Source organism: Bartonella sp. AP72JLCBS (assembly GCF_042195705.1).
Classification (GTDB): Bacteria; Pseudomonadota; Alphaproteobacteria; order Rhizobiales; family Rhizobiaceae; genus Bartonella.
Genome location: NZ_JBHIOU010000001.1, coordinates 228,628 through 286,298 on the forward strand (window position 1 = coordinate 228,628; position 57,671 = coordinate 286,298).

47 protein-coding genes and 1 tRNA gene (1 of these 48 running past the window's edge) are annotated in these 57,671 nt (G+C 38.0%); 31 read left to right on the plus strand and 17 right to left on the minus strand.

What is annotated here, in order from left to right:
• The 5 genes from gloB to dapF all read right to left on the minus strand — a co-directional run.
• Window positions 1–608, minus strand: partial view of a hydroxyacylglutathione hydrolase gene (gene gloB, locus ACFILO_RS00830; protein ID WP_375632111.1) — the 5' portion only. It extends 154 nt beyond the left edge of the window; the window shows 608 of its 762 coding nt (coding positions 1–608); its start codon is at window positions 606–608; the stop codon falls past the left edge of the window.
• 62 nt (window positions 609–670) lie between these two features.
• Window positions 671–1,357: a septation protein A gene (locus tag ACFILO_RS00835; RefSeq protein ID WP_375632110.1), complete on the minus strand. Its 687-nt coding sequence runs from the start codon at window positions 1,355–1,357 to the stop codon at window positions 671–673.
• Window positions 1,354–2,607, minus strand: coding sequence for a signal recognition particle-docking protein FtsY (ftsY, locus tag ACFILO_RS00840; protein ID WP_375611333.1), 1,254 nt, complete (start codon window positions 2,605–2,607; stop codon window positions 1,354–1,356). The genes ACFILO_RS00835 and ftsY overlap by 4 nt, the downstream gene beginning before the upstream one ends.
• Window positions 2,608–2,621: 14 nt before the next feature.
• Complete coding sequence (gene mtaB, locus ACFILO_RS00845) at window positions 2,622–3,905, minus strand: tRNA (N(6)-L-threonylcarbamoyladenosine(37)-C(2))-methylthiotransferase MtaB (RefSeq protein WP_375677707.1); 1,284 nt, start codon at window positions 3,903–3,905, stop codon at window positions 2,622–2,624.
• A complete protein-coding gene (dapF, locus tag ACFILO_RS00850) occupies window positions 3,905–4,756 on the minus strand; it encodes a diaminopimelate epimerase (protein ID WP_375632108.1) in 852 nt (283 codons plus the stop codon). Before dapF ends, mtaB begins: the two co-directional genes overlap by 1 nt.
• Before the next feature lie 225 nt (window positions 4,757–4,981).
• Between dapF and ACFILO_RS00855 the strand changes: the two genes are divergently transcribed.
• From ACFILO_RS00855 to lpdA, 8 genes are all read left to right on the plus strand, one after another.
• A complete protein-coding gene (locus tag ACFILO_RS00855) occupies window positions 4,982–5,527 on the plus strand; it encodes an AprI/Inh family metalloprotease inhibitor (RefSeq protein ID WP_375620904.1) in 546 nt (181 codons plus the stop codon).
• Window positions 5,528–5,625: 98 nt separating this feature from the next.
• Window positions 5,626–6,825 carry a cell division protein ZapE gene (gene zapE / locus ACFILO_RS00860; RefSeq protein WP_375677708.1) on the plus strand — a complete coding sequence of 400 codons (1,200 nt, stop codon included), beginning with the start codon at window positions 5,626–5,628 and terminating at the stop codon, window positions 6,823–6,825.
• Between the two features lie 289 nt (window positions 6,826–7,114).
• Window positions 7,115–8,077 carry a malate dehydrogenase gene (mdh, locus tag ACFILO_RS00865; RefSeq protein ID WP_375628541.1) on the plus strand — a complete coding sequence of 321 codons (963 nt, stop codon included), beginning with the start codon at window positions 7,115–7,117 and terminating at the stop codon, window positions 8,075–8,077.
• An 88-nt stretch (window positions 8,078–8,165) separates the two neighbouring features.
• Window positions 8,166–9,362 carry an ADP-forming succinate--CoA ligase subunit beta gene (sucC, locus tag ACFILO_RS00870; protein WP_375612755.1) on the plus strand — a complete coding sequence of 399 codons (1,197 nt, stop codon included), beginning with the start codon at window positions 8,166–8,168 and terminating at the stop codon, window positions 9,360–9,362.
• A 3-nt stretch (window positions 9,363–9,365) separates the two neighbouring features.
• Window positions 9,366–10,268 carry a succinate--CoA ligase subunit alpha gene (gene sucD, locus ACFILO_RS00875; protein WP_375612754.1) on the plus strand — a complete coding sequence of 301 codons (903 nt, stop codon included), beginning with the start codon at window positions 9,366–9,368 and terminating at the stop codon, window positions 10,266–10,268.
• Between the two features lie 163 nt (window positions 10,269–10,431).
• Window positions 10,432–13,431 carry a 2-oxoglutarate dehydrogenase E1 component gene (locus tag ACFILO_RS00880; RefSeq protein WP_375677709.1) on the plus strand — a complete coding sequence of 1,000 codons (3,000 nt, stop codon included), beginning with the start codon at window positions 10,432–10,434 and terminating at the stop codon, window positions 13,429–13,431.
• 32 nt (window positions 13,432–13,463) lie between these two features.
• A complete protein-coding gene (odhB, locus tag ACFILO_RS00885) occupies window positions 13,464–14,675 on the plus strand; it encodes a 2-oxoglutarate dehydrogenase complex dihydrolipoyllysine-residue succinyltransferase (protein WP_375632104.1) in 1,212 nt (403 codons plus the stop codon).
• 31 nt (window positions 14,676–14,706) lie between these two features.
• Window positions 14,707–16,113: a dihydrolipoyl dehydrogenase gene (gene lpdA, locus ACFILO_RS00890; protein ID WP_375611323.1), complete on the plus strand. Its 1,407-nt coding sequence runs from the start codon at window positions 14,707–14,709 to the stop codon at window positions 16,111–16,113.
• A gap of 1,125 nt (window positions 16,114–17,238) precedes the next feature.
• On the opposite strand, the gene ACFILO_RS00895 is transcribed toward lpdA, so the two are convergent.
• Together ACFILO_RS00895 and ACFILO_RS00900 are read right to left on the minus strand one after the other, a co-directional pair.
• Entirely contained in the window at window positions 17,239–18,477 is a 1,239-nt protein-coding gene (locus ACFILO_RS00895; protein WP_375632102.1) for a saccharopine dehydrogenase NADP-binding domain-containing protein, read from the minus strand.
• Window positions 18,478–18,531: 54 nt separating this feature from the next.
• Window positions 18,532–19,629 (minus strand): carboxynorspermidine decarboxylase, encoded by a 1,098-nt coding sequence (locus ACFILO_RS00900; RefSeq protein ID WP_375632168.1) that lies wholly within the window; start codon window positions 19,627–19,629, stop codon window positions 18,532–18,534.
• A 167-nt stretch (window positions 19,630–19,796) separates the two neighbouring features.
• Between ACFILO_RS00900 and ACFILO_RS00905 the strand changes: the two genes are divergently transcribed.
• The 7 genes from ACFILO_RS00905 to mnhG all read left to right on the plus strand — a co-directional run bounded on the left by ACFILO_RS00905 (window position 19,797) and on the right by mnhG (window position 26,577).
• Window positions 19,797–20,294: a BA14K family protein gene (locus ACFILO_RS00905; RefSeq protein ID WP_375677710.1), complete on the plus strand. Its 498-nt coding sequence runs from the start codon at window positions 19,797–19,799 to the stop codon at window positions 20,292–20,294.
• Window positions 20,295–20,525: 231 nt separating this feature from the next.
• Window positions 20,526–23,447, plus strand: a complete 2,922-nt coding sequence (locus ACFILO_RS00910) for a monovalent cation/H+ antiporter subunit A (protein WP_375652367.1) — start codon at window positions 20,526–20,528, stop codon at window positions 23,445–23,447.
• The gene (locus tag ACFILO_RS00915; RefSeq protein WP_273790150.1) at window positions 23,447–23,788 is read left to right on the plus strand and encodes a Na+/H+ antiporter subunit C; all 342 of its coding nucleotides are present in this window, start codon (window positions 23,447–23,449) and stop codon (window positions 23,786–23,788) included. The genes ACFILO_RS00910 and ACFILO_RS00915 overlap by 1 nt, the downstream gene beginning before the upstream one ends.
• Window positions 23,788–25,410: a monovalent cation/H+ antiporter subunit D gene (locus ACFILO_RS00920; RefSeq protein ID WP_375632099.1), complete on the plus strand. Its 1,623-nt coding sequence runs from the start codon at window positions 23,788–23,790 to the stop codon at window positions 25,408–25,410. Before ACFILO_RS00915 ends, ACFILO_RS00920 begins: the two co-directional genes overlap by 1 nt.
• Entirely contained in the window at window positions 25,407–25,892 is a 486-nt protein-coding gene (locus tag ACFILO_RS00925) for a Na+/H+ antiporter subunit E (RefSeq protein ID WP_375611318.1), read from the plus strand. Before ACFILO_RS00920 ends, ACFILO_RS00925 begins: the two co-directional genes overlap by 4 nt.
• Window positions 25,889–26,170, plus strand: coding sequence for a K+/H+ antiporter subunit F (locus ACFILO_RS00930; protein WP_375632098.1), 282 nt, complete (start codon window positions 25,889–25,891; stop codon window positions 26,168–26,170). The genes ACFILO_RS00925 and ACFILO_RS00930 overlap by 4 nt, the downstream gene beginning before the upstream one ends.
• Window positions 26,167–26,577, plus strand: coding sequence for a monovalent cation/H(+) antiporter subunit G (gene mnhG, locus ACFILO_RS00935; RefSeq protein WP_375611317.1), 411 nt, complete (start codon window positions 26,167–26,169; stop codon window positions 26,575–26,577). The genes ACFILO_RS00930 and mnhG overlap by 4 nt, the downstream gene beginning before the upstream one ends.
• Window positions 26,578–26,593: 16 nt before the next feature.
• Here mnhG and ACFILO_RS00940 read toward each other — a convergent pair whose 3' ends face one another.
• The 4 genes from ACFILO_RS00940 to ACFILO_RS00955 all read right to left on the minus strand — a co-directional run bounded on the left by ACFILO_RS00940 (window position 26,594) and on the right by ACFILO_RS00955 (window position 29,555).
• Entirely contained in the window at window positions 26,594–26,986 is a 393-nt protein-coding gene (locus ACFILO_RS00940) for an MliC family protein (RefSeq protein WP_375611316.1), read from the minus strand.
• Between the two features lie 17 nt (window positions 26,987–27,003).
• Window positions 27,004–27,399: an MliC family protein gene (locus ACFILO_RS00945; protein ID WP_375611315.1), complete on the minus strand. Its 396-nt coding sequence runs from the start codon at window positions 27,397–27,399 to the stop codon at window positions 27,004–27,006.
• 415 nt (window positions 27,400–27,814) lie between these two features.
• Entirely contained in the window at window positions 27,815–28,948 is a 1,134-nt protein-coding gene (gene aroB / locus ACFILO_RS00950) for a 3-dehydroquinate synthase (RefSeq protein WP_375612745.1), read from the minus strand.
• The gene (locus tag ACFILO_RS00955) at window positions 28,923–29,555 is read right to left on the minus strand and encodes a shikimate kinase (RefSeq protein WP_375606223.1); all 633 of its coding nucleotides are present in this window, start codon (window positions 29,553–29,555) and stop codon (window positions 28,923–28,925) included. Before ACFILO_RS00955 ends, aroB begins: the two co-directional genes overlap by 26 nt.
• Window positions 29,556–29,815: 260 nt before the next feature.
• On the opposite strand from ACFILO_RS00955, the gene ACFILO_RS00960 reads away from it, so the two are divergent.
• The 3 genes from ACFILO_RS00960 (at window position 29,816) to ACFILO_RS00970 (ending at window position 32,579) form a co-directional block, all read left to right on the plus strand.
• A complete protein-coding gene (locus tag ACFILO_RS00960) occupies window positions 29,816–30,754 on the plus strand; it encodes a site-specific tyrosine recombinase XerD (protein ID WP_375628561.1) in 939 nt (312 codons plus the stop codon).
• Between the two features lie 78 nt (window positions 30,755–30,832).
• Window positions 30,833–31,789, plus strand: a complete 957-nt coding sequence (locus ACFILO_RS00965) for an acetyl-CoA carboxylase carboxyltransferase subunit alpha (protein ID WP_375611312.1) — start codon at window positions 30,833–30,835, stop codon at window positions 31,787–31,789.
• Window positions 31,790–31,829: 40 nt separating this feature from the next.
• A complete protein-coding gene (locus tag ACFILO_RS00970; RefSeq protein WP_375612743.1) occupies window positions 31,830–32,579 on the plus strand; it encodes a L,D-transpeptidase family protein in 750 nt (249 codons plus the stop codon).
• 891 nt (window positions 32,580–33,470) lie between these two features.
• Here ACFILO_RS00970 and ACFILO_RS00975 read toward each other — a convergent pair.
• From ACFILO_RS00975 to ACFILO_RS00985, 3 genes are all read right to left on the minus strand, one after another.
• Entirely contained in the window at window positions 33,471–34,532 is a 1,062-nt protein-coding gene (locus ACFILO_RS00975; protein WP_375632097.1) for a CobW family GTP-binding protein, read from the minus strand.
• A 405-nt stretch (window positions 34,533–34,937) separates the two neighbouring features.
• Window positions 34,938–36,035, minus strand: coding sequence for a D-alanyl-D-alanine carboxypeptidase family protein (locus ACFILO_RS00980; protein ID WP_375611309.1), 1,098 nt, complete (start codon window positions 36,033–36,035; stop codon window positions 34,938–34,940).
• Window positions 36,036–36,727: 692 nt separating this feature from the next.
• The gene (locus tag ACFILO_RS00985) at window positions 36,728–37,534 is read right to left on the minus strand and encodes a 1-acyl-sn-glycerol-3-phosphate acyltransferase (protein WP_273790137.1); all 807 of its coding nucleotides are present in this window, start codon (window positions 37,532–37,534) and stop codon (window positions 36,728–36,730) included.
• Between the two features lie 129 nt (window positions 37,535–37,663).
• Here ACFILO_RS00985 and thiD point away from each other — a divergent pair, with 129 nt between their 5' ends.
• A complete protein-coding gene (gene thiD / locus ACFILO_RS00990; protein WP_375612742.1) occupies window positions 37,664–38,518 on the plus strand; it encodes a bifunctional hydroxymethylpyrimidine kinase/phosphomethylpyrimidine kinase in 855 nt (284 codons plus the stop codon).
• Window positions 38,519–40,179: 1,661 nt separating this feature from the next.
• Here the strand turns inward: thiD and ACFILO_RS00995 are convergent.
• Window positions 40,180–40,254: transfer RNA gene (locus tag ACFILO_RS00995), tRNA-Gly, on the minus strand.
• Window positions 40,255–40,440: 186 nt separating this feature from the next.
• Here ACFILO_RS00995 and ACFILO_RS01000 point away from each other — a divergent pair.
• The 7 genes from ACFILO_RS01000 (at window position 40,441) to ACFILO_RS01030 (ending at window position 48,867) form a co-directional block, all read left to right on the plus strand.
• Window positions 40,441–41,418, plus strand: a complete 978-nt coding sequence (locus tag ACFILO_RS01000; RefSeq protein ID WP_375612741.1) for an ABC transporter substrate-binding protein — start codon at window positions 40,441–40,443, stop codon at window positions 41,416–41,418.
• Between the two features lie 63 nt (window positions 41,419–41,481).
• On the plus strand, window positions 41,482–42,378 hold the full coding sequence (locus ACFILO_RS01005; protein WP_375612740.1) for an ABC transporter permease: 897 nt from the start codon (window positions 41,482–41,484) through the stop codon (window positions 42,376–42,378).
• Window positions 42,371–43,165 carry an ABC transporter ATP-binding protein gene (locus tag ACFILO_RS01010; protein ID WP_375612739.1) on the plus strand — a complete coding sequence of 265 codons (795 nt, stop codon included), beginning with the start codon at window positions 42,371–42,373 and terminating at the stop codon, window positions 43,163–43,165. The genes ACFILO_RS01005 and ACFILO_RS01010 overlap by 8 nt, the downstream gene beginning before the upstream one ends.
• A 4-nt stretch (window positions 43,166–43,169) precedes the next feature.
• Complete coding sequence (gene holA, locus ACFILO_RS01015; protein WP_375632418.1) at window positions 43,170–44,210, plus strand: DNA polymerase III subunit delta; 1,041 nt, start codon at window positions 43,170–43,172, stop codon at window positions 44,208–44,210.
• A 1,955-nt stretch (window positions 44,211–46,165) separates the two neighbouring features.
• Window positions 46,166–47,095 (plus strand): prephenate/arogenate dehydrogenase family protein, encoded by a 930-nt coding sequence (locus tag ACFILO_RS01020; RefSeq protein ID WP_375612737.1) that lies wholly within the window; start codon window positions 46,166–46,168, stop codon window positions 47,093–47,095.
• Between the two features lie 410 nt (window positions 47,096–47,505).
• Complete coding sequence (locus tag ACFILO_RS01025; RefSeq protein WP_375612736.1) at window positions 47,506–48,360, plus strand: YihY/virulence factor BrkB family protein; 855 nt, start codon at window positions 47,506–47,508, stop codon at window positions 48,358–48,360.
• Between the two features lie 30 nt (window positions 48,361–48,390).
• Window positions 48,391–48,867, plus strand: coding sequence for a YaiI/YqxD family protein (locus tag ACFILO_RS01030; protein ID WP_375612882.1), 477 nt, complete (start codon window positions 48,391–48,393; stop codon window positions 48,865–48,867).
• 2 nt (window positions 48,868–48,869) lie between these two features.
• Here the strand turns inward: ACFILO_RS01030 and ACFILO_RS01035 are convergent, their stop codons facing one another.
• The gene (locus ACFILO_RS01035) at window positions 48,870–49,565 is read right to left on the minus strand and encodes a TlpA disulfide reductase family protein (RefSeq protein ID WP_375677711.1); all 696 of its coding nucleotides are present in this window, start codon (window positions 49,563–49,565) and stop codon (window positions 48,870–48,872) included.
• Window positions 49,566–49,597: 32 nt separating this feature from the next.
• Here ACFILO_RS01035 and argH point away from each other — a divergent pair, with 32 nt between their 5' ends.
• The 5 genes from argH (at window position 49,598) to ACFILO_RS01060 (ending at window position 56,067) form a co-directional block, all read left to right on the plus strand.
• Window positions 49,598–50,998, plus strand: a complete 1,401-nt coding sequence (argH, locus tag ACFILO_RS01040; protein WP_375653321.1) for an argininosuccinate lyase — start codon at window positions 49,598–49,600, stop codon at window positions 50,996–50,998.
• Between the two features lie 51 nt (window positions 50,999–51,049).
• Window positions 51,050–51,229, plus strand: coding sequence for an LPS translocon maturation chaperone LptM (locus ACFILO_RS01045; RefSeq protein ID WP_375622099.1), 180 nt, complete (start codon window positions 51,050–51,052; stop codon window positions 51,227–51,229).
• An 8-nt stretch (window positions 51,230–51,237) separates the two neighbouring features.
• Window positions 51,238–52,518, plus strand: a complete 1,281-nt coding sequence (lysA, locus tag ACFILO_RS01050) for a diaminopimelate decarboxylase (protein WP_375653328.1) — start codon at window positions 51,238–51,240, stop codon at window positions 52,516–52,518.
• 126 nt (window positions 52,519–52,644) lie between these two features.
• Window positions 52,645–55,074: a TIGR02302 family protein gene (locus ACFILO_RS01055; protein ID WP_375653334.1), complete on the plus strand. Its 2,430-nt coding sequence runs from the start codon at window positions 52,645–52,647 to the stop codon at window positions 55,072–55,074.
• 222 nt (window positions 55,075–55,296) lie between these two features.
• Entirely contained in the window at window positions 55,297–56,067 is a 771-nt protein-coding gene (locus ACFILO_RS01060) for a class I SAM-dependent methyltransferase (protein WP_375632423.1), read from the plus strand.
• Window positions 56,068–56,968: 901 nt separating this feature from the next.
• Here the strand turns inward: ACFILO_RS01060 and ACFILO_RS01065 are convergent.
• Complete coding sequence (locus ACFILO_RS01065) at window positions 56,969–57,649, minus strand: response regulator transcription factor (RefSeq protein ID WP_375612729.1); 681 nt, start codon at window positions 57,647–57,649, stop codon at window positions 56,969–56,971.
• Between the last annotated feature and the right edge of the window lie 22 nt (window positions 57,650–57,671).

Genomic DNA, 57,671 nt, shown 5'->3' on the forward strand with positions numbered 1-57,671 from the left:
TTTTTTGCACGTAGCAAAAAAACTTCCTCTATTCTTTGGTGGAGTTTTTTATTATGTGGGTCAATTGTTAGTGCGAAAAGAGCGTTATTTTTTGTATATTCGTGTCCACAATAGAGAAGTGTTTCATCAGGAAGTTTACGAAGTTTTTTTAAAGAATTCAGCATTTGTGCTGGTTTTCCTTCGAAAAGACGTCCACAGCCCAATGAAAAAAGTGTATCTCCAGCAAAGAGTAAATTCTTTTCAGGAAAATAGTAAGATAATGCGCCTAGAGTATGACCAGGTGTTGAAAGAGCTAAAAGAAGGTGTGAGCCAAAAGAAAAACTTTCATCAGGTTGAAGTGTTTTATCAAGATGATTGATCTTTTCTTTTTCTGCTTCTGGTCCGATAACCGTAGCGTTGTAAACTTGTTTTAATTCTGATAGGGCTTCTACATGGTCGTGATGATGATGAGTTACAAAAATAGTGTTAAGTGTCCAATTGTGGCGCTTTAAGGCATTGTGAATCGCTTTGCCTTCAGGAGCATCTATTGCAGCTGTCATACCACTTTTTTCATCATGAAGGAGTACACCGAAATTGTCTTCTCGACAAATAAACTGTTCAATCAACATATTTTTTCTCCCGAACAGTGTTTGGCGATGAATCTATAAAATAATCGGTAGTGATGATTTTTTTAAGAATCAGATTTGTCCTCTTCTGTAAAAAGTCCTTTTGAATGTTTTATAATTATAGGCATTTGGGTAAGCATGAAAAGGACTGTTATAGGCATGACGCCAAATACTTTGAAACTTGTCCAGAAATTATCGCTAAAATTACGCCAAATTATTTCATTCAAAATGGCAAGAAAAATGAAAAAAAACGCCCAACGATAGGTAAGTTTTTGCCAACCTAAATCATCAAGTTTTAAGGTAGAATCAAGAGCATAACGTAAAAGTGGTTTTTTAAAAAACATCCCTCCAAAAAGTATAAAAGCAAATAAGCTATTAATGATTGTTGGTTTCATTTTTATGAAAGTTTCATTATGAAGCCAGAGAGTTAGAAAGCCAAAAACTAAAACAAATATTCCTGAAATAAGAGGCATAATAGGAATTTGTTTTGCAAGGATCCATGATAAGCTTAGGGAAATAATAATAGCCACCATAAAAATAGCTGTTGCAGGGAAAATAGGCTTACTAAAATTTTGAAAAAATCCAATGTTTTTTATCAGCCATTCTCCCTTATAATTGGCAAAAAAGAAGGCAACCAATGGACCCATTTCCAAAAGAAACTTAAGTGTTGGTGAGAGAGAAATTTTTTTATTGTTATTCATCTTTTTTTCAGAATTATTGTGTAAATTAAGATTAGATAAAGGCTGTTTCATGCGTGTTTTCCTGCAATAGTTTCGGCAAAGTCAGAAGCAGAAAAGGGTTGAAGGTCTTCAATATCTTCTCCTATACCGATAAAATAAACGGGTAATTTATATTTTGCTGCGATAGCGACAAGAATTCCTCCTCGTGCAGTCCCATCTAGCTTTGTCATAACTAAACCATTAACACCAGCAATATCACGGAAAATGTCCACTTGGTTGAGTGCATTTTGTCCGGTTGTTGCATCAAGAGTTTGAAGGATTGTGTGGGGTGCTTGGGGGGTGTGTTTTTTTAAAACACGAATAATTTTTGCCAACTCATCCATTAATTCAGATTTATTTTGTAAACGCCCTGCTGTATCAATAATTAATACATCACTGTTTGTTTTTTTTGCTTTTTCATAAGCATCAAATGCTAAGCTGGCGGCATCTGCACCCAATTTTGTCGAAATAACAGGAGAATTGGTACGTTCACCCCAAATGTGTAGTTGCTCAATAGCAGCGGCTCGGAAAGTATCACCTGCTGCCAGCATAACTTTTAATCCCCCTTCTGTTAATTTGGCTGAAAGTTTTCCAATAGTTGTCGTTTTTCCAGTGCCATTTACACCTACCAGCAAAATAACATGAGGTTTATGGCTGAGATCAAGTTCTAATGGTATTGCAACAGGTTCCAGAACTTTTTTGACCTCATCAGCTACAATAGTATGAATATCATCTGGGGAGAGGTTTTTTCCGTAACGACTGGAAGCTAAAGTATTTGTGATGCGTGTTGCCGTCTCTACACCTATGTCAGCTTGGATAAGAATATCTTCGAGCTCTTGCAATGTATCTTCATCAAGTTTTCTTTTAACAAAGAGATCGCCAATTGATCCGCTTAGGCGTTGTGAAGAAAGGGATAGGCCTTTTTTAAGGCGCCCAAACCACGCTGTCTTTTTTTGTTCAACAGAAGGTTCAGATAAAATTTCTTCATTCTTTTTTTCACGGATGTTGTCTGTGACAATAATTTTACCAGAAAAGGGAATTTTATCAGAATGGGATTCTAGAAATGGAGATTTTTCATCATATTTTGTAAGTATTGACTCTGGATTTTTTGTTTGTTCTTCTTTTTCTGTGTTTATAGAGATTTGATTATTTTTTGTCTTTTCATTTTTGTCTTTATTTTCTTCTATTATATCGCTTTTATCAGGAATAGAAATCTGTTGTTCAATTTCTTGCTCTTGAGATTTGTTAAAAGAGAATATTTTTTTTATAAAAGATTTAGTCATAAGAATTCTCCTGCTCAAGCAGCGTTTAATTTTGGAGGGACAGCAATCAATTTATCGCCATCATGATCAACGATAAGGGCTTGAACAATTGTTCCTGCTTTTGCACCTTTAACTTGTACAAGAGTATAATCTTCTGTTCGTCCGATTTCATCTTTTTCAACGAGAATTGTTTGTAGACTGTTTTGTAAATGAGCAAGATGCTTTTGGTAAGCCATATCACCTGCTTTACGCAATTTTTCAGCACGCAGCTTAACTATTTTACGGTTGATTTGTGGCATACGTGCGGCAGGTGTTCCTTCTCTTGGACTAAAGGGGAAGACATGGAGATGGGTTAAATTACAATCTTTGATTAAGGCAAGACTATTTTGAAACATCTCTTCTGTTTCTGTAGGAAAACCAGCAATTAAGTCGGCACCATAAACCATTGTAGAACGTTTGGCACGCAATTCTTGGCAAAATTGAATGGCATGTTCGCGCAGATGACGCCGTTTCATCCGTTTTAAAATCATATTATCACCTGCTTGCAAAGATAAATGCAAATGGGGCATGATTCTTGTTTCATAAGCTAAAAGATTTATGAGTTCTTCGTCTGCTTCAATAGAGTCAATAGATGAGAGGCGTAATCGGGCTAAGTCAGGGACATGATGCAAAATAGCTGAAGTTAATTTTCCTAGAGTAGCTTTTCCAGGAAGATCGTGGCCATAACTTGTAAGGTCAACACCTGTAAGGACCACTTCTTGGATACCCCCACCTATCAGCTTTTTAATTTGTTCTATGACAGCACCCATGGGAACTGAACGAGATGGTCCTCGTCCATAAGGAATAATGCAAAATGTACAGCGGTGATCGCATCCGTTTTGTACCTGTACAAAAGCGCGGGTGCGCTCTTGTATTGCACCGACCATATGTGGAGCAATTTTTTGTACTTCCATAATGTCATTGATATGCACCTTTTCAGAATGATTAATACCAAAATCAGGAAGTTGACGATAAGAATGAGCGTGAAGTTTATCTTCGTTTCCTAAAACAAGATCCACTTCTGTCATTGAGGCAAAATTTTGTGCTTCTGTTTGGGCTGCACACCCTGTTACAATGATACGCGCATGAGGATTTTCACGTCTTGCTTTGCGGATAGCTTGTTTTGCTTGTCGTACGGCTTCGGCAGTGACAGCACAGGTATTAAAGATAATAGCACCATCTTTAAGTTGATCTAGCCCTGAAGAAGTACTTTCTTTGCGAATGATTTCCGATTCGTAGCTATTAAGTCGACAACCAAAAGTTACAATTTCTATTGCCATCAGGAGTGATCCTTTTTGTAGCACCCTGTTAAAGGGCTTAAAAAACCACTAAAGTGATATTTAATTGGTCCTGTCATGATAATATGATCGTCTTTTCGGTAAAAAATATTAAGTGTTCCCTTTGGTAAATTTACATCAACATGGCGCTCTGTAAGTCCACGACGATAAGCAGCCACTGCACTTGCACAAGCAGCACTCCCACATGCTTGTGTTAATCCTGCCCCTCGCTCCCATGTACGTAAATTTAGACTTTTCTTTGACGTTATGCAAGCAATGGAAATATTGCACCGTTCGGGAAACAGGGGATCATGTTCAAGTTTTGGCCCATATTTTTCTAATGGAATATGTTGAATATCATTTTCAACAAAAAAGATAGCATGGAGATTGCCAATGGATATGAGACAAGCGTCTTTTAGGGGACCAGCCATAATTTCTACGTGATTGGTATCAACTATTTCACGTGAAACAGGCATCTCTTTTGCATTGAAATTTGGGCATCCCATATCAACAGAAATGAGATTATCGGTTTGGTATTTTCCTTCAATAATTCCAGCGGGAGTTTCTAAATGAAATTTTTCACCAAAATTGTGATCTTTAAGCCATGCGATGACACAGCGGGTACCATTGCCACAAGCTTTAGCCATTGATCCGTCGGCATTCCATATTTCTATGCGGAAGTCGGTTTTTTTCTGGGTTGGTGTGTGGATAGCCATGATTTGATCAAAATGCATTTCAGGATCTGCCGACAAAGCAAGGATTGCTTGTGGTGTAAGAGCGTATGTGCTTTCACGCATATCAACAACAATAATTTGATTTCCAAGACCGTCCATTTTGCTAAATGGCGTTTTCATGAAACTTCTCTATTTCTAATGATTACTTATAAAAAGATATATGACTGAAAATATTATAAATTTCTAGTGTTTAATAAATATAAAATTGGGCACATAAATTATTTCTTTTAAAATAAGTGATTTTAACCTGTTTTTTTTAATTTGTTAATTTATCTTTGTAACTATAACAAATATTCGCTTAATTTTTTTGTGAACTTATTTATTGTCGTGGGAGAGAGTACAGACATGGCGTTTTCAAAAGTTTCGTTTTTCGTTGCACTATCAACTGTAATGTTTTTAGGGGGATGTTCAACAACACGGTTTGATGGTAATGACGATGGTAACGCATTAGAAGTTTTTTATCCATCTCAACAAATGACAATATTAGAAGCGTCTGATCTGTCGTCTACTTCTTCGTCGATATCTGAAGATGCAAACGCTCCGATGTATGAAAAAGGAGATTCTCAGAGCGATGGACGAATGGCTAGTCTCGAATTGCCAAGTAATGCCACTGATTTATTTCCTGCAAGTGTTGCTGGGGTGTGGAATCTTTCTATGGGAGGAAAAGTTTGCCGGATTGCAACTCCACAAACAAAGTTTGGACAAGGGTACCGTGCTGGTCCTTTACACTGTCCAGGAATTGCTTCCCAAGTGAGATCGTGGGCTGTTAAAGGAAAAAGATTATATTTTTATAATAACTCTGGACGTGTTATCCTCGTTCTTTATTCTTCAAATGTTGATCGTTTTGAGGGACGTACACTTGATGATCATCCCGTTATTTTAAGTCGTTAAATCATTTTTGATCGTTTATGACAAACTAAACTAGACGGACAGATTCTTGAAAAGTATTTGTATTTTTCATTGAGATCGGTTTGAAAAAGGTTTTTTGGATGATTCTCGTTTCAACACGTTATAAGGAGCTTGTCGCTAAAGGAGAGGTTTGTTTTGATCCCGCTCAATTAGCTATAACAGAATATTTTGATCATTTATTAAAAAAAATTGCGGAACAAAATATCTCTCATCCTTTGCCTTGGATATTTTGCTCTTTCTTTAACAGAATATTTAAAAGGAAAAAACAAAATATTTCTTGTGTTGTAAAACAAGGAGATGAAACAGGTTTTTTTCAGGGACTGTATATTTATGGTGAAGTAGGACGGGGCAAAACCATGCTGATGGATTTGTTCTTTTCTTGTTTGCCTAAAGGTCATAAAAAGCGTGCCCATTTTAATGATTTTATGGCTGATGTGCATGAGCGTATTAATTTTTATCGTCAAGCATCTGGGTGTGCAAAATTTAAACAAGATAATCCTATTTTAGCTGTTGCTGAGGATCTTGTACGAGAAGCAAAAGTACTTTGTTTTGATGAGTTTAGTGTAACGGATATTGCTGATGCTATGGTATTGGGGCGGCTTATTTCTGCTCTGTTTGATAAAGGAATTTTCTTTATTGCAACCTCAAATGTGGCGCCGGATAACCTTTATTGTAACGGTTTGAATCGTGAGCTCTTTTTGCCTTTTATTCAAGTTTTGAAAGCATATGTTCGTGTTGTTAATCTTGATGCAAAAACAGATTATCGCCTTGAAAAATCAAATCTACAACAGGTGTATGTGTCGCCGTTGGGGGTCCCGGCAAATGAATATATGGATCAAGCATGGACACTTGTATTGCAAGGACATAAGGAGACATCTGATGAGCTTTCTATAAAAGGGCGCATTATTCCTATTCCGCGCTTTGGTGCAGGATGTGCTCGTTTTGATTATGGGGATTTATGTGAAAAGCCTTTGGCCGCGGCTGAATATTTGTTATTAGGGAAGCGTTATCATACGATTTTTATTGATAATGTACCGGTCATGGATGATACATGTCGCAATGAAACAAAACGGTTTATTTTGCTTATTGATATTCTTTATGAGCGCCACATACGGTTGTTTATGTCGGCAGCCGCAGGGATAGGGGCTTTGTATAAAGGGCATGCGCAGATTACGGAAACATTTGAATTTCAAAGAACACAATCACGTCTTTTCGAAATGCAAAGCTACGATTATTTAAAACTTTGGGAAGAACATTTTCTTTTGAAGAAGAAGCATTGATTATACTTTTACCTTTACGTAAACTGTCAAAACAATAACTTTTTGAAATTAAAGAAATATAATAATTCTGTTGTATTTTTTTAAAATTCACTTTATCGATACATCGTGATAATTTTCTAATAGTTGTTTCAGCGGAGGGTTGTTGTTTCTGTAAGGAGATAAATTTGTAAATTTCATTTCTTTACTCCTTTTTATGATATTGTTTGAATATGGTTGAAGTCAAAAATATTCAGTATACGGACGTTGATTGGGTGTGCGCTGAATTATCTAAAAGTTAGGAAAAAATAAAATGGCACGGAAAAAAATAGCTCTCATTGGTTCAGGTATGATTGGTGGTACTTTAGCACATATTATTGGGCTTAAAGAGCTTGCTGATGTGGTCTTATTTGATATTACAGAAGGTGTGCCACAAGGTAAGGCTCTAGATATAGCCGAATCTTCTCCTGTTGATGGTTTTGATATCAGTCTAAAAGGTGCTAATGCTTATGAAGCAATTGAAGGTGCTGATGTTGTTATTGTAACAGCAGGCGTTGCGCGAAAACCTGGTATGAGTCGTGATGAACTTTTGGGCATTAATTTAAAGGTTATGGAACAAGTTGGAGCTGGAATTAAAAAATACGCTTCTTCAGCGTTTGTTATTTGTATTACCAATCCCCTTGATGCGATGGTGTGGGCATTGCAGAAATTTTCAGGTCTCCCTACACATAAAGTGGTTGGTATGGCTGGTGTTCTTGATTCAGCGCGTTTTCGTCATTTCTTATCTGAGGAATTTAAGGTCTCTATTAAAGATGTGACAGCGTTTGTTTTAGGGGGCCACGGTGATACAATGGTTCCTCTCGTGCGTTATTCAACGGTTGGTGGTATTTCTTTGCCTGATCTTATAAAGATGGGCTGGACAACACAGGGAAGAATTGATCAAATTATCCAGCGTACCCGTGATGGCGGTGCAGAAATTGTTGGTTTGTTAAAAACAGGTTCTGCTTATTATGCACCAGCAGCTTCTGCTGTTTCTATGGCTGAGGCCTACCTAAAGGATACTAAGCGTGTTGTGCCTGTTGCAGCTTATCTTTCAGGAGAATATGGGGTTAATGATACCTATGTTGGGGTACCTGTTGTACTTGGTGCAGGTGGTGTTGAACGAGTCATTGAAATTGATCTTGATAAAGAAGAAAGAGGTGCTTTTGATCATTCAGTAAATGCGGTTAAAAAGCTTTGTGAAGCTTGTATTGCTCTTGTACCTAGTCTCAAGTAAATTGAACAAGATTTAATTCATTAAAATAAGTATTTAGAATATTAAAACTTTAGGATTAATAAGATCCATAAAAGAAAAGGACAAATGCATGAATATCCATGAGTATCAGGCCAAACGTCTGCTTCATGAATATGGAGCACCAATTGCAAATGGTGTCGCTGTTTATTCTGTAGAGCAAGCTGAAAAATGGGCGGAAAAATTGCCCGGACCTCTCTATGTGGTTAAAAGTCAGATACACGCTGGTGGTCGTGGTAAGGGTAAGTTTAAAGAACTTGGTCCTGATGCAAAGGGTGGTGTTCGGCTTGCACAATCTGTTGAAGAAGTTGTTGCAAATGTTCAAGAAATGCTTGGAAAAACTTTGGTAACCAAACAAACTGGTCCAGAGGGTAAGCAGGTCAACCGCCTTTATATTGAAGATGGTGCCGATATTGAACGGGAGCTTTATCTTTCACTTTTGGTTGATCGTAGCGTTGGTCGAATTGCTTTTGTTGTTTCAACAGAAGGTGGAATGGATATTGAAACGGTTGCTGAAGAGACACCAGAAAAAATATTCACGCTTCCCATTGATGCTGTAGAGGGTGTTACTTCTGCTGATTGTGCAAGACTTTGTGATGCGTTGAAACTACAAAGCAGTGCGCGAGAAGATGGTGAAAAGCTTTTTCCGATTCTCTATAAGGCATTTTGTGAAAAAGATATGAGCCTTTTAGAAATCAATCCGCTTATTGTGATGAAAGATGGTCACTTGCGTGTTCTTGATGCGAAAGTTTCTTTTGATAATAATGCTCTGTTTCGTCATCCAGATATTTTAGAATTGCGCGATCTTTCAGAAGAAGATCCAAAGGAAATAGAAGCATCAAAGCATGATCTTGCTTATGTTGCTCTTGAGGGTACGATTGGTTGCATGGTTAATGGTGCTGGGCTTGCTATGGCAACAATGGATATCATTAAGCTTTATGGAGCAGAGCCAGCGAATTTTTTGGATGTTGGTGGTGGAGCATCAAAAGAAAAGGTGACAGCTGCTTTTAAAATTATTACGGCCGATCCAAATGTTAAGGGCATTTTGGTTAACATTTTTGGTGGTATTATGCGTTGTGATGTCATTGCTGAAGGTGTGGTTGCTGCTGTTCGTGAGGTTGGTTTAAAGGTTCCCTTGGTTGTTCGTCTTGAAGGTACTAATGTTGAGCAAGGTAAAGCAATTATCAATGAGAGTGGTTTGAATGTTATTCCTGCTGATGATTTAGATGATGCTGCCCAAAAAATTGTTGCAGCCGTGAAGGGAGCTTAAGCTATGTCAATTCTTGTGAATAAAGAGACAAAAGTTCTCGTTCAAGGGCTTACAGGAAAAACAGGAACATTTCATACAGAACAGGCGCTTGCTTATCATGGTACGCAAATGGTTGGTGGCGTTAATCCTAAAAAGGGTGGAGAAACATGGGAAGGTTCAAAAGGCGAAACTCTTCCTATTTTCGCTAATGTTGCAGAAGCAAAAGAAAAAACAGGTGCAGATGCTTCCGTTATTTATGTTCCTCCTGCAGGGGCTGCGGCAGCTATTATAGAGGCTATAGAAGCTGAAGTTCGTTTAATTATCTGTATTACGGAAGGTATTCCCGTTATGGATATGGTTAAAGTGAAGGCGCGATTAGAAAACTCAAAGTCTCGTCTTATTGGTCCTAATTGTCCCGGTATTCTTACTCCAAATGAATGTAAAATTGGTATTATGCCTGGTTCTATTTTTAGAAAAGGTTCTGTTGGGGTTGTCTCGAGGTCGGGAACTTTAACTTATGAAGCCGTTTTTCAAACGAGTCAGGAAGGTCTCGGACAAACAACTGCTATAGGGATTGGTGGCGATCCTGTTAAGGGCACTGAATTTATTGATGTGTTGGAAATGTTTTTAGCGGATGATGAAACCGAGTCTATTGTTATGATTGGTGAGATTGGTGGTTCTGCTGAAGAAGAAGCAGCACAGTTTTTGCAAGATGAAGCAAGAAAAGGTCGTAAAAAGCCAGTTGTTGGCTTTATTGCTGGCCGTACGGCTCCTCCAGGACGTACAATGGGACATGCTGGTGCTGTTATTTCTGGTGGTAAAGGTGGAGCAGAAGATAAAATTGCGGCAATGGAATCAGCAGGGATTCGTGTATCTTCTTCGCCATCACAGATAGGTAAGACTTTGATGTCAGTTTTGAAAGGCTAAAAGAAAGTTTCACCTGAATAAGAAAAGGTTCTTAGATTCAGGTGAAAAAGCTTGAGTATAAAAAGGTAAAACTTTTTTGAATGTTCGAATCACTGCTTGTTTGTAAGCATTTAAAGGTCAAAAAGAGATATAAGGAGACGGAATAAATGTTCCGGAGAAGTATATGGCAAGGCAGGACGAAATAAATAGCCTTTTTGCACAGACATCATTTCTTTATGGTGGGAATGCGGATTATATAGATCAACTTTATGCTCAATATGAAAAAGATCCTACCAGTGTTGATTCACAGTGGCGTGCTTTTTTTGAAGGACTTCATGATAATAAAGAAGATGTTCTTAAAAATGCTGAAGGAGCAACATGGCAGCGTGATCATTGGCCATTAAAAGCAGAGGGTGAATTGATTTCTGCTCTTGATGGTGATTGGTCTTCTCTTGAAAAATATTTTGGCGATAAATTAAAGGAAAAAGCAATAACAGGTGCTGCACAAAAGGGAAAAACTTCCAGTGAACAAGATATTATTCGTGCAACACGTGATTCCGTTCATGCAATTATGATGATTCGTGCGTTTCGAGAACGGGGACATCTTCATGCGCAACTTGACCCTCTTCAATTGGCTGAAAAACAAGAAGATTACAAGGAACTTTCTCCAGAAGCTTATGGTTTTACTCCAGCTGATTACGAGCGTCTCATTTTTATTGATAATGTTTTAGGGTTGGAATATGCAACTATTCCGCAAATGCTTGAGATTCTCAATCGTACCTATTGTTCAACAATCGGTGTGGAATATATGCATGTTTCTGATCCGGTTCAGAAAGTATGGCTTCAAGAACGCATTGAAGGGCGAGATAAAAAAAATTCTTTCACACAACAAGACAAGAAAGCTATTCTGAATAAGCTTATTCAGGCAGAGGGATTCGAACAGTTTTTAGACACTAAATATAAAGGTACAAAGCGTTTTGGACTCGATGGTGGTGAGGCGCTGATTCCCGCTCTTGAACAGATTATCAAATGTGGTAGTGCTTTGGGGGTTAGGGAAGTTATTTTAGGAATGGCACATCGTGGTCGTTTAAATGTTCTTTCACAAGTTCTTGCCAAACCGCATAGGGCTATTTTTCATGAATTCAAAGGGGGATCTTACAAGCCTGATGATGTGGAGGGATCCGGTGATGTCAAATATCATTTGGGAACTACCGCTGATCTGGACTTTGATGGTAAAAAAGTTCATTTATCACTGTTGGCGAATCCATCTCATCTTGAGATTGTTGATCCGGTTGTTATGGGAAAAGCACGTGCTAAACAAGATCAACTTATGGGACCTGCGCATACTGATTTACTCCCATTAAGTGAGCGTTCAAAAGTGATGCCATTGCTTATTCATGGTGATGCCGCTTTTGCAGGACAAGGCGTTATCCAAGAAACTTTTGGTCTTTCAGGTCTTAAAGGTTATCGTGTTGCAGGCTCACTTCATGTTATTATCAATAACCAGATTGGTTTTACAACATCTCCACGTTTTTCACGTTCTTCGCCTTATCCATCAGATGTCGCAAAAATGATTGACGCACCAATTTTCCATGTGAATGGTGATGATCCTGAGGCAGTTGTTTTTGTTGCCAAAATAGCAACAGAGTTTCGCCAAATTTTCCATAAACCAGTGGTTATTGATATGTTTTGTTATCGCCGTTATGGGCATAATGAAGGTGATGAACCTTCCTTTACGCAGCCGCTTATGTATAAAGCAATACGTAATCATAAAACAACACTTCAACTTTATAGTGACCGATTGGTAGCAGAAGGAATGGTTACTTCAGAAGAAATTGAGCAACAAAAAAAATTATGGCGCGATAAGCTTGAAGGTGAACTTGAAGCAAGTGCTTCTTATAAACCTAATAAGGCTGATTGGCTTGATGGAAGCTGGACGGGACTCAAAGCTTTTAGTAGTTCTGATGAGCAGCATTCTAGAGCAACCGGTGTTGAATTAAAAACTTTAAAGGAAATTGGTCAGAAAATTGTTGAAATTCCGGCGAATTTTCACGTTCACAAAACCATTCAACGTTTTTTAAATAATCGTGCTAAAATTTTTGAAACCGGTGAGGGTGTTGACTGGGCAACCGCTGAAGCTTTAGCTTTTGGTTCACTTTGTTTGGAAGGTGCACCGGTTCGTCTTTCCGGTGAAGATGTTGAGCGGGGAACTTTTTCACAACGTCATTCCGTTCTTTATGACCAAGAAAATGAGGCGCGTTATATTCCTTTGAATCATTTACAAAAGGGGCAAGCGCTTTATGACGTTGTTAATTCTATGCTTTCTGAAGAAGCTGTTCTTGGTTTTGAATATGGATATTCTCTTGCTGAACCACGAGGATTAACACTTTGGGAAGCACAATTTGGTGATTTCTCTAATGGTGCACAGGTCATTTTTGATCAATTTATTTCATCCGCAGAGCGTAAGTGGCTTCGTATGTCTGGTCTTGTGTGTTTATTGCCTCATGGTTTTGAAGGGCAAGGGCCGGAGCATTCTTCTGCACGTTTAGAACGGTTTCTTCAACTTTGTGCGGAAGATAATATGCAGGTTGCTAATTGTACAACCCCTGCAAATTATTTTCATATTTTGCGTCGACAAATTAAGCGTGATTTCCGGAAGCCATTGATTTTGATGACACCGAAATCACTTTTACGTCATAAGCGAGCTGTTTCTTTTCTCAATGAAATGGGGCCAGAAACAAGTTTTTGTCGTGTGTTGCTTGATGATGCAGAATGTCTCAAAGATTCTGTCATTAAGTTGCAAAAAGATAATAAGATTCGCCGTGTCGTTCTTTGTACTGGTAAGGTTTATTACGACCTTTATGAAGAACGTGAAAAAAGGGGTATTGATGATGTTTACCTCCTTCGTGTTGAACAGCTTTATCCTTTCCCTGCAAAAGTTTTGGTGAATGTATTATCGCGCTTTTTGCAGGCGGAAGTTTTTTGGTGCCAAGAGGAACCAAAAAACATGGGGGCTTGGTCATTTATTGAGCCTTATTTGGAATGGGTTTTGACGCATATTAATGCGCAATATTCACGTGCTCGTTATGCAGGACGTCCTGCGAGTGCGTCACCGGCCTCTGGGTTAATGGTGAAACACCTTGAACAACTGGCTGCGTTTCTTAAAGACGCGTTAGGTTCTTAATTTATTACTACTCTGATGTATGGAAAAATATTATGACTACTGAAATTCGTGTTCCTACTTTGGGCGAATCGGTTACCGAAGCAACGGTTGGCAAATGGTTTAAAAAACTTGGCGAAGCTGTCGCTATGGATGAGCCTTTGGTTGAATTAGAAACTGATAAGGTAACCGTTGAAGTTCCTTCTCCTGTTGCTGGGAAATTATCTGAAATCATTGCAAAAGAAGGCGATACGGTTGAAGTAAATGCTCTTTTAGGAGTGGTGAAAGCTGGAGAAGCTGGTATTTCCCAATCACTTTCACCTTCTGCTACACTTGTTCCAGCGGCTTCATCTGAATCGGAGAAGCCTGCTTTGAGCAGTGCAATGCCTCCTTCTCCTTCAGCAGCAAAATTGATGGCTGAAAATAATGTTGCAAAAAGCGATATTTCAGGTTCTGGAAAACGTGGACAAATTCTTAAAGAAGATGTTCTTGATGGATTAAAACAAAGTACAAATGCTCCTACACCCTCTTCTTCTGCGACGAGTTCTTCGGCACCTCCTGTCCAAGAAACACGTGAAGAGCGGGTTCGTATGACGAAATTGCGTCAAACAATTGCTCGCCGTCTTAAAGATGCACAAAATGTAGCAGCAATGTTAACCACATTTAATGAGGTTGATATGTCAGCGGTGATGGATTTGCGCAAGCGTTATAAGGATCTTTTTGAAAAGAAACATGGTGTTAAGCTTGGTTTTATGGGTTTTTTTACCAAGGCTGTTTGTCATGCATTAAAAGAACTTCCTGCTGTTAATGCAGAGATTGATGGGACAGATATTGTTTACAAAAACTATGTCAATGTTGGAATTGCTGTTGGAACGGATAAAGGGCTTGTTGTTCCAGTGGTGCGAGATGCAGATCAAATGTCATTGGCAGAGATTGAAAAAGAGATTGGTCGTTTGGGGCGTCTTGCGCGTGATGGAAAATTAGCCGTTTCTGATATGCAGGGCGGAACTTTTACCATTACCAATGGTGGTGTGTATGGATCGTTGATGTCAACACCGATTTTGAATGCACCACAATCTGGTATTTTGGGAATGCATGCGATTAAAGAGCGAGCAATGGTTGTTGAGGGTCAAGTTGTGATCCGCCCCATGATGTATTTAGCGCTTTCTTATGATCACCGTATTGTGGATGGGCAAGAAGCTGTGACTTTCCTTGTGCGTGTTAAGGAAAGCTTAGAAGATCCGGAACGCCTTGTTCTTGATTTGTAAAATACAGTTTTCAGGATGAAAGGAGAAACGGATGTCTTATGATGTGGCTGTGATCGGAGCGGGTCCAGGTGGTTATGTAGCAGCAATAAAAGCGGCGCAACTGGGACTTAAAGTAGCAATTATTGAAAAGCGTACAACATTAGGAGGAACATGTCTCAACGTTGGTTGTATTCCTTCTAAAGCGTTGCTGCATGCTTCAGAAGTGTTTTCTGAAACCCAGCATGGTTTTGAAACGCTTGGTATTTCTATTGGTAAATCTAAGCTTAATCTTGAACAAATGATGGTTCATAAGAAAGCTGTGGTGACAGCCAATACGAGTGGTGTTTCTTTTTTGATGAAAAAAAATAAAGTTGATACTTTTTTTGGGACAGCCAAAATTTTGAGTGCGGGTCATGTGGAAGTTGTTGCCAGAGATGGTAATAAACAAACAATTGAGACAAAAAATATTATTATTGCTACCGGTTCAGAGAGTTCAGGCATTCCAGGGGTGAATGTTGAAATTGATGAAAAGACTATTGTTTCTTCTACGGGAGCTCTTTCACTTGAAAAAGTACCAACGCATATGATTGTAGTAGGTGCTGGTGTCATTGGTTCAGAACTTGGATCAGTTTGGAGCCGTTTAGGTGCTAAGGTGACCATTATTGAGTATCTTAATAAAGTTTTGGGCTCAATGGATGGTGAAGTTTCACGGCAATTTCAGAAATTAATGGAAAAACAGGGGATTGAATATAAAACGGGTGCAAAGGTAACAGCTGTTACACAATCTGGCTCAACTGCTCAGGTGAGCTTTGAATCTGTCAAAGGTGGTGAATCTGAAACTTTAGAGGCTGATGTTGTGCTTATTGCTACTGGACGTTCTCCTTATACAGAGGGGCTTGGATTACAAGAGGCTGGTGTTCAGTTAGATGAACGCGGATTTATTGCAATTGATGCTCATTGGCAGACGAATGTTCCAGGAATTTATGCGATTGGTGATGTCGTAAAAGGACCAATGCTAGCACATAAAGCAGAGGAAGAAGGCGTTGCTGTGGCAGAAATTTTGGCAGGTCAAAAAGGGCATGTTAATTTTGATGTTATTCCTAGTGTTGTTTATACACAGCCGGAAATTGCGAGTGTAGGAAGGACAGAAGAAGAGCTAAAAACTGCTGGTATTGAATATAATGTTGGCAAATTTCCTTTTATGGCCAATGGTCGTGCACGTGCAATGCAAAAGAGTGATGGGTTCGTTAAAATCCTTTCTGATAAAAAAACAGATCGGGTATTAGGGGGGCATATTCTTGGATTTGGTGCTGGTGAAATGATCCATGAAATTGCAGTTTTAATGGAATTTGGTGGTTCATCAGAAGATCTGGGACGTTGTTGCCATGCACATCCTACCTTATCAGAAGCCGTGCGTGAGGCAGCTTTGGCAACATTTGCTAAACCACTTCATATTTAAAAAGCTTTTAAAAAGTACATTTTAAAAGGCACATGAGGCAGAAAATATTAGTGAAGCATGCAACAACATTTTAAAACTTTAAAAAAATATAACCAATTGTATTGAAATGTTCCATTTGTTGTATGCTTTTCGATAATTACTGTTTTAGATATCTGTTGTGCAGTTTTGATTGATTATTCTGTTGTGCACTATCGTTTAGAGCGGTGGTGTTTAGTCTATGTAAAGTTTTATATATGGGGTAGTTTTTATACTGTTATAAAATATTTAAGATAGGATTCTGAGCCTATCTGCGTGCTTTGTGTTAAGAAAACATCTCTCAAAGTGCCCAAATCTACTTCGCGAGGGTGTTCGTGAATGGTATAGCTGTAAAAGTTCCTCTTGAAATATATGAAATTCATTCAAACTGTTATAAGACCTATTGTGCACCATCATCTTTATGTTTAGTAAAAGTACACGCTGGCATTATAATACACTTTTTCAGTTCTTAATATTGCTAAAGCTCTTTATTATTTGAGAATTTTCATTCTGTGCTTTTATCATTTTACCTCACACGCTCGTTTTGTTTGTGATGTGCAGACAAAAGATTTTAATTACTTCAATGTGAGAGAGTTTGTGATTAAGAGAATTTTACAGTATTCAGCGTTATGAATCAAGTTGAAAATGATGATTTATTGTTATAAATCAAAGCGTTATATATGAAGAGGGAAGTCAAAAGGAATTCACTCAAAGAAATTGAATTGTTTAATGATTGGTGTAGGTTAAGGATCTTTGTCATTTAAGATGAAGAGGCGAGGAATTGAATATTCTACAAAATACCGCTCTTCTTTAAAAGAGCGGTATTTTTATATCTTTTGTTTATGACACTATCTTTTTGATGATAATGACAAGTTATACAGTGTGATTAAATTAGTTTTTTCTTCTCTGTTTTTCTTGATCATTGCTCGCTATGTCTTAAAAAGATGCTATGTCTCTTCTTTAGGGTTGTTAAGAAATCGCAATGTTGCCAAAATATAACGAATAGCTAAAATTTTTTTGAAAACCATAATTACACGAGAATATTAAGTTTGTTTTCATTGGGCAGTTTTGTGATAACTTAAAAAATCAAGCATATGCTTTCTATAGGTATTAAAATTGTAATTTTTTATCCTCTTGTTGTTCTCTTATAAAAGTGGGAAGCCCCATATGATCAAGATATTTAAGGAAAGGGTGGGGTGGTAATTCTTCCACATTGACCATAGTTTTAACATCCCATTCACCTGTGGCAATAAGAAGAGCTGTTGCCGCTGCTGGTACGCCAGCCGTATAGGAAATGCCTTGTGCCCCAGTTTCATGAAAAGCTTGTTTGTGATCGGCTATATTATAGATAAAAATTTCTCGCAGGTGTCCATCTTTTTCGCCTTTAATAAGATCTCCAATACAGGTTTTTCCTGTGTAGTCTGGGGCGAGAGAAGAAGGGTCGGGTAAGACGGCCTTTACGACTTTCAAGGGCACGACTTCTTGTCCTTCTGCTGTCTTAATGGGCTGTTCAGATAAGAGACCAAGATTTTTTAGAACCGTAAAAACAGTGATATAACGATCACCAAATCCCATCCAGAAACGGACATTCTCTACATCAAGATTTTTGGAAAGTGAATGAATTTCATCATGTCCTGTCATATAGGCTTTTTGTTTTCCCACAACGGGAAGATCCCATTCATGGCTGATTTCAAACATTTTATTGGAAGTCCATTTTTTATTTTGCCATGACCATACTTGTCCTGTAAATTCACGGAAGTTAATTTCTGGATCAAAATTTGTAGCAAACCAACGTCCATGATTTCCGGCATTAATATCAATAATATCAATATCTGTGATTTTATCAAAATAATCATCGCGCGCTAATGCTGCATAAGCATTCACTACACCTGGGTCAAAACCTGCTCCTAAAATAGCGGTTATACCAGCTTTTTCACATTCTTGACGTCGAGGCCATTCATAATTGCCATACCAAGGAGGTGTTTCACAAATTTTCAATGGGTCTTCATGAATTGCGGTATCGATATAAGCGCATTTGGTTTCAATACAAGCTGAAAGAACAGACATATTAAGAAAGGCAGAACCAACATTAATGACAATTTCGCATTTGGTCTTTTGGATGAGCTTTATAGTTTCTTCTACATTCATGGCATTGAGCGAATGGCTTTTGAGAACACTTTGCTCTTTCATTGTGTTTTTTTCTTTAATAGAAGCAATGATGGCTTCACATTTTTTGAGTGTTCGTGACGCAATATGAATTTCACCAAGAATATCATTGTTTTGAGCACATTTGTGTGCAACAACTTGTGCAACACCTCCAGCACCAATAATGAGAACATTTTTTTTCATTGTAGGTCCATCTCCTTTTTAATACTGTTGTATGACGTTTTTTATGGTTTATCTTTATGAAAGGCTTTCCTGATAGTCGTTATAGCTGAATTGGCGTTGAAGTGTTAATGTACCATCGCACTCTTTGAGAACAATAGCAGGCATTGTAACGCCATTAAACCAGTTTTTCTTGACCATTGTATAACCTGCTGCATCTTGAAAAGACAGTCTATCGCCTATTTTAAGAGGTTTTTGAAATTGAAATGTTCCAAAAATATCGCCGGCAAGACAAGATTTTCCACAAATCATAATTTCGTGTGGTCCTTGATTAGGTTCTAATTTAGCATTTTCACGATAAATGAGAAGATCAAGCATATGTGCTTCAATTGAGCTATCAACGATGGCTAGATTCTTTTCATTATACAATGTGTCAAGAACACTGACTTCTAATGTGGTGCTTTTGGTAATAGCAGCTTCTCCTGGTTCTAGAAAAAGAGTGACACCATGAGTTTTAGAAAATTGTTTTAAGCGTTTTGCGAAAGCTTCTAGAGGATAATTTTCAGCCGTAAAATGGATTCCACCGCCAAGGCTTATCCAGTCAACAGCAGAAAAAAGTTCTGCAAATTTTTCTTCCATATACCCAAGCATTTGGTTAAAAAGATTAAAGTCAGCATTTTCACAATTGTTATGGATCATCAATCCGTTGATAAGTGGCAGAATTTCTTTGATAGCGCTTTGGTTTGTTTCTCCTAAGCGGCTAAAAGGGCGTGAGGGGTTGGCAAGATCAAAATTTGATGCGCTCATTCCTGGGTTTAACCTTAAACCTCTTTGAATGGTTTTTGTTGCATCAGAAAAGCGTTGAAGCTGTTGGATGGAATTAAAGATGATTTTATCTGCATAACCACAGGCTTCATCAATTTCATCATCTGCCCAAGCCACTGAATAAGCATGGGTTTCTTTGCCAAATTTTTCTCTTCCTAAACGTAGTTCATAAAGGGATGATGATGTGGTTCCATCCATGAACTCAGACATTAAATCAAAAACACTCCATGTGGCAAAACATTTTAAAGCAAGTAAAATTTTAGCTCCGGACATTTCCCGTAAATGAGAAATTGTTTGCATGTTTTTGATGAGTTTCGATTTGTCTATAAGATAATAGGGGGTTTTTATCATCATTTATTCATTCTTTTTTGAAGGATCTTATTGCCAAGATCAACGTTTAGTACAAAGAGTAACAGAATGTCTCAAGAAAAAAGAATCTTAAGAAAAGAATCTGTTTCTGTCTAGCAAGAGAAAGGCTTTCTGTAATTACTGTTGTTTATTATGTTGAGTTTTTTGTTATGAGTATGAAAAAAAAATTATATTATGCTTTAGCTTTTGTATTTGTTAGCAGTTTTTTCATCATAACAACCACTCTTGTTAATTGGGGGCAAAATAGAAGTGACGCTAAAGCCAAACTGGTTACTCAGACTTCTGTCCAAGATAGTTCGGTGCCTCTGATTTTTACGGGGCGTAGAGAACTTAATGGTTTCAAAGGTTATCGTCATTATCGGCGTGGTTATCGTAAATACAGTGATAATTGGTGGTATCCTGAAGTGGCATTTGTTACATCACCGCACTTAAGCACAAAAGGCGCATCATTAAAAGTTGTACCAGATGCTAAAAAAGTGTTTTTAACGTCTTCTTCGGAAAAATTAGAAAAAAAAGAGCCATGGATGCTTAAACAACATATTGAATCTTGCCGTGTGCGTTATCGCTCTTATAATAAAAATGATAATAGTTTTCAGCCTTTTCATGGGGGGCGTAGGCAGTGTTTATCACGCTTTTTTAAAGGATAGAAATTAAATAAAATTTTAATTGCTTCTTGTCGTGAGCGTTATTGTTCTTACAATAAAGAGAAGACTTGTGTGGTGCGCAGTATTTTCATGCAAGCATTGTTTTTTTTAAAAAAATTTAAATGCTTTTAAGTTTTATTAAATCTTATTATCATTAAGTGTGGAATGGGGGGTGAGAATATAAGTTTTTGTTTTGTCGATGACAAAATATTAAGGTAAAATGGAGTTTAAAGAATGACAACACGGGAAGCAATGTTGGTATTGCTCGTTTTGCTTCCCTTTGGTGGAAGTGCTGTCATTGGCTTTTTTCGTTCGACAGCAAAAAATAATGAAGCGTGGTTTGCTGGGGTTGTCGCACTTTTCTGTCTTATTTTTACAATAATGCTTTATCCGGAAGTTCGCGGAAACCACATAGTGCGTTTAGATATTTCTTGGCTTCCAGAATGGGGAAGCGATTTGATTCTCCGCATAGATGGTTTGTCATGGCTTTTTTGCTTGCTTATTACAGGGATTGGGCTGCTTGTTGTCATTTATTCACGTTATTACATAGATCCAGCGGATTCTGTACCGCGTTTTTTTTCCTTTTTTTTGGCCTTTATGGGATCAATGATAGGAATAGTTTTATCAGGTAATCTCGTCTTTTTGGTTGTTTTCTGGGAACTTACCAGTATTTTTTCTTTTTTGCTGATCGGCTATTGGTACCATAATGCAAGTGCGCGTGAGGGTGCGCGTATGGCTCTAACGATCACAGGTTTTGGCGGCTTTGCTCTTTTTATTGGAGTTTTATTGATTGGGTATACTGTTGGCAGTTTTGATTTGGATAAGGTGCTACAGTCTGGAGATATGATCCGGTCAAGTTCTCTTTATAGTCCTATCCTTATTTGTATTTTATTGGGAGGGTTAACAAAAAGCGCGCAATTTCCCTTTCATTTTTGGCTACCTAACGCGATGGCTGCTCCAACTCCCGTATCGGCTTATTTGCATTCGGCAACAATGGTAAAAGCGGGATTGTTTTTGCTTGTTCGTTTATGGCCTGTGCTCTCTGGAACAGAATCTTGGTTTTGGCTGGTTGGCTTTTCAGGACTCTCAACTCTTCTTCTAGGTGCCTATTTTTCCATGTTTCAGCAAGACTTGAAAGGACTACTTGCTTACTCGACTATTAGTCATCTTGGATTAATTACAACACTTTTAAGTCTTGGTAGTCCACTTGCTTGTGTTGCGGCGATCTTTCATATGGCCAATCATGCTACTTTTAAAGCTTCTTTATTTATGGCTGCTGGCATTATTGATCACGAGACGGGAACACGTGATATGCGTAAACTGTCAGGGCTTTATCGTTCTATGCCTATCACAGCAACTCTTGCTTTAGTTGCGAGTGCAGCGATGGCTGGGGTTCCTTTGTTGAATGGTTTTTTATCGAAAGAGATGTTTTTTGCTGAAGCTGTTGAAACGCATATGGAATCATGGCTCGATTGGATTGCGCCTTATGTGGCAACGCTAGCTAGTCTGTTTAGTGTGACCTATTCTATACGCTTTATTCATGGCGTTTTTTTAGGACCAAAGCCTGACAATTTACCCAAGACTCCCCATGAACCACCGCATTTCATGCGTTTACCAATGGAGCTTTTGGTGTTTATTTGTTTAGCGGTTGGTATTTTTCCTAATTTAACAATAGGACCTATTTTAGATAATGCGGTCGTGTCTGTTTTAGGACCAATGACAATTCCTTATAGTTTGGCTGTTTGGCATGGGTTTAACACTCCATTAGTGATGAGCTTTGTTGCATTATTAGGGGGCGGATTGCTCTATGCTGTTGGGCATCGTTATTTTTTATCCTGTGATGATGGGGCTCCTTTTTTCCGTCACTTAAAAGGACCGCGTATTTTTGAACGCATTCTCGTAATTATTTCTTGGAAATGGGCCCGTGCGGTGGAGTCTGCTTTGTCAACACGCCGTTTGCAGATCCAATTGCATTGGATTTTTTGGGTCTGTTTTGCCTTTGTTGGTCTTTTACTTTGGTGCGATGGTTTCATTCCAGTGGGGACATTACCGCTTTTTCCACTTGATATTCCTTTTCTCGCTCTTTGGCTGGTTGGCGGATTATGTGCGCTTTTAGTTGCTTGGCGAGCAAAGTTTCATCGTCTTGCTTCACTTATGCTTTTAGGGGGAGCTGGTTTGATGACTTGTGCAACCTTTTTATGGCTTTCTGCTCCTGATTTAGCAATAACACAATTGGTTGTTGAGGTTGTTACAGTCGTTTTATTATTGCTTGGTTTACGGTGGTTGCCTAAACGTTTGCATGACCCTGGGCCAGCTGCTGTTCATTTTTGGGTTCGCTTGCGTCGTTTCCGTGATTTCATCATATCCTTTGTAGGAGGTGCTGGTGTAGCATGGCTTTCTTTTGCAGTGATGACACGTCCCCAAGGTACAACGATTTCTGATTTTTTTCTAACGCATGCTTACTCAGATGCTGGTGGTCGCAATGTTGTGAATGTGTTATTGGTTGATTTCCGTGGTTTTGATACCATGGGAGAAATTGTGGTTTTGGGTGTTGTTTCCCTTACTGTTTTTGCACTCTTACGACGTTTTCGTCCTGCGCCTGAGAGTATTGATGCGCCTTTTCAACAACGTATCCAGAAAGCCTTTGATATAGCACAGCCTAATCGAAATGTGGGAGATACAGTATTGAATTATTTAGCTGTTCCTGCTGTTATTATGGGTTGGCTCTTTCCAATTATTATCGCTTTTGCTATTTATTTATTAATGCGAGGGCATGATCTGCCAGGAGGTGGATTTGTCGGTGGTATTACTTTGGCTATAGGATTTATTTTACAATATCTTGCACGCGATATTCGGTGGGTGGAAACGCATTTGAGAGTTTTACCTTTGCGTTGGATAGGCTTTGGTTTATTATTGTCAGTCGTAACGGGGATGGGCTCTTGGTTTTTTGGATATCCTTTTTTAACATCCTTTTTTCGATATATTCATCTTCCGTTAATTGGGAAAGTTCCCATGGCATCTGCTTTTTTGTTTGATTTTGGTGTGCTTTCTCTTGTGTTAGGAGCAACTGTTCTCATTTTAATTGCACTTGCACACCAGTCAATTCGGAGTTACCGAATCGGTAAGAAACCTATTTTAAAAGAGAAGGAAAATTAATGGAAATTGTTCTTTCTTTGGGTATCGGTGTTTTTGTCGGATCAGGTATTTGGCTTGTTTTGCGTCCACGTACTTTTCAAGTCATTCTTGGTTTGTCCTTGATCTCCTATGGTGTTAATCTTTTTATATTTTCAATGAGTAGACCGCGTAGTAATGCTGCTCCAATTGTTGATCCTACCACTGTTATTAATCCAGCTAATTATGTCGATCCTCTTCCACAAGCCTTGGTTTTAACTGCGATTGTGATTGGTTTTGCAACAACAGCTTTATTTTTAGTTATCTTGTTGGTTTCACGTGGTTTAACGGGTTCTGATCACGTTGATGGACGTGAGGTGCAATAATGGAAATAGGAGTGCATCATCTCCTTATTTTGCCTATTCTTTTGCCGTTAATCACTGGAGCACTTCTTCTTTTTTATGATGAACGTCGTGCAAGACTTAAATCATTCATCAGTCTTTCTTCTGCGGGACTGTTGGTCGTTACTGCCATTTTATTGATTATACGTACTCTTGAAATAGCACCGGCTTGCGATGTTTATCGACTTGGTAATTGGCCGTCTTCTTTTGGAATTGTTTTAGTCCTTGATCGCTTAAGCGCTATGATGCTTTTACTTTCCAGCTTGTTGGTGACTAGCGTGTTGGTTTTTGCGCGGGCTCATTGGTACAAAGCTGGTTCTCATTTTCAGTCACTAATGCAATTTTTTATGGTGGGGATAAATGGTGCTTTTTTGACTGGCGATTTATTTAATTTATTTGTGTTTTTTGAAGTTATGTTAACGGCTTCCTATGGGCTTGCTTTGCATGGTTCTGGTCAGACACGCGTGCGTGCAGGGTTGCATTATGTTGTGGTTAATCTTGTTGCTTCATTATTTTTTTTAGTTGGTATAGCGCTCATTTATGGAGTCGTTGGTACTCTTAATATGGCCGATTTGGCTGTTAAAATAAAATATATATCTTCTACAGATATTGTTTTGTTCGAAATAGGTGTTGCACTTTTAGGTATTGCTTTTTTGCTTAAAGCGGGTATGTGGCCGCTTAATTTTTGGTTGGTGCCAACTTACAGTGCAGCAGCAGCGCCTGTTGGAGCTTCTTTTGCACTTTTGAGCAAGGTTGGTATTTATATTATTTTACGTTTAACGTTGCTATGGTTTGGTTCTGAAAGTGAATATTTTAACCATTTTGGTCATACGGTTTTGTTTTATGGTGGGCTTGCCACTATGATTATTGGTTTTATTGGAGTATTGGCGAGCCAAGTTTTGGTGCGTTTGGCAGCTTATAGCGTTCTTGTCTCTTCTGGCACATTGTTGGCTGCGATCGGGATAGGCAATGCAGCACTGACAGCAGGCGCACTTTTTTATATTGTTTCTTCAACTTTAGCACTGGGAGCTTTTTTTCTTTTGGTAGAGTTGGTAGAACGCTGTCAAGATGTGGCTGCTAATGTTCTTGCTGTCACAATGGAGGTGTATGGTGACGATGAAGAGGAGGAAGAAGATGAAGTTGGCATCTATTTTCCAGTAACCTTGGCAATTCTTGGAGCTTGTTTTGGTATCTGTGCCATTTTGATTATTGGATTGCCGCCTTTTTCTGGTTTTGTTGCTAAATTTATGATGTTCATGGCAATTTTAAACCACAGTAGAGAGGATTTTTCTACTTCTCTTCCGGTTTACCAAGATTGGCTTTTTGTAGTTTTTGTCACTCTCTCTGGTTTTGCGGCTTTGATTGCATTGACACGAACGGGTATCCGAACTTTTTGGGTTTCTCTTGAAGGGCGTATTCCTCGTGTGCAAGTGATAGAATTTGCGCCTATTGCCGTTCTCCTTGCTTTGTGTTTTCTTATAACAATTGTAGCCAGTCCTGTTAGTCATTATATGTCTGAAACTGCTAAGACTTTGTATGAACCTCAAAACTATATTGGGAGCGTTTTAACGGATTTTTCTCTCGAAAATAGGGAGATAAGTAAATGAATTGTTTTTGTCCTTCCCCTTTTTTCAGTGGTGTCATTGTCCTTATGTGGCTTATTTTAAATGGTTTTAGTTTAGGGCAATTGCTTTTAGGGATTTTAACCGCTTTGTTTTGTGGTTGGATGATACGGCTTCTGGAGCCGGAGAAGGTTGTTATTAAAAGCTGGAGTGCGGTTTTTCGTCTCGTTTTTCGAGTATTTATAGATTCTATATTCTCAAATGTTTCGGTGGCTTGGTTTGTTTTAACAAAAAGGTCTCGAGTGCAGAAATCTGGTTTTATTGTAGTACCTCTTCTGCTTCATAATCGCACTGCTTTGGCTATTTTAGCATGCATCCTTTCGGCAACCCCTGGAACTGCTTGGGTTGCCTATAATAGTAAAAAGGGTGAACTTTTGCTTCATGTCTTAAATTTAAAAAATGGATATGATTACAAACAGTTGATCAAACAACGGTATGAGCAATTGCTTTTGGAGATTTTTTTATGAGTATGGTGATTCTTTATTGGGGGCTTTTCTTTTCACAGTTTTTTTTAAGTTTAGCGGTGACTTTCGCGCTGTTTCGGTTGATTCGTGGTCCACGGGCGCAGGATAGAATTGTTGGTTTAGATGCCCTTTATATAACCACTATTCTTTTGTTTCTTACATTCGATATTCGTTCAGGAACAACCACTTATTTTGTCGCAGCTCTCATTATTGGATTGTTGGGATCTGTCTCAAGCATCGCTTTGGCGAAATTTCTTATGCGGGGGGAGATTATTGAATGAAAGATGATATATCGCTTGTGGTTGCTATTGCTATCACAGTTTTCTTAATATTAGGGTCTGGATTGACATTGATCGCAACGATAGGTTTGGTGCGTTTTTCCAATTTTTATAAGCGTTTGCATATGCTTTCAGTATGTACGAGTTGGGGCGTTGGTAGTATTCTTATTTCTTCATTTCTTTATTCAATATTTGTGGACCATTATTTTGTTTTTCATGAAGTGTTGCTGATGTTTTTTTTGTTTTTAACAGCACCGGTAGCTTCTATGTTGCTTTCACATACAGCAGCTTATCGACATCATTCAGAAAAACAATCAGAAAAACCGCTGGCTCTTTTATTACACCAAACGGAGGAAAAGCTACCCACATCAGAAGGAACATCACGAGATGAGAGCCAGCGCGGTTCTTGAAATGTAAGAATCTTCCTTATTCTGTGCTTTTTTCTTCTACACAGTGGATGGGCTTTTCTTCTTTTGGATCATTAATAAGATCGTAGAATATGGCTTCATTTTTAGTTATCCACCAAATGTATTGTCCACCCACATATTTTCCTCCAGAAGCGGCAATTACATTAGAACCAACGATGCGCTTACCGTTCCATTTTAAATCAACAAGCGCAATATTGCCAGCATTATAATAAGTTGCTTCAACATACTCTTTGCTTGTTCCCATATCGCATTGATAGGAGACGGTCTCTGTTGTTGGTTCTGGATCATCTGGTACTTCAATGACTAAAGAACTTGCTAATGCATTAATTGAACCGAGGAGGAGCACACTTAAAGTAATGAAAAATTGTTTAGTAAAAGAAATTTTTTTCATAATATTTCCCGTGTTATTTAAAATAATAATGTTGACTCATCTTTACAGAGGATAGGTTTTTTTTCTTCTGGATCCTGAGCAAGGTCATAAAGCGTGACTTCTTTGTTCTTTTCCCACCAGATGTACTGAGCTCCTGCAAATTTTGCTCCTGTTGCCGCGATGACATTAGCAGCAATGACACGATCACCGTTCCATTTGAAATCAACCAACGAAATATTATCAGCATTAAGATAGACTGCCTCAATGCGCTCTTTACCTGCTCCAGTTTCACACTGATAGGTAATGGTCTCTGTTTTGGGCTCTGGATTGTCTGGTACTTCAATGATTAAAGAACCAGCTAAGCTATTGTTTGAGCTGAAGAGTGATAAACTTAAAGCGGTGAAAAATCCTAAAATGTGCAAAGTTTTTTTCATGATGCTTCCCTATATTCCTAATATTGTGCACAAAGAATAATTTGACTGATACGATGGTGTCTACGGCAGGATTCGAACCTGCGACCCCAGGATTCATACCACTTCGATTTTCACCGCCAGCCTTATCGGCTGTTTGTGGTCTGGACTGTCTCTTCACCTTGAAGCTTTTGCTCTTTAGGTGCTGCCCGTTCAGTCTCTACACCTTTCTCTCATTTGAAGAGAGACTTGGCTCGGGATTGGCATACAGTCGCCCATGAAGCTTTCCCCGAATTTGAGCAGATTCACTTTGAGGATTTCTCCTCAAAGTGCCCAATTTCTTTAGGAATCCTGTGCTCTATCCTACTGAGCTACGCAGACATCATCATGTTAATCTTTAATAGAAGTATAAAAACGAATCAATTATATTCAATATGAATTAACGAATTTCTGTTAATTTTTGTTCCAAAAAGGATAAAACGGCATCTGGTGAAACATTTTTTGCAATAAATGATTGGCCAAGTCCGCGTGTTAAGATGAAAGTCAAATTGTTTTGCGAAACTTTTTTATCTTGGGCAATGAGAGTCATTAAAGTTTCAGCATCTGGTAGACACCCTGGGATATCCTTTAATTGTGTAGGCAATCCTATAAATTTGAAGTGCGCTTCAATGCGTTGTATAAGCGTGGGGCTTATTAAATTTAATTGAGCAGAGAATTGATGAGCTAGAATCATCCCAATTGCTACGCTTTCGCCATGGATTAAACGGTTGGAGTCATAAGCGGTTGCTGTTTCAAGCATGTGTCCAAATGTATGGCCAAGATTTAAGAGTGCGCGCTCTCCCGTTTCGTACTCATCGCGTGCTACAATGGCAGCTTTAAATTGGCATGAGCGAACAATGGCCTCTGTTCGCATAGGGCCATTAGAGAAAATTTTCTGCCCATTTTTTTCAAGCCACTCAAAAAAGTCAGGTTGGTTAATGAGACCGTATTTTACTATTTCTGCGTAGCCAGCGCGAAATTCGCGCGGTGGCAGGGTATCAAGAAGACACGTGTCAGCAATAACGCATTGTGGTTGATAAAAGGCACCAATAAGATTTTTGCCATATTGGCTATTGATTCCCGTTTTTCCACCAACAGAAGAATCAATTTGTGCAAGAAGCGTTGTGGGCATTTGAATGAAGTTCATGCCACGGCGGATTATACTTGCCGCAAATCCTGCTAGATCACCAATGACACCACCGCCAAAAGCAATAACACAGTCGCCTCTTTCTAAACGCGCAGCAAGAATTTGATCGATGACAACTTGCAGGGTTGAAAATGATTTTGATTGTTCTCCTGCTTCTACAATAATAGGGACAGTATGAATTTTATTTTTTGTTAATTCTGCTTGCAATATCTCCAAATGAAGGGAAGCAACATTTGTATCTGTAACAAGTGCCAAGCGCGTTTGATGAGGATCTTTTTTATTAAGAGCATGTTTAATCTGTGAAGCAGCTTGTGTAATCAGACCCGGACCAATGATGATATCGTAACAGTGTTTGTCAAGTTTAACAGTGACGGTTTTGGTTTGCATGCTGATTATCCCTATTGTTAATTTCTGTGTATAGGTAGTGCTGTACGGATCGTATAACATTTTGTGCTACGGTATGACGGCTTTCTTTATGACTGTTAATTGTTAAGTTTGCCTTTGCATAGATAGGATAACGCTGTTCCATGAGTTTTTGCATGGTTTCTTTAGGATTGGCTGTTTGAAGCAGGGGACGTGTTGGGTGCTTTGAGACACGTTGCATGAGGATATCAAGATCGACTTTTAGCCATATGGATATACCATTTTGGTGAATGGCTTTTCGGATATTTTCATTTATGTAGGCACCACCACCTGTTGCTAAAACAAGGGGACTTTTTTTCATGAGGTTTAGAATAACACGCTGTTCAAGAGCACGAAATTCGGATTCACCATAAATTTCAAAGAGTTCCGTGATTGTCATTTGTGCAGCTTTTTCAATTTCTTGGTCAGAATCATAAAAAGGTAAACGAAGCATGGTGGCGACGCGTTTTCCAATCACTGATTTGCCTGCCCCCATAAGACCAACAAGGACAAGTGCTCTTTTATCAAGGGACGATAAGAGCTGATTCTTTATTTGTGTTATGGGGACGCGTTTTTGTCGATTGCTTTTCATAACTTTATTTCGGCATTTATCCATCTTAAAGTCAATTCCTGTTAATCTTTGTGAGGCATAATACGAGATAGAATATTTTTGGGTAGGTTATTGTCTTATGCCAACATTGACTAGATTTTTGATGATTCTTTTCATTTTGCTTTCTGTTCTTTTCATTATAATGGGTGCTCTTGTGGTTTGGGTTGAACCAGTAACTGTGGATATGTACATTGATGTTCCCTTGGATTCATGGAATCTTTCTACGGAAGCGAATCAATGAAATGAAAAGTGGTGCTGTGATAGATCATTTTCTTGAGATGATGAGTGCGGAGAGAGGGGCTTCGTCTCATACGCTTGCGGCTTATCAGCATGATTTGCAGTGGGCACAAGACGAATTGTCTTCACACTCTGTTTCGCTTTTTTCAGCACAAAAAGAAGATTTAATTACTCTTTTGTCACTTATGCATACTTTTGGTTTTGCGGCATCGTCGCAAGCGCGCCGTTTATCGACTTTGCGTCAGTTTTATCAATTCCTTTATGCTGAAGGGTTGAGAGCAGATGATCCCTCTCATGATATTGATGCACCTCGTCAGGGGCGTCCTTTACCCAAAATCATGAGTGAAGATGCAGTGATAAAATTGCTTGATTTTGCGGAGTTAGAAGTCAATCAAGCAGACTATGGGTCCAAAGGTTATTTCCGTGCACTGCGTCTTCAGCTATTGATTGAAATGCTTTATGCAACAGGGTTACGTATTAGTGAGTTGGTGAGTCTGCCGGTTCAGTCTGTTCGAAGGAAGGAATACAGCGTTTTGGTTCGTGGTAAGGGTAAAAAAGAACGAATGGTGCTGTTATCAAAAAAAGCATGCCAAGTTCTTTCACAGTGGTTAAATTTGCGTGATCAGGGAAAGGACGCTACGAGTTCTTATCTTTTTCCTGCGCATTCCGAGACAGGATATATTGCTCGTCAAGTCGTTGCACGAGAGTTGAAAAATCTCGCTAGAAGAGCAGGGATAGGAAGTGATAGCTTTTCTCCCCATGTGTTGCGTCATGCTTTTGCTAGTCATCTTTTGCAAAATGGTGCTGATTTGCGTGCCGTTCAACATTTGTTAGGTCATTCTGATATTGCTACCACTCAGATTTATACCCATGTGTTGGAAGAGGGACTTTATCGTTTAGTCAATGAGCATCATCCACTTGCCGATGAGCAAAAGGCTCGTTAAAGAAAAGGTGATGTTTTTGAAAAAGACTTTATAAAGCAAATTATAAGTGTATAAGTGACACTGAATGAGTTGACACAAATGTATAATTATCTTGATTTTGAAAAACCAGTTGCTGATCTTGATGGGAAAATTCTTGAATTAAAAAAAATTTCTCAGGAAAAAGGCAGTCTTGATATGAGTGACGAGATTGCTCGTCTTGAAACGCGTTCCCAAACAGCGTTGCGCGATATTTATAAAAAATTATCGCCGTGGCAAAAAACACAAGTTGCTCGTCATCCGGATCGTCCCCATTTTATGGACTATTCTAAACGCCTATTGAGTGACGTTACGCCTTTGGCCGGAGATCGCAAGTTTGCTGAAGATGAGGCTATTCAAGCGGGGTTTGCACGCTTTAAAGGTGAGGCCGTTGCTTATATCGGTCAAGAGAAAGGTCATGATACGCAAACACGTTTGCGCTATAATTTTGGTTCTGCGCGTCCAGAAGGCTATCGTAAAGCTGTACGTATTATGGAAATGGCTGACCGCTTTGGTTTGCCACTCCTCACTTTTATTGATACAGCAGGTGCTTATCCTGGGGTAAGCGCTGAAGAACGTGGGCAAGCGGAAGCAATTGCTCAATCAACAGCTACAACTTTGCGTTTGAAAGTTCCTGTGGTTTCCGTTGTTATTGGAGAAGGCGGTTCTGGAGGGGCGATAGCAATCGCGGCTGCCAACAAAGTTTATATGTTGGAGCACGCAATTTACTCTGTTATTTCACCAGAAGGAGCAGCTTCTATCTTATGGCGTGATCCAGCTCGTGCAAAAGATGCTGCAATGAATATGCGTATTACCGCTCAAGATTTGTATCGCTTAAAGATTATTGATGGCATTATTTCGGAACCTTTAGGGGGAGCGCATCGTGGCAAAGAGATTGTCATTGATGCAACGGGTGATGTTATTTCAGAAGCTTTAAAAGCTATGGCTGGAAAAGATGGTCAAGTGCTTAAACAAGAGCGAAGGGAAAAATACCTTCAAATTGGTCGATCTCTAACATAGGTTATTTTTTGTGAGGGGTGTTGGATTGGAGTTTTATTCGATGACATTTAGCAGATTCCTTGCTGTGTGTGTGTTGTTTGTAATGGGACTATTGACAGCATGTGAAGGAAGATTACCAGCCTCTATTCGCGCTAAAGTTGAGCAGCCGTTGCCGCAAGAAATCAAAAATAGAATGGTTCTGTATGATATAGATCCCTATGCACCGATTATGATGCGGTTTTTTAAGGAAGAAAATCTTGCTGAAGTTTGGAAGCAATCTCGTTCAGGACCTTTTATCTTGGTTGCTCGCTATGGCATTTGCAAATGGTCTGGTAAGCTTGGACCTAAATATAAAGAAGGGGATCTTCAGACACCAGAGGGTTTTTATACTATTAGCGCAAACCAAATGAATCCTTATTCAAAATATTATCTCTCTTTTAATATAGGATTTCCTAACCTTTATGATCAGGAAAATGGTCGCACAGGAAGCAATCTTATGGTGCATGGTTCTTGCTTTTCCGCAGGGTGTTATTCTATGAGTGATAAGAACATGGCTCAGATTTATGCGTTTGCACGGGATGCTTTTAAAGGAGGACAAAGAGAGTTTCAGTTGCAGGCTTTTCCTTTCCGCATGACCGAGGATAATATGTCACGTCATAGCAAGAATCCTCATTATCAATTCTGGGTTATGCTTAAGAAAGGTTATGATTTTTTTGAAAAAAATCGTCAACCTCCAACTGTTGAGGTTTATGGAAAACGTTACGTTTTTAATCGCGATATTGATAAAAATTCAGTTTCTCTAATGCAGTGAGTGTTATTGTATCCTACTGCACCGTAAACACTATCACTTAATAATGGTGATACAGGATACGCAAAAACTTTGCACATAAGGTGTTTAAGTGAGTAGTCAATATTTTAAAGCGCAGAGTTTTTTCATAGAGCTTTATGTAAGTAAATCATATGAAGTGGGAAGCCAAGAGGAATTTTCTCAAAGAAGTTGGATTGTTTGCACATTGTTACTGGTATCAATCTTCGTTTTTAGTGAAGAGTAAGTTAACATGAAATGTACCTCTCTTTTTATTTCTTTCAAAGAGTTTTATTCTTTTATGCTGTGAAATATTGTCTTGTCGTGCTGTTATATAAGATACATTCACATATTTTAAAATGCGATATTGCCTCTGTCTGATTTTGTTTTTTTTCTTAACAGGGATTTTGATTTCAATTAGCTTGAATAAATATAGAGTTGAGCAGAATATTTTAGAACCAAGAATTTGGCCAATCGGTCTGTGAAATGAATCACATGAAGTGGTTTGCAGATGAAGCGCATTTAGAGAGAAAACAATCTGTTTGCAGATTGATGGGTATTAAATTTTTTATCATAACAATTTGATTTATAATGATAATTTAGTGTTATTCAAGTTAAATTAGAACCCTGAATACCGTAAGATTCTCTCATTTCAAAGCCGTTCCATGTTGAATAAATTAAAACCATTTTCTTGCACGTTACAAGCGGGGATAACCGCGTGGGTGAAACTGTGCAAGAAAGACTAAAATGCTTTTTACAAACCGTCTCAAGTACCAAGGGCTTGGTTTCAACATTGGGAATTAGCAAAGTGTGTAATGGTGCCGGTTTGCTCCTTTAAAAGCATAAAGATGGTGGTGCTAATGAATTTAATGTTATATCATTGAAGGGGAGAAAAAATTAAAATTTTATTCCTGGAATGACCAGAGGATTTTCTAAGAGAGCTGTTTTGTCTGCAGTATCTATTGCTGGTTTATTAAAAAAAGCATTGAGGAGCTTTTGTATTGCGTCTTTTTCAACACCATCGGCAATGATGACAAAACGTGTTTGTTTTATTCCTTTTGGCCATGCCGGCAATCTTATGGGAGGATGAAAAAATGTTTGTACGCCATGTAATACAAGTGGGCGATAAGGGTCATCACGCAATGCGATAATTGCTTTAATACGTAATAATTTTGTACCATAACGCTCTTGTAGGAGATCTAAAAAAGCTTCAATTGTGGCGTAATCAACAGGACCCTCACAGTTTAGTGAAAAGGTACGAATGGTTTTATGGGGGGTATGATCATGTGGGGTAGTCGTAAGATTTTGTTTAAGTTTTGTATTTTCTACTTTTTCATCCCATAATGTGTTATTTATTAATAGATTTGAACAGAAATCTTTAGAATGGCCGTCAATGATTTGTGCTGTAGGATTCATTGTTTTAAGTGTGCTAAGGAGTGCATCTGAAAGCGTTTGTGGGTCTCTAAGATCTGTTTTGGTGAGAATGATTTTATCAGCAAATATTAATTGTTTATATATTTCAGGATAGCGCTTACATATGGAAAGTGGACTTAATGTATCAAATGTTGCAAGAACAGCATTTATGGACAATGTTTGAATAAACAATGGGTGGCTTAAAAGTATTTGTAAAATAGGGGCGGGATCAGCCATCCCTGTGGTTTCAATGATAATATGATGGAGTTGTTTGATCTGTCCTGTCTGAACGCGATTTATTAAATCAATTAATGTGTCGATGAGATCACTGCGTAAATTACAGCATAAGCAACCATTGGCAAGCTCAATAATTCCTTCTGTCGTTTTTTCAACCAGAAGGTGGTCAATACTGATTTCGCCGAATTCATTGATGATAACAGCACATTCTGTTAGAAGAGGGTCTTGTAGCATACGGTTGAGCAAAGTTGTTTTGCCAGAGCCTAAAAAACCCGTAATAAGCGTGAGAGGGATGCGCTTTATTTTCATGTTAATCATCAATCATAGTTTTGTTTTTAAAAAATATATCTCAGTATGTCTAAGCAATTTATAATGATGTCCGTGAGGGATATAATGGTTAATCCCCCATGAAATCCATTGTACCACTATCTTTACGCTTATAAAGGTAGGTGCACGTGGGTATATTATACACTTTTAGCGTCAATGTTATGATAATTCTTGGTTCTTGAAAGGACTTATAGGAAGGATTTTTATTCCTTGTTTTAATTATTTTATCTACATGTTCATCCACCTTGTGGCGCGCAAGAGACTGGTTTTATTGATTCAACAAATACAGATTTGAAATGAGAGAATCTTACAATACTTGTGGTTTTGACATAAGGTACAAAATAATTAATTATGATTATAAATCAAAGTATTATAATTAATTGTAGATTATGATTTATGGCTTTTTATAGAATGGTTTGCGTGCCTTTTATACGGAATATAGGGTTTTCTTAGTGGTTTTACTGTCATTTTAGGTGTTTGTGGCGTACGAATGAGGTGTACTGATAAAGGATGAGAAAAAGAAGGTGGAGCAGTGATAAAAGGTGAGGTGAGAATAATATTTCCTTGATCATCATATGAATTTGCATGCATTTTTATGGCTTCAGGTGTGCATGTTTGTTGTCTCATATTGTTGGCTTGTGTTATGTTGCTCCCATAAGGTTTTAATGTTGCTAGTGTTAATTGGGGGCTTCCTTGGTGCAAAAATCCTATTTCAAGAAGTTGTGCAGCTTTTTCTTCTCTTTCACTTATGTTGTTAGCACCTAGAATGACAGCAATAATTGTACGTTTATTGCGGGTGGCTGAGGCAACAAGATTAAAACCAGAGGCACAAATAAAGCCTGTTTTCATACCGTCTATCCCATAAAAACGGCCAATGAGGTTGTTTGAGTTATGTTGGATTTTTCGATTATTACCAAAATCAATGGCTGGAATAGAAAAATAATGAGCATATTGTGGAAATTCTCGACGTATTTGAACGGCTAAAAGAGCAATATCGCGTGCCGTGGAGTAGTTTTGAGGATCTGGTAAACCACTTGCGTTCGCAAAATGGGTGCCAAACATGCCTAAACGTTTAGCTTCGCTATTCATTTTACGTACAAAATCTTTCTGTGAACCCGCAACAGCTTCACTCATGGCAATGGCTAAATCATTGGTAGATTTAACCATGGTGATACTTAAGGCTGTATCAAGTGTGAGTACAGAACCAGCTTTATAGCCTGAACGATATGAGGGAGCTTTTGCGGCGTATTCGCTGATGGTGATATGTTTGTTTGGTGAAACTTCCCCTCGGCTCATGGCACGAAAAATAACATAAGCGGTCATTAATTTTGTCAAGGAAGCAGGATACCAACGCTCAAAAGCTTGATTATGTTTTAAGATACGCCTCGTTGTAACATCAACAGAAATAAAAGGCTGCGCTAGAGCAACAGCGCTGGATAAACTCAAAATCACAGAAAAAAATAAATTATAGAAGAGACGTCGCATTAATTTAAATCTAGTTCCCTCTTATTCGTTATTTAGAATTGTTTTAATGTAGCACACAAAGCATTTAAGTCTAGGATAGGAAGGAAAGATGGTTAATTGCTGTATCCGTTGTGTCTGTGGGATAAAAACCAATTCTCATTTTTATTTTCCCCTTGAATTTGGTTTGATGACTTAAGTATCTCAAAAAATACTTTTTAAATAATGAAGATTGTACAAGATTTCAGGTTCTTGGAGGGATTGAATTTCTCAGAAAGGAATGAATCTGCATAATCATGCATTTTTCTTGCTCTCCTGTTAGGATAGCCCTTGGCACTTGAGACGGTTAGTAAAAAGCATTTTAATCTTTTCTTGTATCGTTTTATTCACACAGATATCCCCGCTTGTAATGTGTAAGAAAATGATTCTAATTGATTCAACCTAGAATAGATTTGAAATGAGAAAATCTTACGGTATTCAGGGTTCTCATTCAAGTTGAATAACGCTAAAATATCCTTATAAATCAATGAGATGTATGTTATTTAAATGATTTTAAAGAGAGGAAGAATTCTTTTTCAAAAAAATTTACACATTGATCATTTCTTATCATGTACAAGTGTTTTACAATTTTAAATTAGAAAGTTTGAAGTATCTTTCTTATATTTTTGTTCCCTATACTCCGCTCAATATACAAAGTTATGCATTATTCTTATCAATCAGTGCATTGTTTCATGATGATTTAGTTTTTGAAGTTTCTGAACAGCGTATGGTGGCATAGGAGGAGGGGTGGGATCTTGAGCTGCTAAGAGAAGCAGTTCATCACACGCTTTTTCAGTTTTTTGGACAAGTTGATCTAGAAAATCACGTTTGCTTAAACCAGCCTCTATCGGGGGAAGAATACGGACACGAATTGTTCCGGGATAGCGGCGAAAATTATTGCGTGGCCAATATAAACCCGCATTATGTGCAATAGGAACAACTTGAAGTCCTAATTCATTATAGAGCGCGACAATTCCCGACTTATAATCTGGTTCTTGACCGGGTTGTCGGCGTGTTCCTTCGGGAAAAATCAAGATTTGGCGCCCTTGTTTTACTTTCTCTTTTGCTTTTTGTATAATCATTTTTAAGGCTTTGATGGGTGTTGTGCGGTTAATGGGGATAATTTGCGTTTTTGCCATATACCAGCCAAACAATGGAATCCACATCAATTCACGTTTTAAAATGAGAGTGGGATCATCAAAATAAGGAACAAGACTGAAAGTTTCCCAAGCCGATTGATGCTTTGGAGCAATGATATAGGGTCCTTTGGGAAGATTTTCTAAACCTTCAATCTCATAACTTGTGCCTGCGATGTATTTTTGCAAAAAGAGTGTAACGCGCGCCCATGTTTTAGGGACAATCCATGCCTTTTTGCGGGGCATTAAAAAATAAACGGGAGCGTAAAGAATCATTTGTATGAAAGTTGTTGTATAAAAAGCGAACGTAAAAAGAATAGAACGAAGGATAAGCACTACATTTTCCATTTTATATCTATAAGAAGACTTCATATATAATATAATTCACATGAGAAAACATCTTCTTTATGTTTTTTCAAGCATCTATTTTTTCGGTAACTCATTTTCCGATATTTAAAAACAGAAGGAAAGAGGTTAATGGAATTACAAAAAGATAAACTTTTTATTCCACGGATTTTATCTATTGCGGGAACAGATCCTTCTGGTGGCGCTGGAATGCAGGCGGATTTGAAGGTTTTTTCAGCTATGAAAACTTATGGTATGAGTGTGGTTACAGCTGTTGTTGCACAAAATACTCAGGGTGTGCGTTCTTTTCAGGCATTAGATGCTTCTTTTGTTGCAGATCAAATTGATTCTGTTTTTGAGGATATCCATGTTGATGCCGTTAAAATTGGTATGGTTGCAAATGCTCAGATTGCACAGGTTATTGCAGAACGTCTTGCTTATCATAAAGCGCGTTTCATTGTTTTTGATCCGGTTATGGTTGCAAAAAGTGGTGATGTTCTTTTAAAGTCTGATGCAATTGAAATTATGCGTGATGTTCTTGTGCCGATGTCAACTTTGATCACGCCAAATTTGCCTGAAGCTGCACTGTTATTGGGGCGTGAAGTGCAATGGTCTTTAGAGACTATGTATCAATATGCTCCACGACTCTTGGCGCTAGGGTGTCATGCAGTTTTGTTAAAAGGGGGACATTTGAATACGCTGACCAAAAATAGTACAGAAAATTACGATTGTTCTAGTCCAGATCTTTATTGTGATTGTGAAAACCTTGTTATACTTGAAGCCTCTCGTCTTTCAACTACTCATGATCATGGGACAGGGTGTACCATTTCTGCTGCCATTGCAGCTCTGTTACCTACCCAACCTTTGGATTGCGCTGTTAAACAAGCAAAAGATTATTTGCATGGCGCTTTAACTGCCTCAGATGCTTTAAAAGTAGGGAAAGGGCGAGGGCCGCTTCATCATTTTTATGCATTATGGAAAGATTAATACAACGGTTGATAGTGAAAAATCTTCACTCTATGAACTTGTTTCGTCATTATATGATGTTTTAGACTTATGACTGATAAATGTTAGCGTATTGTAGCTTAACAGTTATTTTGTATTAAGAAGGATAAGAAAAAATGTTATAATTTGCTTCTTTTATATATTTTTTACGATTAATCTATCCTGTTTCAGAGGCAATTTTGAGTATAAAAAAGAGAGCAAGGAATTATAAAATCAGGATTTGATAGCAAAAAGGGTAGAGGGAAAGACCTTTTACAAGGCGATATTGAAGCTGGCTGATCCCACTATATTTGCTGTTTCTTATATTGGTGGCAAAACAGAATGAGCCAAAATTGTTATCAAAATTATTGAAGATATCTAACATTTACAGAGTTTTTGTCGGTATGGGTAGGGTTTTCTAAATGGAAATTGATACGTCCTGATAGAATTATCAATGATCTTTCAGGTGATGTAGTGAATTTTTTCGGATATTACAACGTCATTATTCTCTTTGTATGGAACTGCTTTATGGAATTATTGGCGTTTCAGATGAGAAGCCGTGAGGAGTTTCAACATTTAATACAGCAAGATCTAGAAACTTTCACGCACTTAGAGCGGGTTTTAAGGTTTTTATATTTATAGTGATTAAGTTTTAGCGAGAAGGTAGTCGATTGCACAATCGGAGTTTCAATAGACCTGTAGCATATGGTTTAATCTTTTCAAAATTGAATTTTTATTCTGTTGTTTAGCAGAGGTTACCATTAAACATTTAAAATGGTCTGATTTTATTGTGCGCTATGACGGTTTCAATACTTTATGTTACCTTACCTTGATTTGAAGTTATGCTCCTCATGTAAAATAGAATGCATTTATATTGTTAATTCACATGTCTATTTTAAAGAGATTTCTCTCAAAGTGTGTCATATCCATTTTATAATAACGTTCGTGAATGGTCTAAAGCCTCTATGAAGTGTATAAAGCTATTATGCTTCCCATTTTTACGTTTTCAAGGTGAAAGGGGTACTCCCCTATACTATTTTAGCTCCCAATTTTGCGATAATCTTTGGTATTTCAGAGTGTTCAGAAGAAGAGTTTTTATTCCTTTCTTCAAGTGAATTTTATTGATGCCTCAATTTTTCCTGTTATGCATGAGCAGATGATTGTGAGTGATTTTAATGTATAGAGATTTGAAATGAGATAATCCTATGATATTTTAGACGCTTGCTCAATATGAATAATTATAAATTATCTTTATAAACCAAGTTATTAATTTATTTTTGTATTGAAGATTATTCTGGATAAGAATTTGTTCAAGAAAGAGGATTACCAAATGATGTGCCAGAAATCCAAAAAACTTAATTTACTCTAAATAATAGGTGAAAACAGTTATTTCGTTTGAAAATAATTACAATTAGCGTGAGAGATTTTTCATCATCGACTGCGATATAGAAAAAGAAACAATACACATAAAAGACCTTTAAATGATCTTTGAAAGGTCTTTGAAGACCCTTTGAGAACCCCTTAAAAACTCTTTGAAAAAAATAAATTGGTACAAAACCTAGTGGCAAAATATACAAAACCTGCTGGCAAGCTACATACATACAGCTACAACAACCGATGACAAGCTATAACTCCACACAAGAACGAATAAATACAAAATTCAATGGAGCGGGCGATGGGATTCGAACCCACGACCCCAACCTTGGCAAGGTTGTGCTCTACCCCTGAGCTACACCCGCTTACCGATTCGATATATGTCTTGTCTGTATGGCGTAGGCTTCTACGAATTGCAACAAAAAAATATCATTTTAGTTTGATTTATTTTGTCCATGTTTAAATAAAATGAAATAAAGATTGATTTTAGAAAATTCTTCAGTAATAAATTATTCCTTTTTTAATTTTTGCATGGAGAGGGGTGGAATATAATGTTGAAGAGAATAAATATATTAGGGGTTATCATTGCAACTGTTTTTATGATGAACAGTGTTGCAAAGGCCGATGACCAAGTTAAACACGTTAAAGTTGCAATAACGCAAATTATGGTCCATCCTGCTGCGGATGCTGTTCGTAAAGGTGTGGAAGATGTGCTTGCAGCAAATGGTTATAAGCAAGGTGAAAATTTTCAACTTACCTTTTTATCAGCGCAGGGTAATATTTCAACAGCAACGCAAATTGCGCGTAAATTTGTTGGTGATAAACCCGATGTTATTGTAGCAATTACCACGCCTTCAGCACAAACGATGCTTGCGGCAACAAAAACAATTCCTATCGTCTTTGCAGCAATTTCTGATCCTATCGGAGCTAAAATCGTTTCTTCACTTACCAAACCTGGCGGTAATATGACGGGGAGTTCTGATCGTATAGATGTTGCAGAAAGTGTTAGACTTTTACAAGAAGTAAAACCAGATTTGAAAAAAATTGGTTATCTTTATAATGCTTCTGAGGCAAATTCTGTTTCGACACTTAAAACGTTAAAGGATGTAGCAAAAAAAGCTGGAATTGAAATTATTCCCTCATCGGCACCAAAGCCTTCAGATGTTCAGGCAGCAACACGCGCTTTAATCGGTAAGGTCGATATTATTTTTGTTCCTGCTGATAATACGATTTTATCTGTTTTAGAAGGTGCAATAAAGGTCTCAGAGGAAGCCAATATGCCTGTATTTACTGTTGATGCGAATACTATCGGGCGCGGGCCTTTTATGACGCAAGGTGTGAATTTCTATGATGTAGGGGTTGATGCTGGGAAATTGGTTGTGCGTATTCTAAAGGGTGAAAAGCCTGGTGATATTGATGTTGTGCAGGCGGCTAATAATGACATTCGAATTGATTTGAAAGCAGCCCAAAAAGCAGGGATTATTATTCCGCAGGCAGTTATTGACCGTGCAACAAAAGTGATTCAATAACTTTTATTGATAGAGTGTTGATACAATAAAAATACGTTAAGTTTTCATGGGGATTGTCTTTACATGAATATATTTGCGTTTTCTGGTGCTGTGGAATTAGGCCTTATTTATGCGTTTGTTGCTATAGGGGTTTATCTTTCATTTCGGGTTTTGGATTTTCCTGATTTAACGGTTGATGGCTCGTTTCTTCTTGGATCCTGTGTCTGTGGTGTTTTGATTCTTTTAGGTTTCAATGCGTGGACAGCTATGGCATGCGCTTTTTGTGCAGGTATGGCGGCTGGTTTGTTAACAGCTCTATTGAATTTGCGTTTTGGCATTTTGAATCTTTTAGCTTCTATTTTAACAATGTCAGCACTTTATACAGTTAATCTTCGTATTATGGGAATTATGGGAGGGTCTAATGTTAATTTAGCACTTGCTGATACGGCGTTAACCCCCTTTTATAATCTGTTTGGTTTATCTGATATTTTTGTGCGTCCTCTTTTCGTTGGTATTGTGTTGCTCGTTATGGCGTTTTTGATTTGGCGCTTTTTGGAAAGTGAAATTGGTCTTGCTATGCGTGCAATGGGCGCTAATCCACGCATGGCGACGGCGCAAGGTGTCCATACATCAGCATTGATATATTTTGGAATGGGGCTTTCCAATGCGTGTGTGGCACTTGGTGGTTCTCTTTATATTCAAACTGCGATTGCAACAGATATTACCGGTGGAATTGGAACAATTGTTTTTGGATTGGCAGCCGTGATTATCGGTGAAACTCTCTTTCGTACGCGCAATATTTTTTGGATTATAATCAGCTGTATTGTAGGGTCTGTGCTTTATCGTGTGGCGGTGCAATTTGCATTTGAAGCAAATGGCATTGGCATTGATACGTCGACAGATCTTCAGTTGATTACTTCGCTGTTGGTTGTTTTAACCCTTATTGTGCCACGCTATTGGAGGAGGCATAAACGTGATTGAGTTTTTTCATGTTGGGGTCACATTTAAACCGCAAACACCTTTGGAAAAACAGGCTTTAATTGATATTAACCTGAAAATTGATCAGGGTAGTTTTGTTACGGTTATTGGTTCAAATGGTGCTGGTAAATCAACTTTGCTCAGTGTTTTAGCGGGTGCTACGCTTCCTTCAACAGGGAAAGTGGTTATCAATGGACAAAATGTTTCTAGGCAATCAGTCAGTGAACGCGCTGGAAAGATTGCTTGTGTTTTTCAAGATTCGTTAGAGGGAAGTTGTGGTTCTTTAACAATTGAAGAAAATTTGGCTCTTGCTGCTCTTCGAGGAAGTCGTCGTGGTTTGCATGCGGCTTTAAATCATGAGAAACGGCAATTTTTTCGAGAGAAAATTGCTCAATTAGGCATTGGTCTTGAAACATATATTCATAATCCTATGGATAGTTTATCAGGTGGGCAACGCCAAGCAGTTTGTCTTGTGATGGCAACATTAGCACATGCGGATGTTTTATTGCTTGATGAACATACCTCAGCGCTTGATCCTGGAATGGCTGATTTTGTGATGCGGTTGACTGAAAAAATCGTTGAAGAGAAAAAATTAACAACTATTATGGTGACTCATTCTATGCGTCAGGCTCTTGATTATGGCGATCGTACCTTGATGTTGCATGGTGGAAAAGTGATTTTGGATGTCTGTCATGAAGAGCGGAAGGGCTTGGATGTCAATGATTTAATTGGCATGTTTCAGAAAGTTCGCGGGGAAGTTCTTGATGATGATGAACTATTAATGGATTAATAGTGTGGCTCAGAAAAAAGCACATGAAGTTGATCAGTTTCTAATGCGTTTTTCACGTGCTTTTCCTATTGTTCTCATTTATGGGCCAGATCGTGGTCTTATTTGTGAGCGTGCACAATGTTTTGCAAAACTTACACGGGTAGCAATAGAAGATCCATTTTCGACAATTCGTTTGGATGCTGCTGAAATTGATAAAGATCCTGCACGTTTAGAAAATGAAGCGCGTACGTTATCGCTTTTTGGGGGAGATCGTTTGATATGGATCTCTAATGCTGCTAACCAAAAAGGTTTTCTTGCTGCCTTAAAACTTTTAATTGAGAAACCACCAGAAGCTTGTTTTATTCTCATTGAGGCAGGGGATTTAAAAAAAGGAACAGGGTTGCGCAATGCTATTGAAACAGCATCAAAAGCGATGGCTTTGCCCTGTTTTGCCGATGATATGCGGTCTCTTGACGGTTTGATTGATGAGGTTTTAGGACAGTTTAAGAAGACTCTTTCTTTAGATGCACGTAGATGGTTGCATGAATGTTTAGGGGCGGATCGCCTTGTATCACGCAGTGAATTAGAAAAGCTTTGTCTTTACGCTGCAAATGTTCATATTACTCTTGAAGATGTGAAAGCTGTTGTAAGCGATGTCAGTGCTCTTTCTCAAGATGAAGTCATTGATGCTCTTTTATTGGGCGATATATCAGGCTTTGAAGCGCATTTTAACCGACATGCAGCAGTGCAGGGGGCACTTTTTTTAATTTTGAGTACAGCTCAAAGGCATTTTCAGCAATTACAGCTATTGCGTTATCAGGTAGAGGTTGAAGGAAATTCACCTTTTACGGTGGTTTCTCAGGCACGCCCTCCCATTTTTTTTCAACGGAAAAAGATCGTTGAACAAGCTTTAAAATATTGGAAGTTAGAACAAATTTCTTATGCAATGGAAAGAATTCAGAGTGCTGTTTTAGACAGTCGTAAAAATCCACTTTTGGGCGAAGCTATCATTCGTCAAGTTTTGTTAGGGCTTACAATTATTGCACGACGCCAGATGGCAGCTTAACAGCCTAGAAATATAATGATTTTTTATTTTTGGTATACCACAGAGGTATTTTCAGTAATTAAAACTGTTATGCTATCAAGTAGAGGTTGATGGAACTTGTATTTTTGAGGATGCATTTTAGGAGCTTGAAAGCTTGATAGAAATTTTTCTTCAAAAGAAATAGTTTATTTTCAAAAGGCCATTTTGAAACAGTTTTATTATTTTGTTGTGTCGTAAAATACTGTTTTTAGGGTAGTGATACGAGGCCCATATCAAATTTTATGTGTTCGATGTTTTTTGTGTGGGTATTTGGTGAATATTAGGTTGGTTCATAGAGTCTTAATGGAGTAACACCCCCATGTAAAACAGAGTATCTCAAACAACAGAAGACACTTGTATGGTAGATTCATACGCGTTCTTAGAAATATTTTTCAATGCGCGTCATATCTATTTCGCGGCGGTGTTTATGAATGGTGTAGAAGTAAAGTTCCTTGTGAAGAATATAAAACCCATAGAGCAACTCTATCTTTATGCTTAATAAAAGCGCAAGTCGACACTCATTATATACTTTGCTAGCCTCTAATGTTACTACAGTTTTTAGCATTAGAGAGCGTTTTTCATCATTTTTTCTCACATGTCTTCTTGTGACGTGTAGCCAAGAGATTTTAATTGATAAGAGGGTTTGTGATGGAAGAATTTTACAGTATTCGAAGTTATGATTCAAATTGAAAAAAAGTATTATTTTTATAAATCAATGTATTATAGATTAATTGAATCACTTAAAATAGTGAGCCAGAGGAATCTTTTAGACAAGAAAATGAATTGTTTGCAGATCGGTATGAATTAAGAATCTTCATGGGATGAGAAGAAAGTCAAAATAGATTATGATGAAAACCACAGCACCTATGGGGAAACTTTTATGTTTGATACAGAGATGATTATCTTAGCAATGAATGTGTCTCATAAACAGAGCTAGTCATTGTTTATTATTAATAATTTATTATTTTTCATATTAAATCAATCAGAACAATGTCTTTTGCACGTCATAAGTGGGGGGCGTGTGGATAAAAACTGTACAAGAAAGCACTAAAAATGCCTCTTATGAATGCTCTCAAATTCCAAGGTTTTTTGCAACATTGGGGGTAGGAAAATATAATGATAGTGTTTTATTTAAGTGTGAAGAGGGTCGTGCTTAATAGATTTATAGTTATAACATTTACGAACACTGTCGTGAGATAGGCTAGGGAGCGAGATGTCTTTTAAAACAAACCCATGAATTTGTAATCCAAATTTATTCTGTTGAGGGCGTTCTGTTTTACGTGAGGGGTGTGATTCCATTAAAGGGATATTCGGTGTTTTTGTTATCAAACTTTTTCTTTATTGAGAGGGCGTGTTTTTCTCATATTTATTTGATTTACGGTATCCGGAATCGGGAGAGGAAAATGTTTTTAATGGTATCTTTTGGTATGCGTTGTTTTACGGTGTTTTCAATATTCGCGAAACTTATGTTGATGTTGTAGGTGGAGGCGCAATACGTTTTATATAGGTCTAATGTACAAATTAATGAACGTATCGGGATAATTGGAGAAGAGTTAGTGTCTGCTTACGCTTTTGATGTGTTTTTTTGTGAGTAAATTAGTAAGATAAAGTAAACTGATGGGATTTTATGTAGAGTCGTTGTTATCCTAATTGAGAGTGCATTTTATTTTGTTTCGGTGATGCGCTTTGATCAGTAATTAAGAGGGAGTTTTAGAGCGTGATGTTAGATTTCTCGTCATTTATTTTTTATGTGTTTTCTAGGTAAAGTGATCTGTTGTCAGCTTGCGCAGGTGATAATTGGTAAACTGCGTTATTCTTTATTCCCTAGTTGTCATTTTTTAATGTTTTACGCATAACTCTTGAACAAACAAACAAGAAAATTGTGATTTTACAATTAGTCTTTATTGCCATTTGCAAAGAATCTTTGAAGGTGAAAGATGCTCCATACTCAGTTTGAAAAAATAGCACTCATTGGGATCGGTCTGATTGGGTCTTCTTTAGCAAGAGTGATTAAAAAGAAAAATCTTGCGGCTCAGATTTCTATTGCAACACGTCGTCCAGAAACCCTGAAAAGAGCGCGAGAATTGGAGCTTGGGGACTTTTATACGACAGATAATGCAAAAGCTGTTGAAGGAGCAGATTTGGTTATTCTTTCTGTTCCTGTTGGGGCTAGTGCAGAAGTGGCAAAAACCATTCGTGATCATTTAAAACTTGGAGCGATTGTGAGTGATGTTGGTTCTACGAAAGCGTTGGTTATTGCGGAAATGGCACCTTTATTGCCAAAAACGGTTCATTTTATTCCAGGGCATCCAATTGCTGGAACGGAATATTCAGGACCGGATGCTGGTTTTGCTGATTTATTTATGAATCGTTGGTGTATTTTAACGCCTTTTGCGGATAGCGATGCTGCTGCTGTCGCACAATTAACAGCGTTTTGGGAAGCTTGTGGTGCGCGTGTCGAAAAGATGGAACCTAAGCATCATGATCTTGTTTTGGCTATTGTTTCACATTTACCCCATTTGATTGCGTATAATACTGTTGGGACAGCGAGTGATTTAGAAAAAGTAACAAATTCGGAAGTGATTGCTTATTCCGCTTCCGGTTTTCGTGATTTTACGCGTTTAGCATCTTCTGATCCCGTTATGTGGCGAGATATTTGTTTGCATAATAAGGATGCTATTTTAGAAATGTTGAGCCGTTTTAGTGAGGGGCTTGCTTTTTTAGAACGGGCAATTCATTTAGGAGATGGTGAGACACTGTTTAACTTTTTTACACGTACGCGTGCTGTACGCCGCAATATTATTGATGCTGGACAGGAAATTGATGCTCCTGATTTTGGGCGTCAGAATGTTTCTAAAAAAGGGTGAGTAAAAACAAGAGGTTTTTGTTGAATTTCGTTGGTCTTTTCTAAAAACCGATAAGAAGTTTTTTCTCTACTCAGTCATAGATTGCAATAAAAAAGAGTGGCGATTGCTCCGATATAGATAACCATGACTTCAAAAGGTTTTATGTGTGCACGATCATCTTGCTTAGTTCTCTATAGGGCATATGATGTACAGAAGAGGTTACTGATCTGTAGAAGTAACAAAAAAATGAGGTCGTTGTAGAACTTCATAGAGTGGGTTATTGTTTTTGTTTTGGTATAAAGTCGGGCTTGACCGTATTGATTATTGACCGTTATATTGCAACATTGCAAAATGTTTATTTGCAGAGTTTTGATGATTTTTATAAAACTTGAAATAGACTGAGGAAGAGTTTTACCAGAAAGTATTGAGTTTTGTTAAAAAATATCTTTTGGTATAGCTATCGTATTTTGTGTGACGCAGTAAGTCATTATTGGCGTGATAATGGGAGTGCTTTTGCAAGCCATGTTGCGCTATCGGGGCTTTTAGCATTTTTCCCTTTTTTTATTTTTGGAACATCTTTTGCTCGTTTTCTAGGTGCTTTTACTTATACACCGCAAAAAATTAAAGCACTGGTGCAGTTATTGCCTGATGTTATTGCAGAGCCTTTATCTCAGGAAATTGTTAATGTTTTAACCATTCATCGAGGAGGTGTGTTGACGCTTTCTGTCATTGGAGCGGCTTATTTTGCTTCTAATGGGATAGAGGCTTTGCGTACGGCTTTAAATAAAGCTTACCGTGTTACTGATCGACGGAGTTTGTTATTTTGTCGTTTTCAAAGTCTGTTTTTTGTAATCCTTGGAGCTGTTGGTCTTGTTGTGATTAGTTTTTTATTGATTCTGGCGCCTTTGTTGATCAAAATTATGCAAAATCATTCTTTTTTTATGACTGAATATATTGCTGTTATTCGTGTATGGCGTTATACAGTTGCAATCGTTATTTTGTTTATCAGTCTTTTGATTGTTCATAAATGGCTTCCAGCAGGGCGGCGGAAAATTATAGATATTTTACCAGGGATAGTGGTGACAATGTTTATATGGTTTATGGCTTCTATCGCTTTTGCGCAATATTTAACGATGTTTGATTATATTTCTACCTATGCAGGGTTGGCATCTATTATGGTTGCTATTATTTTTCTGTACATATTGAGTGCAATTTTTATTTTGGGAGGAGAAATAAACGCGGCGATAATGTTTTATCGCAAGGATTTGCAACATTCAGATAAATGAAAGAGCTTATTATTGCTTGAAAGCCAAGGTATGATTATCCCAATAAAGCCTGCTATCACTTTGTTGATTGATGCAGATGCTTGTCCTGTAAAAGATGAAGTTTATCGTGTGATGAATCGTTATCAGCTTAAGACATTTGTTGTGGCAAATCGTTCTTTGTCCCTTCCAGATGAAGCGCTCATTGAAAGAGTGGTCGTTGCTGGTGAATTCAATGGTGCTGATGATTGGATCGTAGAACATGTGCATGAGGCAAGTATCGTTATTACCAGTGATATTCCTTTAGCAGCGCGGGTTGTGCAAGCTGGGGGGTTTTGTCTTTCGCCAACGGGGCGTATTTTTGATGTAAATTCAATTGGTCAGGCTTTGGCGATGCGCAATTTGATGGAAGATTTGCGTGGACAGGGCAGTATAATAGGTGGTCCCCGTCCTTTTTCTCGTAAAGACCGTTCTGCTTTTTTGTCAGCACTGGATCTTGTTATACAACGTTTAAAAAGACGCGGTTATTAAAGTTATAGGGCTTCTTTAATGACTGCTTTTATAAGTGCTTTGGCATCGTCATTGGCCCATGGAGCTGCACCATTGAAGGAAGCAATGAGATATCCCTCTTTATCAATGAGCAATGTAATGGGGAGTCCTAAAGCGAGCCCCTGTTTTCTAACATTGTTGAAAATATCCATTGTTTCATCGCGATAGTAAAGCAAATTATCTGAATGAATATTCTGTAAAAATTGCTGAATTTTTTCAAGAGAAGCAGTTTTATCGATATTTATAGCTATGACATCAAAGTTTTCTCCACCTAATTCACGTTTTAATTGCGCAAGTTCAGGCATTTCTGTGCGGCAAGGTGCACACCAAATAGCCCATAGATTGACCAGCATTGGTTTTCCGGTAAATTCGCTGAGTGTGTGCTCTTTTCCTTGAATATCCTTGAAAGAGAGTTTATTCATATCTGAGAGCGTATCAGCAAATCGTATGTGGCTAAAAAAGCCTTTTGCTGCTTTTCGTATCGCCATCATTTTTTCTGCTCGTGCTTTATCAGTATTTATTTCTTGTGCTTGTGCTGCTGAAATGAAATTGAAAAGAAAAAACTCTCTTTTGGTATCGTAGTTTATGGTTGCGTATAAACTCAGTGCAATGATAAAGAATGCAAGGGAGAGTTGCCTTTTTTTATTGTTTTTTTCGCTGATGAAAATTTGAAAAATCATAATTTTGTCCTTTGGATGGGTGTTTTCAGAATATGACAGATGAGAAGTTAAAGAACCAAATGTGGGGTGGTCGGTTTGCGGCAGGCCCTGCTGCAATTATGGAAGAAATTAATGCTTCTATTGATTTTGATCAAAAACTTTATCGACAAGATATTGAAGGTTCTCTTTCTCATGCAGCTATGTTAGCGCAAACGAAAATCATTTCACAATCAGATTATGAAAAAATTGTTCATGGTTTGAAACTTATTCGCCAAGAAATTGAAGACGGTAAATTTGTTTTTTCACGAAAGCTTGAAGATATTCATATGAATATTGAAGCGCGGCTGAGCGAATTGATAGGTCCTGTAGCTGGGCGTTTGCATACGGCGCGTTCACGCAATGATCAAGTTGCTGTTGATTTTCGCTTGTGGGTACGTGAAGCAACGCAAAAGATAGCACAAGCTTTAAAAGGATTGATAGAGCAATTACTTATTCGCGCAGAACAACATGTTGATACCTTTATGCCAGGCTTTACGCATTTACAATTGGCTCAACCCGTAACATTGAGTCATTATATGATGGCTTATGTTGAAATGTTTGGTCGAGATTTATCGCGGATGCGTGATGCTCTTGAGCGAATGAATGAATCGCCTTTAGGGGCGGCTGCTTTAGCGGGGACAGGCTTTCCAATTGACCGTTTTATGACAGCAAAAGCGCTAGGCTTTCGCGAACCTACACGCAATTCAATTGATAGTGTTTCAGATCGTGACTTTGCATTGGAATTTTTAAGCGCTGGCGCTCTTTGTGCAACACATCTTTCGCGTTTAGCAGAAGAAATAATTCTTTGGTCAAGTGAACAGTTTTGTTTTATTCATTTATCAGATGCTTTTTCAACAGGGTCTTCCATTATGCCACAAAAGAGAAATCCTGATGCGGCAGAGTTAGTACGAGCGAAAGCAGGTCGATTGAATGGTGCACTTATGGGATTGTTAACGGTGATGAAAGGATTACCGCTTGCTTATTCAAAGGATATGCAAGAAGATAAGGAATATGTGTTTGATGGGGCTTTGAGTTTGGAATTATCACTAGCAGCAATGACAGGGATGATTGCTGATTTGAAAGTGAATAAAAAAGCCATGAAACAAGCAGCGGATTTAGGGTATGCAACAGCTACAGATTTTGCGGATTGGCTTGTACGCAATTTAGGGATTCCTTTTCGCGAAGCACATCACATCACAGGGTGTGCTGTGGCATTGGCAGAAAAAAAACAGTGTCGCCTTCATGATTTATCATTAGATGAACTTCAAGCAATTTGTCCTGATATCAATGCGGCACTTTTTGATGTTTTGACCGTTGAAAAATCTGTTGAAAGTCGTAAAAGCTTTGGGGGAACAGCGCCTTCAGAGGTTCTTCGGCAAATTGCGTATTGGAAAAAGCGTCTCGTGAGCGCTTGAGTGATTGTATTTTAAAGGTAACAAAGAGATCGAGATGAGGAAAGAGGACAGATGAAAATTATATTAAAGGGGTTGATAATTGTCCTTTTTGGGGGCTTGGGTATCGTTGGGTGTGGGCGTAAAGGGTCATTAGAGTTACCTCCTTCAACAGGAGTGAATTCTTCACAAGGAACTTTTGTTTCTCAAGGTAAAACAGATAAACCTTTTATTCTTGATCGGTTAATACAATAGGAATTTTTATGCGTTTTTTTTCTTATCATCAGGGTGTGCTTCACGCTGAAGGTCTTTCTCTTTTGGAACTTGCGCGAGAAGTTGAAACACCTTTTTATTGTTATTCAGCTAGCGCAATCGTTGCACATTTTAAAGATTATCAGAATGCATTTCATGATATGCCGAGTTTAATTGCTTATGCGGTTAAAGCGAATTCCAATCAAGCAGTTTTACAACTTTTAGCTAACAATGGAGCGGGAGCTGATGTGGTCTCAGAAGGGGAATTACGGCGTGCACTTGCTGTTGGTATTCCTGCGCAGAATATTGTTTATTCTGGTGTTGGTAAAACAGTGAGAGAAATAGATTTTGCTCTTGCACAAGATATTTATTGTTTTAACGTTGAATCAGAGCCAGAACTTGAACAATTATCGGCGCGGGCTGCTGCGCTTTCAAAAACGGCTTGTATTTCTTTACGCATTAATCCTGATGTGGATGCTAAGACTCACAAGAAAATTACAACAGGTAAGTCTGAGAATAAATTTGGTATTCCACTGTCTTTGGCGGGTGATGCATATAAAAAAGCAGCTCAATTGCCTGGTCTTCATGTGTGTGGTGTTGATCTCCATATTGGCAGTCAAATTTGTGATTTAAAACCGTTTGAAGATGCATTTGTTATTGTTGCAGATTTTGTGCGTCAATTATGGAATAATGGTTATGCGATAACCCATATCGATATTGGGGGCGGGCTTGGTATTCCTTATGGTTATGAGAAGCATCCAGTACCTTCTCCTTTTGAGTATGCAGCACTGGTAAAGAAACATATTGCGCCTTTAGGGATCAATATTATCCTAGAACCTGGGCGTAGTATTGTTGGTGAAGCCGGTGTGTTGGTAACATCGGTTGTGTATTTAAAAAAGGGGGAAGGACGAAATTTTGTTATTGTTGATGCGGCGATGAATGATTTCATGCGTCCAACGCTTTATGATGCGTGGCAAAATGTAATGCCAGTGAAAAAAACACCAATAGATGCCCCTCTGATTAATGCTGATATTGTCGGTCCTATTTGTGAAACTGGTGATTATTTAGGTTTGGAACGTTCTTTACCAGTGTTGAAAGCGGGTGATGTTTTGATGTTAACAGGAGCAGGGGCTTATGGCGCAGTGATGGCAAGCACTTATAATAGTCGACTTTTGGTGCCGGAAGTTCTGGTTCAGGATACGCGTTATGCAGTCATTCGTCCACGCCTTGATTATGCACAATTGATAGGCTGTGATCATATTCCAGATTGGATTGAGCCCAAATTAGATTGAGCATTATTAAATATTTTGGGTCTTATTTTTACTAAACTTTGATGAAACAATTTATTTTCTAGAAATTGTTTTGTATGGGGTTTATGATCTTAATGCACCACGATAAAAGGGGATAAATGCTTGTTTATGAAAAATAAAAACATCAAAGGTTTTGCAATGAAGCTTTTGTGTGTGCGCATTTTGATGTGGGGGATCCTTTCATTTGAACGGATGTGGGTACGGTTGTTGCCATTTTTCCTCGTTCTTAGTCTCTTTTGTTCGTTTAGCTGGTTGGGACTTTTTGGTATTTTGGGCTATTGGTCACATTTGCTCTTACTTGGGGTTATACTTATTTGTGCTGGGGCGAGTTTATTTTTTCTTATTCGTTTTCGGTTTCCCACAATGCGGGAAGTAAATTGCCGCCTTGAACGCGTCAATGATCTTAGACACCAGCCTTTGAATATTCAGACAGATCGTTTATGTTCTGAAAATGATGAAGATTTTAGTGCTGTTATTTGGCGTGAACATCAACGCCGAATGGCAAAGCAATTATACCATTTAAAAACTGGATTTATCTCTCTTAATAGTGCGGATTATGATCCTTTGGCTTTGAGGGCTTTGTGTGCTCTTCTTTTTGTGTGCGCTTTTAGTTTTTCTTTTGGTTCACAAGGGGGGCGTTTGGCTGATGCCTTTGATTTTCGTCCTGTCGTTGATGAAAAACTCATGCGTATTGATGCTTGGGTAACACCACCTGCTTATACCGGTGTGGCACCGATTTATTTGACAAAAGATGAGAAAACACAACTAGAAATCCCTGAAGGGAGTAATGTTGTTGTGCGTGTTGTCAATGGGGCTGGCATTACAGTAAAAGCAAAGTCTGTAGAAGATGGGAGGGAAGTTTCGTTTTCAGAGAAAACGGAACAAACAGCTTTGAATGATCCAATTGTTCATTTTGAAACACATTTAAACCATTCAATAAATTTATTTGTATCATCACGTCGTAAAAAACAGCAATGGCATTTGCAGATAATTAAGGACACGCGTCCAACAATTCATTGGTTGGAAAAACCAGGGAGGATTTTAACGGGATCATTGGAGTTACGATATGTGGTGGATGATGATTATGGTGTGACAAAGGCTTTTGTTGAAATAGAGCCTTTTCTTCCTCAGAATAAAAGTGCTTCTTCTCTTTATAATGCTCCGGAAATAGAACTTCTTCTTCCGCGTGGTGGAAAGGGGAAAATGCGAATGGTGCAGGATATATCAGCGCATCCATGGGCAGGTTCGCAAGTCAAAATTACTTTGGTGGCAGAAGATGGTGCGGGGCAGAAAGGGCGTAGCAAAACTTTTGTTATGATATTACCACAGCGTGTTTTTTCGAATCCTGTTGCACGCGCAGTGGTTGAATTGCGTCGTCTATTAGCTCTTGATGCTTCTGTGAAAGAGCGTGTATTGGATATGCTTTCTGCTTTGCTTGTGCGTCCAGAAAAGGGGTTGCAAAATGCATCGCATTTTATTGTTCTACAAAGTGCGTGGACAAGACTTTCTTTAGCACAAACAGACGAGGATTTGCGCGATGTGGTGGATTATTTATGGCAAATTGCTTTGGGTATTGAAGATAATCAGCTTGAATCCGTGCAAAAAAAGTTAAAACAAGCACAAGCTGCTTTACGTGATGCATTGCGTTACGGTGCTTCAGCGGCAGAAATTGAACGGCTTATGGCAGATTTACGTCAAGCTATGGATGAGTATATTCGTGCTTTGGCTGAAAAAGCACCGGATAGTCAAGTTTCTAAAAATTCTAAAAGCTCAAAAAGTCCTAATCTTTCTGAATCTACATTACAAGAAAAGCTAAATTTAATTGAGGAAATGGCTAAAACGGGCTCTTCTTTAGCAGCTGAACAACTCTTGGCGGAAGTTGAACAGACGCTTGATCATTTGCATGTGCAAAAAGGCAATCAAAATGAGGGAGAAAAAAGCCAATCTGCACAAATGAAAGAAAAGATGGACCAGCTTGGAGATTTAATGCGTCGTCAGCAAGAAATTCTCAATGAAACACATCAGTTAGAGATGGAACAAAAACGCGGAGAAAATGTACCGGAAACACAAAAAAAATCTTTAAAAAAACGTCAAGCTGAATTGCAATCTGAATTATCAACATTAGAAAAAGAATTATCAGAACAAGGATTTGAAACAGGGGGGGCGTTGAAAAGGGCAGAAGAAAAAATGAATTCTGCGGAAAATGCTCTTGATAATGGAAATCATCAGGTATCTATACAAAATCAGTCTGATGCTTTGGAATCTTTGAGGCAAGGTGCACAAAATGTTTTGAAAAAAATGCGCGAAACACTTAAAGAAACGGGAGATGATCAAAATGCTGATTTTGGTCCTAAAGATCCGTTAGGACGTCCACTTTCTTCAACAACAGATGAAGAACAAGAAGGCGAGGCACTACCACAAGAAAGTGATCAAATGCGTACGCGGCAGATTTTGGATGAAATTCGCAAACGTCTTGGTAAAGAGCATCTTTCAGAAGAAGAAAAAAACTATCTTGAAAGATTGCTTCATTTTAATTAACCAGTGTTGGCTTTTTTCTTAATTGATGTCAAAAACAGTGTATGAAGAACCTCTATGGGGTTTATCTCCAAAAAAATGATTAAAGTGCTTGTAAGGCAATAATCATCCTGTTGTACTGATTTTTTAATCATTTAAGTTTAAGATATGCAATATTGAAATGTTCGCTATTGCGGAAAAAAAGCAGAAGTCCATATAGGTTTGGTATATGAAAATCTGTAATGTTTGAAATTTGTTTCTACATGGTATGTTGAGTTGGATATCGTTACGCTGAAAGATTTTTATGCTTCTGCACTTGGACTGCGTGTGCAAAAGACGCTGTGTGACCAATTGAATTTATGGTGGCCTGATCTTACGGATAAACGGATTATGGGATTGGGTTATGCACTTCCTTATCTTTCTACATTGCGTGAACGTGCCCAACAATGTTTTGCTTTTATGCCTGCTGCTCAGGGTGTTTCGCCTTGGCCTTGTTCTGAGCAAGTTGCTACAGCGCTTGTTTTTGAAGAAGATTTGCCGCTTCCGGATGCGTCAGTTGACTGTATTTTATTGGTACATGCATTAGAATATACAGAAAATTCATTTGAAACGTTGAATGAAATATGGCGTGTTTTAGCACCCAATGGCCACTTGATCGTTATTGTACCTAATCGCTCTGGCTTTTGGGCGCGCAATATTACTACGCCCTTTGGTTATGGCGAACCCTATAGTCGGCAACAAATTACTCGTTTGTTCGAAAAAACAAATTTTGTTTCTGGGCCAATACAAGAAATTGTACACTATATGCCCTCTACGGGGTATTTTTCGCGGTTGTTCTCATTTTTTTACGAGCCATTTGCTCGCTATCTTTTGCCTTATTTTGGTGGACTCTTAATGTGTCAGGCACAAAAACGTGTTTATCAGGGTTTGCTCGTACAGCGTCGTCAGTCGCGACGTATTTTTATTCCTGCTTTATCACCACAGACAAGAAATATTTTAATTTATAAAGATAATTAATCATTTTGTCATTGTCATAAGAACCGCAAGTATAGAAGAATTCTCTTATTTCAATTTTTTGCATTTACAATTAAAAAATATTCTTTTGTACATTAATATGTGGAATTGGTATGTGAATAAAAATCTCAAGTATCTATATACCGAACCATATTTCATGAATAGTGGAAACATTTTAAAAGAAAAAAATGCTGGTATCTTCGTAAACGTAAAAATAGCAGAGTCCAAGAGATCTTACATAATATGGTTTATGGTGGTTAAAAACTGTACAAGGAAGGATTACAATGCTTCTTATAAACCATCTCAAGTATCAAGGGCTCCTCTGCAACATCGAGATCTAACATAAGTGTGTGATGGTGCTGGCTTGTTCTTTTATAAGCGTAAAGATGGTGGTGCTCAGTGGCTTTATCGTTAGGATAAACATTTAGCGTTATATCATGAATTATATAACCTCTTAAGAGGAGATAAAGTCATAAAGAATAGAGGAAAACTATAAAGATAAAAAACATCTCTCAAGTTAGGTTAGTGAATGTGAGATAAAGCAGTGCGTGGAGCGGTTTTTCTGAAAAAAATAATCATAAATAGCACTCATCTAAAGATGATAGTTATGATCAAGAATGTTGCTAAAAGATATCACGATTATTTATATGCGAAACATATTAAAAACTTTAGAAAGAACAAAAGCATGTGAAACAGAAGTTACAAAGTATATCGTGAGGGTTGAAAGCATTTTTGTTTTTGGTTCTCATGTTGGAATATTTCGTTTTTTATTCATAATGTTATATATTTTGTCATAAGAGTAAGTTCTATGTAATAGCATTCGAATTATATGCGAAGGTTTTTTCATCTCGTTTCTGTTTTCATTTAGAATATTAAAATTATTTTTGAAACAGAAAATCTCGAATTAAAGATTTAAACGGTAACCATTTTGATCTGTTATGAGAATTTGCGCATTGGAGGGATCGTTTTCGATTTTTTGTCGCAAACGATAGATATGGGTTTCTAAAGTATGGGTGATAATATTTTCATTATATCCCCAAACTTGTTCTAACAATGTTTCACGGCTGACAATTTTATCATTGGCATGATAGAGACATTTAAGGATCGCTGCTTCTTTTTCTGTGAGACAGATTTTATTGTTGCATTGATCAAGAAGAAGTTTTTGTCTTAGTTTAAAAGTATAGGGACCAATATGAAAGGTTGCGTCTTCATTTTGTTCATATTGGCGCAACTGTGCTCGAATTCTCGCTAATAACACCGCAAAGCGAAAGGGTTTTGTTACATAATCATTGGCGCCTGTTTCAAGATCTAAAATATTATCACAGTCTGTATCATAATTTATTATCATGATAATGGGGGCACGAAATCCTTGGGTGCGTAATTGTTTAACGGCTTTGTAGCCATCAAGATCAGGAAGTTGAAATCCCAAAATAGTGAGATCAATATTTTTTTCTTGGATTATTCTCATTCCCGCTTCTGCTGTTTTTGCTTGGAAAATTTTAAACTCTTGATGCATTTGCAATTGTTCTACTAAAATAGGGCGTAGATCATCGTCTTCAACGATTAAAAGAGTATAGTGGTTCATGTTTTTCCTTATAGGCATGTTG

Bases quoted from the DNA above. Each gene is read 5' to 3' on its own strand.
- ACFILO_RS00915 (WP_273790150.1), top strand. From the start codon at position 23,447: ATGGAAATTGTTCTTTCTTTGGGTATCGGTGTTTTTGTCGGATCAGGT.
- odhB (WP_375632104.1), top strand. From the start codon at position 13,464: ATGACTACTGAAATTCGTGTTCCTACTTTGGGCGAATCGGTTACCGAA.
- mtaB (WP_375677707.1), bottom strand. From the start codon at position 3,905: ATGGCAATAGAAATTGTAACTTTTGGTTGTCGACTTAATAGCTACGAA.
- ACFILO_RS01045 (WP_375622099.1), top strand. From the start codon at position 51,050: ATGAAAATTATATTAAAGGGGTTGATAATTGTCCTTTTTGGGGGCTTG.
- ACFILO_RS01055 (WP_375653334.1), top strand. From the start codon at position 52,645: ATGAAAAATAAAAACATCAAAGGTTTTGCAATGAAGCTTTTGTGTGTG.
- ACFILO_RS00930 (WP_375632098.1), top strand. From the start codon at position 25,889: ATGAGTATGGTGATTCTTTATTGGGGGCTTTTCTTTTCACAGTTTTTT.
- ACFILO_RS00925 (WP_375611318.1), top strand. From the start codon at position 25,407: ATGAATTGTTTTTGTCCTTCCCCTTTTTTCAGTGGTGTCATTGTCCTT.
- lpdA (WP_375611323.1), top strand. From the start codon at position 14,707: ATGTCTTATGATGTGGCTGTGATCGGAGCGGGTCCAGGTGGTTATGTA.
- ACFILO_RS00940 (WP_375611316.1), bottom strand. From the start codon at position 26,986: ATGAAAAAAATTTCTTTTACTAAACAATTTTTCATTACTTTAAGTGTG.
- mdh (WP_375628541.1), top strand. From the start codon at position 7,115: ATGGCACGGAAAAAAATAGCTCTCATTGGTTCAGGTATGATTGGTGGT.
- ACFILO_RS00905 (WP_375677710.1), top strand. From the start codon at position 19,797: ATGAGTATGAAAAAAAAATTATATTATGCTTTAGCTTTTGTATTTGTT.
- ACFILO_RS01065 (WP_375612729.1), bottom strand. From the start codon at position 57,649: ATGAACCACTATACTCTTTTAATCGTTGAAGACGATGATCTACGCCCT.
- ACFILO_RS01005 (WP_375612740.1), top strand. From the start codon at position 41,482: ATGAATATATTTGCGTTTTCTGGTGCTGTGGAATTAGGCCTTATTTAT.
- aroB (WP_375612745.1), bottom strand. From the start codon at position 28,948: ATGCAAACCAAAACCGTCACTGTTAAACTTGACAAACACTGTTACGAT.
- ACFILO_RS00985 (WP_273790137.1), bottom strand. From the start codon at position 37,534: ATGGAAAATGTAGTGCTTATCCTTCGTTCTATTCTTTTTACGTTCGCT.
- ACFILO_RS01020 (WP_375612737.1), top strand. From the start codon at position 46,166: ATGCTCCATACTCAGTTTGAAAAAATAGCACTCATTGGGATCGGTCTG.
- ACFILO_RS00945 (WP_375611315.1), bottom strand. From the start codon at position 27,399: ATGAAAAAAACTTTGCACATTTTAGGATTTTTCACCGCTTTAAGTTTA.
- ftsY (WP_375611333.1), bottom strand. From the start codon at position 2,607: ATGACTAAATCTTTTATAAAAAAAATATTCTCTTTTAACAAATCTCAA.
- ACFILO_RS00920 (WP_375632099.1), top strand. From the start codon at position 23,788: ATGGAAATAGGAGTGCATCATCTCCTTATTTTGCCTATTCTTTTGCCG.
- ACFILO_RS01035 (WP_375677711.1), bottom strand. From the start codon at position 49,565: ATGATTTTTCAAATTTTCATCAGCGAAAAAAACAATAAAAAAAGGCAA.
- zapE (WP_375677708.1), top strand. From the start codon at position 5,626: ATGATTCTCGTTTCAACACGTTATAAGGAGCTTGTCGCTAAAGGAGAG.
- ACFILO_RS00960 (WP_375628561.1), top strand. From the start codon at position 29,816: ATGAAAAGTGGTGCTGTGATAGATCATTTTCTTGAGATGATGAGTGCG.
- ACFILO_RS00895 (WP_375632102.1), bottom strand. From the start codon at position 18,477: ATGAAAAAAAATGTTCTCATTATTGGTGCTGGAGGTGTTGCACAAGTT.
- ACFILO_RS00910 (WP_375652367.1), top strand. From the start codon at position 20,526: ATGACAACACGGGAAGCAATGTTGGTATTGCTCGTTTTGCTTCCCTTT.
- sucD (WP_375612754.1), top strand. From the start codon at position 9,366: ATGTCAATTCTTGTGAATAAAGAGACAAAAGTTCTCGTTCAAGGGCTT.
- ACFILO_RS01000 (WP_375612741.1), top strand. From the start codon at position 40,441: ATGTTGAAGAGAATAAATATATTAGGGGTTATCATTGCAACTGTTTTT.
- ACFILO_RS00900 (WP_375632168.1), bottom strand. From the start codon at position 19,629: ATGATAAAAACCCCCTATTATCTTATAGACAAATCGAAACTCATCAAA.
- mnhG (WP_375611317.1), top strand. From the start codon at position 26,167: ATGAAAGATGATATATCGCTTGTGGTTGCTATTGCTATCACAGTTTTC.
- sucC (WP_375612755.1), top strand. From the start codon at position 8,166: ATGAATATCCATGAGTATCAGGCCAAACGTCTGCTTCATGAATATGGA.
- ACFILO_RS00980 (WP_375611309.1), bottom strand. From the start codon at position 36,035: ATGCGACGTCTCTTCTATAATTTATTTTTTTCTGTGATTTTGAGTTTA.
- ACFILO_RS00975 (WP_375632097.1), bottom strand. From the start codon at position 34,532: ATGAAAATAAAGCGCATCCCTCTCACGCTTATTACGGGTTTTTTAGGC.
- ACFILO_RS00970 (WP_375612743.1), top strand. From the start codon at position 31,830: ATGACATTTAGCAGATTCCTTGCTGTGTGTGTGTTGTTTGTAATGGGA.
- ACFILO_RS00955 (WP_375606223.1), bottom strand. From the start codon at position 29,555: ATGAAAAGCAATCGACAAAAACGCGTCCCCATAACACAAATAAAGAAT.
- dapF (WP_375632108.1), bottom strand. From the start codon at position 4,756: ATGAAAACGCCATTTAGCAAAATGGACGGTCTTGGAAATCAAATTATT.
- argH (WP_375653321.1), top strand. From the start codon at position 49,598: ATGACAGATGAGAAGTTAAAGAACCAAATGTGGGGTGGTCGGTTTGCG.
- thiD (WP_375612742.1), top strand. From the start codon at position 37,664: ATGGAATTACAAAAAGATAAACTTTTTATTCCACGGATTTTATCTATT.
- ACFILO_RS00965 (WP_375611312.1), top strand. From the start codon at position 30,833: ATGTATAATTATCTTGATTTTGAAAAACCAGTTGCTGATCTTGATGGG.
- lysA (WP_375653328.1), top strand. From the start codon at position 51,238: ATGCGTTTTTTTTCTTATCATCAGGGTGTGCTTCACGCTGAAGGTCTT.
- ACFILO_RS01030 (WP_375612882.1), top strand. From the start codon at position 48,391: ATGATTATCCCAATAAAGCCTGCTATCACTTTGTTGATTGATGCAGAT.
- ACFILO_RS00880 (WP_375677709.1), top strand. From the start codon at position 10,432: ATGGCAAGGCAGGACGAAATAAATAGCCTTTTTGCACAGACATCATTT.
- ACFILO_RS00855 (WP_375620904.1), top strand. From the start codon at position 4,982: ATGGCGTTTTCAAAAGTTTCGTTTTTCGTTGCACTATCAACTGTAATG.
- ACFILO_RS00835 (WP_375632110.1), bottom strand. From the start codon at position 1,357: ATGAAACAGCCTTTATCTAATCTTAATTTACACAATAATTCTGAAAAA.